The organism is Nocardioides pacificus (genome assembly GCF_054775955.1).
Genome location: NZ_BAAHCI010000015.1, coordinates 239,491 through 295,177, shown reverse-complemented (window position 1 = coordinate 295,177; position 55,687 = coordinate 239,491). Strand labels below are relative to the sequence as shown.

The 55,687-nt window shown below is 71.6% G+C and carries 55 protein-coding genes and 1 pseudogene (1 of these 56 cut by a window edge); 20 read left to right on the top strand and 36 right to left on the bottom strand.

From position 1 onward, the window contains the following. The 13 genes from rplX to rpsJ all read right to left on the bottom strand — a co-directional run. A protein-coding gene (gene rplX, locus ACYU7L_RS19985) for a 50S ribosomal protein L24 (RefSeq protein ID WP_460800322.1) crosses the window boundary here: on the bottom strand, positions 1 to 334 show its 5' portion. It extends 26 nt beyond the left edge of the window; only the first 334 of its 360 coding nucleotides appear in the window; its start codon is at positions 332 to 334; its stop codon lies off the left edge, out of view. A 3-nt stretch (positions 335 to 337) separates the two neighbouring features. Continuing rightward, a complete protein-coding gene (gene rplN, locus ACYU7L_RS19980; protein ID WP_017932847.1) occupies positions 338 to 706 on the bottom strand; it encodes a 50S ribosomal protein L14 in 369 nt (122 codons plus the stop codon). A 70-nt stretch (positions 707 to 776) separates the two neighbouring features. Next, positions 777 to 1,067, bottom strand: coding sequence for a 30S ribosomal protein S17 (rpsQ, locus tag ACYU7L_RS19975; RefSeq protein ID WP_460800321.1), 291 nt, complete (start codon positions 1,065 to 1,067; stop codon positions 777 to 779). Then, complete coding sequence (rpmC, locus tag ACYU7L_RS19970; RefSeq protein ID WP_460801720.1) at positions 1,064 to 1,315, bottom strand: 50S ribosomal protein L29; 252 nt, start codon at positions 1,313 to 1,315, stop codon at positions 1,064 to 1,066. Before rpmC ends, rpsQ begins: the two co-directional genes overlap by 4 nt. Continuing rightward, positions 1,312 to 1,731, bottom strand: coding sequence for a 50S ribosomal protein L16 (rplP, locus tag ACYU7L_RS19965; protein WP_460800320.1), 420 nt, complete (start codon positions 1,729 to 1,731; stop codon positions 1,312 to 1,314). The genes rpmC and rplP overlap by 4 nt, the downstream gene beginning before the upstream one ends. A 5-nt stretch (positions 1,732 to 1,736) precedes the next feature. Next, the gene (rpsC, locus tag ACYU7L_RS19960) at positions 1,737 to 2,579 is read right to left on the bottom strand and encodes a 30S ribosomal protein S3 (RefSeq protein WP_460800319.1); all 843 of its coding nucleotides are present in this window, start codon (positions 2,577 to 2,579) and stop codon (positions 1,737 to 1,739) included. Then, positions 2,579 to 3,019, bottom strand: coding sequence for a 50S ribosomal protein L22 (rplV, locus tag ACYU7L_RS19955; protein ID WP_460800318.1), 441 nt, complete (start codon positions 3,017 to 3,019; stop codon positions 2,579 to 2,581). The genes rpsC and rplV overlap by 1 nt, the downstream gene beginning before the upstream one ends. Positions 3,020 to 3,052: 33 nt before the next feature. Continuing rightward, entirely contained in the window at positions 3,053 to 3,334 is a 282-nt protein-coding gene (gene rpsS, locus ACYU7L_RS19950) for a 30S ribosomal protein S19 (protein WP_460800317.1), read from the bottom strand. Between the two features lie 15 nt (positions 3,335 to 3,349). Further along, positions 3,350 to 4,183, bottom strand: a complete 834-nt coding sequence (rplB, locus tag ACYU7L_RS19945) for a 50S ribosomal protein L2 (RefSeq protein ID WP_460800316.1) — start codon at positions 4,181 to 4,183, stop codon at positions 3,350 to 3,352. A gap of 40 nt (positions 4,184 to 4,223) precedes the next feature. Further along, positions 4,224 to 4,529, bottom strand: coding sequence for a 50S ribosomal protein L23 (gene rplW / locus ACYU7L_RS19940; protein WP_460800315.1), 306 nt, complete (start codon positions 4,527 to 4,529; stop codon positions 4,224 to 4,226). Continuing rightward, a complete protein-coding gene (gene rplD, locus ACYU7L_RS19935) occupies positions 4,526 to 5,200 on the bottom strand; it encodes a 50S ribosomal protein L4 (RefSeq protein ID WP_460800314.1) in 675 nt (224 codons plus the stop codon). The genes rplW and rplD overlap by 4 nt, the downstream gene beginning before the upstream one ends. Further along, positions 5,197 to 5,859: a 50S ribosomal protein L3 gene (rplC, locus tag ACYU7L_RS19930; RefSeq protein ID WP_460800313.1), complete on the bottom strand. Its 663-nt coding sequence runs from the start codon at positions 5,857 to 5,859 to the stop codon at positions 5,197 to 5,199. Before rplC ends, rplD begins: the two co-directional genes overlap by 4 nt. Positions 5,860 to 5,870: 11 nt before the next feature. Next, positions 5,871 to 6,179 (bottom strand): 30S ribosomal protein S10, encoded by a 309-nt coding sequence (rpsJ, locus tag ACYU7L_RS19925; RefSeq protein WP_008360994.1) that lies wholly within the window; start codon positions 6,177 to 6,179, stop codon positions 5,871 to 5,873. 467 nt (positions 6,180 to 6,646) lie between these two features. Between rpsJ and ACYU7L_RS19920 the strand changes: the two genes are divergently transcribed. From ACYU7L_RS19920 to ACYU7L_RS19900, 5 genes are read left to right on the top strand one after another with little or no spacing between them, the layout of a single operon-like run. Further along, positions 6,647 to 7,828, top strand: coding sequence for a hypothetical protein (locus ACYU7L_RS19920; protein ID WP_460800312.1), 1,182 nt, complete (start codon positions 6,647 to 6,649; stop codon positions 7,826 to 7,828). Further along, the gene (locus ACYU7L_RS19915) at positions 7,825 to 8,427 is read left to right on the top strand and encodes a DUF4129 domain-containing protein (protein WP_460800311.1); all 603 of its coding nucleotides are present in this window, start codon (positions 7,825 to 7,827) and stop codon (positions 8,425 to 8,427) included. The genes ACYU7L_RS19920 and ACYU7L_RS19915 overlap by 4 nt, the downstream gene beginning before the upstream one ends. Further along, on the top strand, positions 8,424 to 9,584 hold the full coding sequence (locus tag ACYU7L_RS19910; RefSeq protein ID WP_460800310.1) for a DUF4350 domain-containing protein: 1,161 nt from the start codon (positions 8,424 to 8,426) through the stop codon (positions 9,582 to 9,584). The genes ACYU7L_RS19915 and ACYU7L_RS19910 overlap by 4 nt, the downstream gene beginning before the upstream one ends. Further along, complete coding sequence (locus tag ACYU7L_RS19905) at positions 9,581 to 10,600, top strand: AAA family ATPase (protein WP_460800309.1); 1,020 nt, start codon at positions 9,581 to 9,583, stop codon at positions 10,598 to 10,600. Before ACYU7L_RS19910 ends, ACYU7L_RS19905 begins: the two co-directional genes overlap by 4 nt. Then, the gene (locus ACYU7L_RS19900) at positions 10,600 to 11,892 is read left to right on the top strand and encodes a DUF58 domain-containing protein (protein ID WP_460800308.1); all 1,293 of its coding nucleotides are present in this window, start codon (positions 10,600 to 10,602) and stop codon (positions 11,890 to 11,892) included. Before ACYU7L_RS19905 ends, ACYU7L_RS19900 begins: the two co-directional genes overlap by 1 nt. 129 nt (positions 11,893 to 12,021) lie before the next feature. On the opposite strand, the gene ACYU7L_RS19895 is transcribed toward ACYU7L_RS19900, so the two are convergent. Beyond that, positions 12,022 to 13,017, bottom strand: coding sequence for a stage II sporulation protein M (locus ACYU7L_RS19895; RefSeq protein ID WP_460800307.1), 996 nt, complete (start codon positions 13,015 to 13,017; stop codon positions 12,022 to 12,024). A 55-nt stretch (positions 13,018 to 13,072) separates the two neighbouring features. On the opposite strand from ACYU7L_RS19895, the gene ACYU7L_RS19890 reads away from it, so the two are divergent. Further along, the gene (locus ACYU7L_RS19890) at positions 13,073 to 13,903 is read left to right on the top strand and encodes an RDD family protein (RefSeq protein WP_460800306.1); all 831 of its coding nucleotides are present in this window, start codon (positions 13,073 to 13,075) and stop codon (positions 13,901 to 13,903) included. Positions 13,904 to 14,004: 101 nt separating this feature from the next. Here the strand turns inward: ACYU7L_RS19890 and ACYU7L_RS19885 are convergent, their stop codons facing one another. From ACYU7L_RS19885 to ACYU7L_RS19840, 10 genes and pseudogenes are all read right to left on the bottom strand, one after another. After that, positions 14,005 to 14,772: an inositol monophosphatase family protein gene (locus tag ACYU7L_RS19885; protein ID WP_460800305.1), complete on the bottom strand. Its 768-nt coding sequence runs from the start codon at positions 14,770 to 14,772 to the stop codon at positions 14,005 to 14,007. A 102-nt stretch (positions 14,773 to 14,874) separates the two neighbouring features. Then, positions 14,875 to 16,077 carry a S8 family peptidase gene (locus tag ACYU7L_RS19880; protein ID WP_460800304.1) on the bottom strand — a complete coding sequence of 401 codons (1,203 nt, stop codon included), beginning with the start codon at positions 16,075 to 16,077 and terminating at the stop codon, positions 14,875 to 14,877. 174 nt (positions 16,078 to 16,251) lie between these two features. Next, a complete protein-coding gene (gene trmB / locus ACYU7L_RS19875; RefSeq protein ID WP_460800303.1) occupies positions 16,252 to 17,001 on the bottom strand; it encodes a tRNA (guanosine(46)-N7)-methyltransferase TrmB in 750 nt (249 codons plus the stop codon). A gap of 88 nt (positions 17,002 to 17,089) precedes the next feature. After that, the gene (gene tuf, locus ACYU7L_RS19870; RefSeq protein WP_460800302.1) at positions 17,090 to 18,283 is read right to left on the bottom strand and encodes an elongation factor Tu; all 1,194 of its coding nucleotides are present in this window, start codon (positions 18,281 to 18,283) and stop codon (positions 17,090 to 17,092) included. Between the two features lie 65 nt (positions 18,284 to 18,348). After that, positions 18,349 to 20,460 (bottom strand): elongation factor G, encoded by a 2,112-nt coding sequence (fusA, locus tag ACYU7L_RS19865; RefSeq protein ID WP_460800301.1) that lies wholly within the window; start codon positions 20,458 to 20,460, stop codon positions 18,349 to 18,351. Between the two features lie 56 nt (positions 20,461 to 20,516). Then, positions 20,517 to 20,987: a 30S ribosomal protein S7 gene (rpsG, locus tag ACYU7L_RS19860; RefSeq protein WP_460800300.1), complete on the bottom strand. Its 471-nt coding sequence runs from the start codon at positions 20,985 to 20,987 to the stop codon at positions 20,517 to 20,519. Further along, positions 20,987 to 21,361: a 30S ribosomal protein S12 gene (gene rpsL / locus ACYU7L_RS19855; protein WP_428344753.1), complete on the bottom strand. Its 375-nt coding sequence runs from the start codon at positions 21,359 to 21,361 to the stop codon at positions 20,987 to 20,989. Before rpsL ends, rpsG begins: the two co-directional genes overlap by 1 nt. A gap of 199 nt (positions 21,362 to 21,560) precedes the next feature. Continuing rightward, positions 21,561 to 22,829: pseudogene (locus ACYU7L_RS19850) on the bottom strand (MFS transporter); the annotation flags it as partial. A gap of 30 nt (positions 22,830 to 22,859) precedes the next feature. Next, positions 22,860 to 23,315: a MarR family winged helix-turn-helix transcriptional regulator gene (locus ACYU7L_RS19845; RefSeq protein WP_460800299.1), complete on the bottom strand. Its 456-nt coding sequence runs from the start codon at positions 23,313 to 23,315 to the stop codon at positions 22,860 to 22,862. Positions 23,316 to 23,396: 81 nt separating this feature from the next. Continuing rightward, positions 23,397 to 24,860 carry an NCS2 family permease gene (locus tag ACYU7L_RS19840; protein WP_460800298.1) on the bottom strand — a complete coding sequence of 488 codons (1,464 nt, stop codon included), beginning with the start codon at positions 24,858 to 24,860 and terminating at the stop codon, positions 23,397 to 23,399. A 130-nt stretch (positions 24,861 to 24,990) separates the two neighbouring features. Between ACYU7L_RS19840 and ACYU7L_RS19835 the strand changes: the two genes are divergently transcribed. Continuing rightward, positions 24,991 to 25,302, top strand: a complete 312-nt coding sequence (locus ACYU7L_RS19835) for a DUF2530 domain-containing protein (RefSeq protein WP_460800297.1) — start codon at positions 24,991 to 24,993, stop codon at positions 25,300 to 25,302. A 15-nt stretch (positions 25,303 to 25,317) separates the two neighbouring features. Here ACYU7L_RS19835 and ACYU7L_RS19830 read toward each other — a convergent pair whose 3' ends face one another. After that, a complete protein-coding gene (locus ACYU7L_RS19830) occupies positions 25,318 to 26,091 on the bottom strand; it encodes a DUF3027 domain-containing protein (protein ID WP_460801718.1) in 774 nt (257 codons plus the stop codon). Between the two features lie 115 nt (positions 26,092 to 26,206). On the opposite strand from ACYU7L_RS19830, the gene ACYU7L_RS19825 reads away from it, so the two are divergent. Next, positions 26,207 to 27,688: an MFS transporter gene (locus tag ACYU7L_RS19825; RefSeq protein WP_460800296.1), complete on the top strand. Its 1,482-nt coding sequence runs from the start codon at positions 26,207 to 26,209 to the stop codon at positions 27,686 to 27,688. Positions 27,689 to 27,725: 37 nt separating this feature from the next. On the opposite strand, the gene ACYU7L_RS19820 is transcribed toward ACYU7L_RS19825, so the two are convergent. Beyond that, entirely contained in the window at positions 27,726 to 28,124 is a 399-nt protein-coding gene (locus tag ACYU7L_RS19820) for a cold-shock protein (protein ID WP_460800295.1), read from the bottom strand. Positions 28,125 to 28,357: 233 nt separating this feature from the next. On the opposite strand from ACYU7L_RS19820, the gene ACYU7L_RS19815 reads away from it, so the two are divergent. After that, positions 28,358 to 30,529, top strand: coding sequence for a S8 family serine peptidase (locus ACYU7L_RS19815; RefSeq protein ID WP_460800294.1), 2,172 nt, complete (start codon positions 28,358 to 28,360; stop codon positions 30,527 to 30,529). Between the two features lie 169 nt (positions 30,530 to 30,698). Here ACYU7L_RS19815 and ACYU7L_RS19810 read toward each other — a convergent pair whose 3' ends face one another. Continuing rightward, positions 30,699 to 32,309, bottom strand: coding sequence for an AMP-binding protein (locus tag ACYU7L_RS19810; RefSeq protein ID WP_460800293.1), 1,611 nt, complete (start codon positions 32,307 to 32,309; stop codon positions 30,699 to 30,701). Positions 32,310 to 32,443: 134 nt separating this feature from the next. Here ACYU7L_RS19810 and ACYU7L_RS19805 point away from each other — a divergent pair, with 134 nt between their 5' ends. Next, positions 32,444 to 33,718, top strand: a complete 1,275-nt coding sequence (locus tag ACYU7L_RS19805) for a metallophosphoesterase family protein (protein ID WP_460800292.1) — start codon at positions 32,444 to 32,446, stop codon at positions 33,716 to 33,718. 69 nt (positions 33,719 to 33,787) lie between these two features. Here the strand turns inward: ACYU7L_RS19805 and ACYU7L_RS19800 are convergent, their stop codons facing one another. From ACYU7L_RS19800 to ACYU7L_RS19790, 3 genes are read right to left on the bottom strand one after another with little or no spacing between them, the layout of a single operon-like run. Then, on the bottom strand, positions 33,788 to 34,963 hold the full coding sequence (locus ACYU7L_RS19800) for an RDD family protein (RefSeq protein WP_460800291.1): 1,176 nt from the start codon (positions 34,961 to 34,963) through the stop codon (positions 33,788 to 33,790). 22 nt (positions 34,964 to 34,985) lie between these two features. Further along, positions 34,986 to 36,323 carry an FHA domain-containing protein gene (locus tag ACYU7L_RS19795; RefSeq protein WP_460800290.1) on the bottom strand — a complete coding sequence of 446 codons (1,338 nt, stop codon included), beginning with the start codon at positions 36,321 to 36,323 and terminating at the stop codon, positions 34,986 to 34,988. Beyond that, positions 36,320 to 37,144, bottom strand: coding sequence for a PP2C family protein-serine/threonine phosphatase (locus ACYU7L_RS19790; RefSeq protein WP_460800289.1), 825 nt, complete (start codon positions 37,142 to 37,144; stop codon positions 36,320 to 36,322). The genes ACYU7L_RS19795 and ACYU7L_RS19790 overlap by 4 nt, the downstream gene beginning before the upstream one ends. A gap of 63 nt (positions 37,145 to 37,207) precedes the next feature. Here ACYU7L_RS19790 and ACYU7L_RS19785 point away from each other — a divergent pair, with 63 nt between their 5' ends. The 5 genes from ACYU7L_RS19785 to ACYU7L_RS19765 all read left to right on the top strand — a co-directional run bounded on the left by ACYU7L_RS19785 (position 37,208) and on the right by ACYU7L_RS19765 (position 44,341). After that, complete coding sequence (locus tag ACYU7L_RS19785; protein ID WP_460800288.1) at positions 37,208 to 39,535, top strand: helicase-associated domain-containing protein; 2,328 nt, start codon at positions 37,208 to 37,210, stop codon at positions 39,533 to 39,535. 21 nt (positions 39,536 to 39,556) lie between these two features. Continuing rightward, entirely contained in the window at positions 39,557 to 40,099 is a 543-nt protein-coding gene (locus ACYU7L_RS19780) for a CGNR zinc finger domain-containing protein (RefSeq protein ID WP_460800287.1), read from the top strand. Then, the gene (locus ACYU7L_RS19775; RefSeq protein WP_460800286.1) at positions 40,096 to 41,739 is read left to right on the top strand and encodes a DNA repair helicase XPB; all 1,644 of its coding nucleotides are present in this window, start codon (positions 40,096 to 40,098) and stop codon (positions 41,737 to 41,739) included. The genes ACYU7L_RS19780 and ACYU7L_RS19775 overlap by 4 nt, the downstream gene beginning before the upstream one ends. Beyond that, a complete protein-coding gene (gene serA, locus ACYU7L_RS19770; protein ID WP_460800285.1) occupies positions 41,736 to 42,935 on the top strand; it encodes a phosphoglycerate dehydrogenase in 1,200 nt (399 codons plus the stop codon). Before ACYU7L_RS19775 ends, serA begins: the two co-directional genes overlap by 4 nt. A gap of 236 nt (positions 42,936 to 43,171) precedes the next feature. Then, positions 43,172 to 44,341 carry an RtcB family protein gene (locus tag ACYU7L_RS19765; protein WP_460800284.1) on the top strand — a complete coding sequence of 390 codons (1,170 nt, stop codon included), beginning with the start codon at positions 43,172 to 43,174 and terminating at the stop codon, positions 44,339 to 44,341. Between the two features lie 3 nt (positions 44,342 to 44,344). Here ACYU7L_RS19765 and ACYU7L_RS19760 read toward each other — a convergent pair whose 3' ends face one another. Further along, positions 44,345 to 45,043 carry a hypothetical protein gene (locus ACYU7L_RS19760; RefSeq protein WP_460800283.1) on the bottom strand — a complete coding sequence of 233 codons (699 nt, stop codon included), beginning with the start codon at positions 45,041 to 45,043 and terminating at the stop codon, positions 44,345 to 44,347. A 126-nt stretch (positions 45,044 to 45,169) separates the two neighbouring features. On the opposite strand from ACYU7L_RS19760, the gene ACYU7L_RS19755 reads away from it, so the two are divergent. The 4 genes from ACYU7L_RS19755 (at position 45,170) to ACYU7L_RS19740 (ending at position 48,972) form a co-directional block, all read left to right on the top strand. After that, a complete protein-coding gene (locus tag ACYU7L_RS19755; RefSeq protein ID WP_460800282.1) occupies positions 45,170 to 45,853 on the top strand; it encodes a TetR/AcrR family transcriptional regulator in 684 nt (227 codons plus the stop codon). Between the two features lie 30 nt (positions 45,854 to 45,883). Further along, complete coding sequence (locus tag ACYU7L_RS19750) at positions 45,884 to 46,813, top strand: oxygenase MpaB family protein (protein WP_460800281.1); 930 nt, start codon at positions 45,884 to 45,886, stop codon at positions 46,811 to 46,813. A 135-nt stretch (positions 46,814 to 46,948) separates the two neighbouring features. After that, positions 46,949 to 48,325 carry an MSCRAMM family protein gene (locus tag ACYU7L_RS19745; RefSeq protein ID WP_460800280.1) on the top strand — a complete coding sequence of 459 codons (1,377 nt, stop codon included), beginning with the start codon at positions 46,949 to 46,951 and terminating at the stop codon, positions 48,323 to 48,325. 23 nt (positions 48,326 to 48,348) lie between these two features. Beyond that, positions 48,349 to 48,972, top strand: a complete 624-nt coding sequence (locus ACYU7L_RS19740) for an HD domain-containing protein (RefSeq protein ID WP_460800279.1) — start codon at positions 48,349 to 48,351, stop codon at positions 48,970 to 48,972. A 94-nt stretch (positions 48,973 to 49,066) separates the two neighbouring features. On the opposite strand, the gene ACYU7L_RS19735 is transcribed toward ACYU7L_RS19740, so the two are convergent. Together ACYU7L_RS19735 and ACYU7L_RS19730 are read right to left on the bottom strand one after the other, a co-directional pair. Next, a complete protein-coding gene (locus ACYU7L_RS19735) occupies positions 49,067 to 50,263 on the bottom strand; it encodes a DUF4031 domain-containing protein (RefSeq protein WP_460800278.1) in 1,197 nt (398 codons plus the stop codon). Then, the gene (locus ACYU7L_RS19730) at positions 50,260 to 50,973 is read right to left on the bottom strand and encodes a copper homeostasis protein CutC (protein ID WP_460800277.1); all 714 of its coding nucleotides are present in this window, start codon (positions 50,971 to 50,973) and stop codon (positions 50,260 to 50,262) included. The genes ACYU7L_RS19735 and ACYU7L_RS19730 overlap by 4 nt, the downstream gene beginning before the upstream one ends. Before the next feature lie 88 nt (positions 50,974 to 51,061). Here ACYU7L_RS19730 and ACYU7L_RS19725 point away from each other — a divergent pair, with 88 nt between their 5' ends. Next, a complete protein-coding gene (locus ACYU7L_RS19725; protein WP_460800276.1) occupies positions 51,062 to 51,415 on the top strand; it encodes a hypothetical protein in 354 nt (117 codons plus the stop codon). Here ACYU7L_RS19725 and ACYU7L_RS19720 read toward each other — a convergent pair. The 3 genes from ACYU7L_RS19720 to ACYU7L_RS19710 form a co-directional block, all read right to left on the bottom strand. Further along, positions 51,399 to 52,133 (bottom strand): GntR family transcriptional regulator, encoded by a 735-nt coding sequence (locus ACYU7L_RS19720; protein WP_460800275.1) that lies wholly within the window; start codon positions 52,131 to 52,133, stop codon positions 51,399 to 51,401. The genes ACYU7L_RS19725 and ACYU7L_RS19720 overlap by 17 nt on opposite strands. A gap of 105 nt (positions 52,134 to 52,238) precedes the next feature. Then, entirely contained in the window at positions 52,239 to 54,782 is a 2,544-nt protein-coding gene (locus ACYU7L_RS19715) for an ABC transporter permease (protein ID WP_460800274.1), read from the bottom strand. 2 nt (positions 54,783 to 54,784) lie between these two features. Then, positions 54,785 to 55,621 carry an ABC transporter ATP-binding protein gene (locus ACYU7L_RS19710; RefSeq protein ID WP_460800273.1) on the bottom strand — a complete coding sequence of 279 codons (837 nt, stop codon included), beginning with the start codon at positions 55,619 to 55,621 and terminating at the stop codon, positions 54,785 to 54,787. Between the last annotated feature and the right edge of the window lie 66 nt (positions 55,622 to 55,687).

Below are 55,687 nucleotides of genomic sequence, written 5' to 3'. Positions count from 1 at the left end.
AGATGCGGACACTGCGCTGGGCGGTGTAGGTGGATCCGTCGGAGCGACGCTTGGTGACCTCGTCGCGGCGGAAGCCGATCCGGGTGACCCCGTCGCCCTCGACCAGCATCACGTTGGACACGTGGATGGGGGCCTCAGCGGTGATGATGCCACCGGTGTTGCCCGCGCCCTGGTTGACGACCTTGGTGTGCTTCTTGATGCGGTTCACGCCCTCGACGATCACCCGGTCCTCCTCACGGAAGACGGCGATCACCTTGCCCTCGGCGCCCTTGTCCTTGCCAGCGATCACCTTGACGGTGTCGCCCTTCTTGATGTTCATGCTCTTCTTAGCCATAAGTCAGAGCACCTCCGGCGCGAGCGAGATGATCTTCATGAACTTCTTCTCGCGCAGCTCGCGGCCCACGGGGCCGAAGATACGGGTGCCTCGCGGCTCGCCGTCGTTCTTGAGGATGACGGCGGCGTTCTCGTCGAAGCGGATGTACGAACCGTCGGGGCGGCGACGCTCCTTGACGGTGCGCACGATAACGGCCTTGACGACGTCACCCTTCTTCACGTTGCCGCCGGGGATCGCGTCCTTCACGGTGGCAACGATGACGTCGCCGATACCGGCGTAGCGCCGACCCGAGCCACCGAGAACACGGATGCAAAGGATTTCCTTCGCACCGGTGTTGTCGGCGACCTTGAGTCGCGACTCCTGCTGGATCATCAGTTTCTCCTGGTTGTCGCACCGGTTCTCGCGCTCTCAGCGGAGCGCGAGCCTGGCCGAACTAGTGGGTTTACTTAGCCTTTTCGAGGATCTCGATGACACGCCAGCGCTTGGTGGCCGACAGCGGACGGGTCTCCATGATCAGGACCCGGTCGCCGATGCCGCACTGGTTCTGCTCGTCGTGCGCCTTGAGCTTGCTGCTGCGACGCAGCACCTTGCCGTAGAGAGCGTGCTTGACGCGGTCCTCGACGGTGACGACGACGGTCTTGTCCATCTTGTCGCTGACGACGAGGCCCTCGCGGACCTTGCGGGTCGACCGCTCGCCCTGGGCGTTCTGGGTGGTCTCGGTCTGCTCGCTCATGCGGCGCCGCCTTCCTGGGCATCCGTGCTGGTGCCCGGGGTGGACCGGATGCCGAGCTCGCGCTCACGCACCACGGTGTAGATCCGGGCGATGTCCTTCTTGACCGTGCGGAGACGGCCGTTGCTCTCCAGCTGGCCGGTGGCGGCCTGGAAGCGCAGGTTGAACAGCTCTTCCTTGGCCTCACGCAGCTTGGATTCGAGGTCGACGTTCGTGAGCTCGTCGAGTTCGTGTGCGGTTGTAGCCATCAGAATTCACCTGCCTCGCGGGAAACGAAGCGGCACTTCATCGGGAGCTTGTGCATCGCGCGGCGCATGGCCTCGCGGGCGACTTCCTCCGAAACACCGGAAAGTTCGAACATGACGCGGCCGGGCTTGACGTTGGCGACCCACCACTCCGGGGAGCCCTTACCGGAACCCATGCGGGTCTCGGCAGGCTTCTTGGTCAGCGGACGGTCCGGGTAGATGTTGATCCACACCTTTCCGCCTCGCTTGATGTGGCGGGTCATCGCGATACGCGCCGACTCGATCTGGCGGTTGGTCACGTAGTGGCCCTCGACCGCCTGGATGCCGAAGTCGCCGAAGGCGAGCTTCGTGCCACCCTTGGCAGCACCGGTCCGCTTGGGGTGGTGCTGCTTGCGGTGCTTGACACGACGGGGCATCAGCATGACGGTCAGCCCTCCTGGCCGGCCGGAGCCGGGGTCTCAGCGGCAGCCGGGGCCGCAGCCTCGGTCGCCGGGGTGCTCTCGGCGGGGGCGCCGTCACGACCCGAACGGGTCGGGCGGTCAGCGCGCGAGCCGCGGCTCGGACGCTCGCCACCGCGGGCCGGCGGACGGCCACGACCGGGCGCACCGGCCCGGGCAGCAGCCTGGGCCTCGCGCTCGGCGCGGGTGCCCGCAACCTCGCCCTTGTAGATCCAGACCTTCACGCCGATGCGGCCGAAGGTCGTCTTGGCCTCGTAGAAGCCGTAGTCGATGTCCGCACGCAGGGTGTGCAGCGGGACGCGGCCCTCGCGGTAGAACTCGGTGCGCGACATCTCGGCACCGTTCAGACGACCCGAGCACTGGATCCGGATGCCCTTGGCACCCGAGCGCATCGAGGTCTGGATGGCCTTCTTCATGGCGCGACGGAACTGCACGCGACCGGAGAGCTGCTCGGCAACTCCCTGGGCGACCAGCTGAGCGTCGACCTCGGGGTTCTTGACCTCGAGGATGTTCAGCTGCACCTGCTTGCCGGTGAGCTTCTCGAGCTCACCACGGATGCGGTCGGCCTCGGCGCCACGGCGACCGATGACGATGCCGGGACGCGCGGTGTGGATGTCCACACGGACGCGGTCACGGGTGCGCTCGATCTCGACCTTCGAGATGCCGGCCCGCTCCATGCCCTTGGACAGGAGCTTGCGGATCGCGACGTCCTCGCCGACGTACGCCTTGTACAGCTTGTCGGCGTACCAGCGGCTCTTGTGGTCGGTAGAGATACCGAGGCGGAAGCCGTTCGGGTTGATCTTCTGCCCCATCAGGCAGTCCGTCCCTTCTTCTTCGCCTGCTTGTTCACCGCGAGCACATCGGCCGGCTGAACCGCCAGCGTGATGTGGCTCGTGCGCTTGTTGATCCGCGTGGCCCGGCCCTGGGCCCGGGGGCGCCAGCGCTTCATCGTCGGGCCCTCGTCGACCCGGGCGACGGAGACGACCAGGCTGCCGGCGTCGAGACCCTCAGTGGTCTCGGCGTTGGCAACGGCGCTCTCCAGCACCTTGTAGACGGTCTCGGACGCGGCCTGCGGTGCGAACTGCAGCAGCGCGAGGGCGTCCTCGACGGGCAGACCGCGGACCATGTCGACGACACGGCGGGCCTTCATCGGCGTGATCCGCACGTAGCGGGCGCTCGCGAAGGAGCCCGGCTGGTCGCCGAGCAGCGACTCGCGGCGGGCGCTGGTGCGCCTGCGCTCAGTAACGCTCATTGCTCGTAATCTCCAGTTTCTGGTCCCACCGCGTCAGCGGCGGCGACCCTTCCGGTCTTCCTTCACGTGCCCGCGGTAGGTGCGGGTGGGGGCGAACTCGCCCAGCTTGTGGCCGACCATTGCGTCGGTCACGAAGACGGGAACGTGCTTGCGCCCGTCGTGCACCGCGATCGTGTGACCGATCATGTCCGGCACGATCATGGAGCGTCGCGACCACGTCTTGATGACGTTGTGCGAGCCCTTGTCGTTCTCGGCATCCACCTTCTTCATGAGGTGGCCGTCCACGAAGGGACCCTTCTTCAGGCTGCGAGGCATCTCTCAGGTCCCTTCTCAGCGCTTCTTGCCGGACTTGCGGCGACGGATGATCTGCGAGTCGCTGGCCTTGCGCTTGCGCGTGCGGCCCTCGGCCTTGCCCCAGGGCGAGACCGGGTGGCGACCACCGGAGGTCTTGCCCTCACCGCCACCGTGCGGGTGGTCGACCGGGTTCATGACGACACCGCGGACGGTCGGGCGCTTGCCCTTCCAGCGCATGCGGCCGGCCTTGCCCCAGTTGATGTTGGACTGCTCGGCGTTGCCGACCTCGCCGATGGTGGCGCGGCAGCGCACATCGACGAAGCGCATCTCGCCCGAGGGCAGACGCAGCGTGGCGCGGGAGCCCTCACGGGCGACCAGCTGGGCGCTGTTGCCGGCGGAGCGGGCCATCTTGGCACCGCCGCCGGGACGCAGCTCCACGCAGTGGATGGTCGAGCCGACCGGGATGTTGCGCAGCGGCAGGTTGTTGCCGGGCTTGATGTCGGCGTTGGGGCCGGACTCCACGGCGGTGCCCTGGGTCAGGTCCTTCGGCGCGATGATGTAGCGCTTCTCGCCGTCCAGGTAGTGCAGCAGCGCGATGCGAGCGGTGCGGTTGGGGTCGTACTCGATGTGAGCGACCTTGGCCGGCACGCCGTCCTTGTCGTAGCGACGGAAGTCGATGATGCGGTAGGCGCGCTTGTGACCGCCACCCTGGTGCCGCGTGGTGATGCGACCCTGGTTGTTGCGGCCGCCCTTCTTGGGCAGCGGACGCGTCAGCGACTTCTCCGGCGTGGTCCGGGTGATCTCGACGAAGTCGGCGACCGACGAGCCACGACGGCCCGGGGTAGTCGGCTTGTACTTACGGATAGCCATTAGTCAGATGTCCTCGTTGCTCTGTCTCTTGGGAGCCCGGTCAGGAGACCGGACCTCCGAAGATGTCGATGCGGTGGCCCTCGGCGAGGCTGACGATCGCCCGCTTCGTGTTGGCGCGCTTGCCCATGCCGAAGCGGGTGCGACGCGTCTTGCCCTGGCGGTTGATCGTGTTGACCGACGTGACCTTGACGTTGAACACCTTCTCGACCGCGATCTTGATCTCGGTCTTGTTGGCGTCCGGACGCACGATGAACGTGTACTTGTTCGCGTCGAGGAGGCTGTAGCTCTTCTCGGACACGACCGGTGCGATCAGGATGTCGCGCGGGTCCTTCTGCAGGGTGCTCACTTGGAGGCCTCCTCGGTCTCGACGTCGGCCTCGGCAGAGGTGGCGACAGCCTTGACGGACTTGCCCTTCGGCGCACCCGCCACGAGCGCGTCGTACGCACCGCGGCTGAAGATCACGTCGTCGCTGGCCAGCACGTCGTAGGTGTTGAGCTGGTCGACGGCCACGATGTGCACGTCGGGCGCGTTGCGCAGCGACAGCCAGGTGAGGGTGTCGGTGCGCTCCAGCACGACGAGCGCGCGACGACGGTCACTGACCTGGGCGATCGCGGCGAGGGCGGCCTTGGTCGACGGCTTGTCGCCGGAGACCAGGGCGTCCACGACGTGGATGCGGTCGTTGCGGGCCCGGTCGGACAGGGCGCCACGCAGGGCGGCGGCCTTCATCTTCTTGGGGGTCCGCTGGTCGTAGTCACGCGGCTTCGGGCCGTGGACGATGCCACCGCCGGCGAACTGCGGCGCGCGGGTCGAGCCCTGACGGGCGCGGCCGGTGCCCTTCTGCTTGTAGGGCTTGCGTCCACCACCGCGGACCTCGCCGCGACGCTTGGTGGAGTGCGTGCCCTGACGGGCAGCGGCCTGCTGGGCCACGACCACCTGGTGGATCAGGGGGATGTTGACCTGGACGTCGAAGATCTCGGCCGGGAAGTCGACCTTGGCCTTCTTGACTTCGGTGCTCACTGAGCAACTCCCTCACTCTTGGCTGCCGAGCGGAGGACCACGAGGCCACCCTTCGGACCGGGAACCGCACCCTTGATCAGGATCAGGCCGCGCTCGAGGTCCACGCCGTGAACGGTGACGTTCTGGGTCGTGACGGTGTCGTGACCCATTAGGCCGGACATGCGCGTGCCCTTGAAGACGCGACCCGGGGTGGCGCAGGCGCCGATCGAGCCGGGCTTGCGGTGGTTCTTGTGCGCACCGTGGGAGGCGCCGACGCCGTGGAAGCCGTGACGCTTCATCGTTCCGGCGAAGCCCTTGCCCTTGCTGGTGCCGGTGACGTCGATCTGCTCGCCGGCGGCGAAGAGCTCAGGGGAGAGCTCCTGCCCGACGTTGTACGACGCGGCGTCAGCGGTGCGGATCTCGACCAGGTGGCGACGCGGGGTCACCCCGGCCTTGTCGAAGTGACCGGCCTGCGGCTTGTTGACCTTGCGGCCCTCGATCTCGCCGAAGCCGACCTGGATGGCGTTATAGCCGTCCGTGGCGGGCTGGCGGACCTGGGTGACCACGTTGGTGCTCGCGGCGATCACAGTCAGGGGGACGATGCGGTTGTTCTCGTCCCAGGTCTGGGTCATGCCGAGCTTCGTGCCCAGCAGGCCCTTCACGTTTCGTTCGAAAGTCATCTCGGCAGACCTCAGAGCTTGATCTCGATGTCGACACCAGCGGGCAGATCGAGGCGCATCAGCGAGTCGACCGTCTTCGGCGTGGGGTCGATGATGTCGATGAGGCGCTTGTGGGTGCGCATCTCGAAGTGCTCGCGGGAGTCCTTGTACTTGTGGGGCGAGCGGATGACGCAGTACACGTTCTTCTCGGTCGGCAGCGGCACCGGGCCGGCGACCTTGGCACCCGTACGGGTGACGGTGTCCACGATCTTGCGCGCCGAGGTGTCGATCACCTCGTGGTCATAGGCCTTGAGCCTGATGCGGATCTTCTGTCCCGCCATAGGTCTCTCTCGTCCTTATCTTCGGTACCGCGTGCTGGTCACGACACAACCTCGGGTGAGGCCGTCCCGCCCGTGCTCACCGCCTGATCCGCCGACCCCCGCGGTCGGGCGTGTCGCACAACTTTCGCGACACGGACCGCAGGATCTTGCTGACTTATCAGGGGCGCCCGACGGGTTCGTCGGGCTGATCGGGTCTCCAGATCGGTGCGGCCGCACGCCAGAGCACCGATCGATCCACAGGGAGACGCGATTCAGTAATCAAGTGTGTGACACGCACCCCGGCGACCCGCCGGAGCAACCGGACTATCTTGGCAGAGTTCCCCCGGGGATACAAAATCCCGGAGAAGGTCTCCCAGCCGGCCCCCTGGGTGGTCCGGTGACCCGCGCGATCGGAGCCTGACAAGATGGCTCCGGGTCGGCGTGCACCGCCCATCCAGGGACGTCACCATCACCGTACAGGGGGAACGATGCCGGCTGATGACGGCGGGCACCGCTCGAGCGCCTGGCCGGCGCCTCCCCCGGGCGCCGTGGTCGTCCAACCTGCCCCCGTGCGCTACGCGGCCCCGCCCATGGCGCCCGCGCCGTACCTCTGGCCGCCGGGCGGGGGGCCCGGGAGCTTCGGTGGCCCGACTGGTCCCGGCGGTCCGGGTGTGCCCCAGCTGGCCGCCGCCCACAAGCCGGGCGCGATCCCGCTGCGGCCGCTGCGCCTGGGCGACATGTACGACGCAGCGTTCAAGATCATCCGCCGCAACCCGGGGGCCACCGTGGGGTCGGCCACGCTGGTCACGGCGCTCACCCTGGCGATCCCGATCCTCGTGGTCGCGGTGATGACGCAGCTGCTCGACCTGGGGCTGCCCTCCGGGACCTTCGACGTCGAGGGCTCGACGGGATCCCTGTCGAGCGACGACCCGGCGACGACGGGAGAGGTGGCGGGGCTGCTCGTGGCGCTGGGCTCCTTCGCGCTGAGCATGGTGCTGCAGGCGGTGGGCATCGTGCTGGTGACCGGCATGATCGCCCACGTCACGATGGCCGCCGCCGTGGGGCGACGTCTCTCGCTGGGCGAGGCCTGGGCTGCCACGGGCGGCAAGCGCTGGCGCCTGCTCGGCCTCGCCTCGCTGCTCGTCGCAGCCGTGCTGGCGATCCTGGCGCTCTACGCGTTGTCGTGGGTCCCGGTGGCGCTGACCGAGGAGACCTGGGTGATCGTCGGCTACCTGCTGGTCAGCCTGCCCGTGCTCTTCGTGGCATTGGTCTGGTTCTGGGTGCGGTTGCAGTACTACGCCGTGCCGGCGCTGATGCTCGAGCCGGTGGGGGTCCTCGGCGCGGTGCGCCGGTCGCTGGCGCTGAGCCGGCGGCAGTTCTGGCGGACGCTGGGGATCGCCGTGCTCACCGCGATGGTCACCGGCGTCGCCGGAAGCATGCTCTCGACCCCGGTGAGCCTCGTCGGCCAGCTGCTGACGTTCCTGGCCGACTCCCCCGAGGCGGCGCTGCTGATCACCCTGGTCGTCTTCGCGGCGAGCTCCACGATCCAGTACGCCTTCACCACTCCCTTCACCAGCACGGTCTCGGCGCTGCAGTACCTCGACCAGCGGATGCGCAAGGAGGCGTACGACGTGGAGCTGGTCGCGCGCACCGGGGGCCTGCTGCCATGAGATTCGACCCTCCGCTCACCCCCGACGGCGACGACGCCCGCTCGGAGCTGCGTCGTGAGCTGCTGCGTGCGGACTATCAGGAGACCGACATCCTCGACCGGGTGCTCCGGTGGTTCAGCCGCCGCTTCGACGAGGGCCTCTCGCTGGCGGACGGCGCGCCACCGTTGACGACGTTCGCCTCGATGCTGATCCTGATCGCGCTGGTGCTCGCGCTGAGCTGGCTCCTCTCCCGCGCCCGGCGCAGTCCACGGCGCGCGCGTGCGGAGGGCCCGGTGCTCACCGGCGAGACGGTCACCGCCGCTCAGCTGCGCCGGCGCGCAGAGGAGGCGCTGGCTCGTGGGGACGACGCTCTCGCCCTGGTCGAGGGGTTCCGGGCGCTCACGGTGCGCCAGATCGAGCGTGGCGTCGCGCCGGACTCGCCGGGAGCCACGGCCCACGAGGTGGCGCTGATCCTCGCGTCGGTGCACCCACGCCGCGACGCCGCGCTGCACGAGGCCGCGGACCTCTTCGACCGGGTGCTCTACGGCCACCACAGCGCCACACGTGAGCAGGCGACCGGCATGCTCGCCCTCGACGACGACCTCGTGGGGGTCCGGTGACCTGGCTGCGCCGGCACCGCTCCGCGCTGGTCGTCGGGGTGGCGGTGCTCGCCGCGCTGGCGGTCGCCGTCGTGGCCGGTGGCGCGCCCCAGGACCGGTCGGGGGCCCTCGACCCGGAGAACCCGCGGCGCAGCGGCGCCCAGGCCCTCGCTCGCGTCCTCGCCGACAACGGCGTGGACGTCCAGATCGCCCGGGGCGCCGACGCGCTCGAGGACGCCGACATCGACGCCACGACCACGGTGGTCGTGACCTCGACCGAGCAGCTCGGCGAGAGCACCGCGCGGGGGCTGCTCGAGGTGGCCCTTCCCGGTGTGACCGGGTCTGATGGGAACCGGTCCGGGGAGGGTGGGCGCCTGGTGATCGTCGAGCCCGACATGCTCGCGGTCGACGCTCTCGGGCTCGACCTGTCGCCCTCCTCGGTCACGGTCGGCTCGGGCCGGTCCGCCGCGTGCTCCGGGGTCGAGGGCCCCGACCTGGACGGGCTCACGCTGCAGGTCGACCGTGCGCTGGCCTACGACGCGGACGGGTGCTTCGCCGACGACGACGGGGACGCGCTGCTCGTCGAGCCCCGGCCCGGACTGCTCGTCCTCGGCGCCGGGCAGGCGCTGGAGAACGACCAGGTGCTGCGCGCCGACAACGCGGCCGTGGCGCTGCGTCTCCTCGGCCAGGACGACGACCTGGTCTGGTACGTCCCCGACGCGCGCGACCTCTCCGCGGACGACAGCGTCGGCCTTGCCGACCTGCTCCCCCGCTGGCTGGGGCCGGGCCTGGCCGTGGCGACGCTGACCGTGATCGCGCTGCTGCTGTGGCGCGGCCGACGCCTGGGCCGGCTGGTCACCGAGCCGCTCCCCGTCGTGGTCAAGGCCGTGGAGACGACGCAGAGTCGCGGCCGCCTCTACCGCAAGGCCGGCGACCGGGCCCATGCCGCGCACGTGCTGCGCCGGGCCACCCGGCTGCGCGCCGCCGAACGGCTCCGGCTCCCCGCCACGACCCCGCCCGCCGTACTCGTCCGCGAGGTGGCGAGCCATCTGGCCCGACGCCCCGAGGACGTGCACGGGCTGCTGGCCCCCGACGCCCCTCCCCCGACCGATGACCGCGCTCTGCTCACCCTGGCCAGCGATCTGGCCGCACTCGAGGAAGAGGTACGCCGCCGATGAGCGACGATGCACAGCACCAGCCGGACCCGCTGAACGACCCGTTCGTGAAGCAGGACGCCGATCCGGGTGCAGCCGCCCGCGACCGTCTCGCCGCCGTGCGCGAGGAGGTCGCCAAGGGGGTGGTGGGCCAGGACGCGGCGGTGTCCGGGCTCCTGGTGGCGCTGCTGTGCGGCGGGCACGTGCTGATGGAGGGGGTGCCGGGCGTCGCGAAGACCCTGCTGGTGCGCACGCTCGCGGCCGCGCTCTCCGTCGACACGCGGCGGGTGCAGTTCACCCCCGACCTGATGCCCGGGGACATCACCGGCTCGATGGTGATCGACAGCCACCGCGGCGAGCTCAGCTTCCGCGAGGGGCCGGTCTTCACCAACCTGCTGCTCGCCGACGAGATCAACCGGACCCCGCCCAAGACCCAGTCGGCGCTGCTGGAGGCGATGGAGGAGGGGCAGGTGTCGGTCGACGGTGTCTCCCACCGGCTGCCGCGTCCGTTCCTCGTCGCGGCCACCCAGAACCCCGTGGAGTACGAAGGCACCTACCCGCTGCCCGAGGCGCAGCTCGACCGGTTCCTGCTCAAGGTCGTGCTGCCGGTCCCCGAGCGGCACCACGAGCTGGAGATCCTGCGCCGTCACGCGAGCGGCTTCGACCCGCGTGACGTGGCGGGCGCCGGTGTGCGCGCGGTGGCCGGGCCGGAGGACATCGCGGCCGGGCAGGCGGCCGTACGGCGGGTGCAGGTCGCCCCCGAGGTGGCCGGCTACATCGTCGACGTCGCGCGCGCCACCCGCGAGTCGCCCTCGCTGAGCCTGGGCGTCAGCCCTCGCGGTGCCACCGCGCTCATGCACGCTGCCCGTGCGTGGGCCTGGCTCAACGGACGCGACTTCGTGACGCCCGACGACGTCAAGGCCCTCGCCCACGCGACGCTGGTGCACCGGCTCGGGCTGCGGCCCGAGGCCGAGCTCGAGGGCGTCGACGTGGCGCAGGTGCTCGGCTCGGCCCTCGGCTCGGTGCCGGTCCCCCGCTGATGGCTCTCACCGGACGGGTGCCGCTGCTGGTCCTGCTGGGGCTGGTGCCGGTGGTGCTGCGCCCCTCCGGCGGCACGGTGTGGCTGTGGCTGCTCGCGGTGCTGCTGCTCGTCGCCGCCGACTGGCTGCTCGCGCCCCGCCCGGCAGGTCTCGAGGTCTCCCGGCGACCGCCCGGGACCGTCCGCCTGGGCGATCGCGCCCAGAGCGTCCTGGTGGTGCACAACGCCGGCTCGCGCACCTTGCGGGCGGTGGTCCGTGACGCCTGGCAGCCGAGCGCGGGCGCCTCGGGCAACCGGCACCGGATCCGCCTCTCCCCCGGCGACCGCACGGTGCTGACGACTCCCCTCCTCCCCCGCCGGCGCGGTGACCTGCACGCGGCCGGCGTGACCGTGCGCGCGTTCGGCCCGCTCGGACTGGCGGCGCGTCAGCGGACGCTGGGTGTTGCGGGCACCGTCCGCGCCCTCCCACCCTTCGAGTCGCGCAAGCACCTGCCCAGCCGGCTGGCCCGCCTGCGCGAGCTCGACGGCCGGTCCGCCGTGCGCGTGCGGGGGCAGGGCACCGAGTTCGACTCGCTGCGGGAGTACGTGCGCGGCGACGACGTCCGCGCCATCGACTGGCGGGCCAGCGCCCGCAACCGCAACGTCGTTGTGCGCACCTGGCAGCCCGAGCGGGACCGCCGCGTCGTGCTGGTACTGGACACCTCACGCACCTCCGCCGGCCGGGTCGAGGACGTCCCCCGCCTCGACTCCGCGATGGACGCCGCCCTGCTCCTCGCGGCCCTCGCCTCCCGTGCCGGCGACCGGGTCGACTTCGTCGCGGGCGACCGACGGGTGCGCACCCGGCTGCGCTTCTCGGGCCAGCGCGACGTCGCCGCTCGGATGCAGGACGCCATGGCCGACCTCGAGCCGGTCATCGCCGAGGCCGACTGGGCGGGCATCGCCGGCGCCGTCGCCGGACTCGGCCGCCAGCGGGCGCTCGTCGTACTGCTGACGCCGCTGGAGCCCGCCGCCGTCGAGGAGGGCCTGCTGCCCGTGCTGCCCTCCCTCGTGCGTCACCACCGCGTCGTCCTGGCGTCCGTCAAGGACCCTGCCCTGGACCGGATGGCCCGCGACCGCGACGGCATCGGCGAGGTCTATGCCGCCGCCGCCGCCGAGCAGGCGCTGCTGCGCCGCCGGCACACCGCCGACCTGCTCGGAGCCCTCGGCGTCGACGTCCTCGACGCGGACGCCGAGCGCCTCCCGCCCGTGCTGGCCGACCACTACCTGATGCTGAAGGCGCGGGGCTTGCTGTAGGGGCGCGCGCTGGGGGCTGCCGTTTGGTCCCCAACGGCGTGCATTTCACGCCGGAGCATGTCGTCTGTGACCAATCGGCAACCCCGCCGACGGACGCCGTACGACGTACGGCATGCGCCGACTCGGCGGTCAGGCGGCGGTGGCTGCGCGGTCCTCGAGCATCGAGGCGTCGACGTCGCCCGTGTGGCCGCGCAGGTACGCCGCGCGGCCGACCACGAAGACGTAGCCGAAGAAGACGGCCTCGGCCACCACTCCGATGCCGACGCGCGCCCAAGTGGGCAGCGGCGACGGTGTCACGAAGGCCTCGATGATGCCGCTGACGAACAGCACCCCGACCAGGCCCAGGGCCACGGTGCCGGCAGTGCGTCCTTCGCGGGCGATCGACTGCGCGCGGGTCAGCGCCCCCGGCTCGACCCACGACCAGAAGAGCCGGAAGCCGACCCCCGCCGCCACGAACACGGCCGTCAGCTCCAAGAGACCGTGCGGGAGCAGCAGACCGAAGAAGTGGGCGCCGTGGTCGTGGCGGATCATGATCGAGCCGATGATCGCGAGGTTCGCGATGTTGGTGAAGAGCAGGTAGACCACCGGCGCGCCGAGGATCCCGAGCGCCAGGCACAGGGCCGAGACCCAGGCGTTGTTGATCCACACCTGGGCGGCGAAGTGGGAGGCGGCGTACTCGCTGTAGTAGCTCTCGAAGTCCTCCTCGACGAGCTGGTCCACCTCGGACGGCGAGAGCAGTGTCTGCTCCACCTCACCGTGACCCAGCAGCCACCAGATCATCACGGCGGCGACCAGCACGTTGGCGACCAGCGTGGCCAGCCACCACCAGCGCAGGCGGTAGAGGGCAGCCGGGAACCGTTCGGTCACGAACGACACGACCGATCCCCAGGTCGTGACACGGGTCCCGGCTGAGCGGGTGCGTGCCCGGGCCAGGATCGAGGAGAGGTAGGAGACGACCGACGCGTCCGGAGCCGAGGTGCGTACGACCGACAGGTGGGTCGCGACCCGCTGGTAGAGCTCGACCAGCTCGTCGGCCTCCACCCCGTTGAGCCTCCGGCGTCGGGTCAGCTCCTCCAGGCGTCCCCACTCCTGGTGATGCGCGAGCACGTAGGCGTCCAGGTCCACCCCCTGACCCTATGCCGTCTCCGACGGGTCGACGCCAGACCTATGCTGGTCCGCGATGTCCCAGTCCGAAGCACGCACCCCGGAGTTCGCCACCCTCACCGAGGACGACCTGGTGACCGGGGAGGCTGTCGCCCTCGACCTGCCGCCGGCGGGCCTGGGCACCCGGATCGCGTCGGGTCTGATCGATGTCGTCGTTACTCTGACGCTGCTGGTCGTCCTGCTGCTCGTGACGCTGGTGGCGGCCATCGACACCGATGCAGCCCTGGTCTGGGTGGCCTACATCGCCACCCTCATCACGGTGTTCCTGATCTGGCCGTCGGCGTTCGAGACCCTGACCCGCGGCCGGTCGATCGGCAAGCTCGCCCTCGGTCTGCGCACGGTGCGCGACGATGCCGGGCCGATCACGTTCCAGCACGCGTTCGTGCGGGCGCTGATCGGCTTCGTCGAGGTCTACGCCTTCACCGGAGCGCCCGCGTTCTTCTCCGCCCTGCTCAGCGCCAAGGGCAAGCGGCTGGGTGACTACGCCGCCGGCACCTACGTCGTACGGGACCGGATGCCCCTGCGCCTGGCTCCCCCACCGTTGATGCCCCCGCCGCTCGTCGCCTGGGCGATCAGCGCCGACATGCGCAGCCTCCCCGTCCCCTTGGCGCTGGGGGTGCGCCAGTTCCTCTCCCGTGCCCCGCAGCTCGACCCGCGATCACGGCACGACCTCGGGGTGCGGCTCGCCGAGCAGGTCAGTCAGTACGTCGCACCCGCACCGCCGCCGGGCACGCCGCCCGAGCCCTACCTCGCCGCCGTCGTGGCGGAGCGCCGCGAGCGTGACGCGCGCCGGCTGGGCCGCGAGGCCCAGCTGCGCCACCGGCTGGGCGCCGGTCGGCACGGCTGATCCTCCGGTCGTGGCGACCCCCTCGATTGGTCAGAGACGACACGCCCCGGCGCGAAATTGCTGCCGTTGGGGACCAAACGGCAGGGGGTCCGGGGCCTTTCCTACAGCAGCGGGAGCACCGTGTCGCGTACTTCAGAGGTCGCGCTGACCAGGACTGGTCGGTCGATGTCCGTCGGCAGGTAGTCGGAGCCGTCGGGATGCACCACGCTGCCGCCGACCTCGCGGGTGAGCAGGGTGCCGGGGACGTGGTCCCAAGGCTTGGTCATGCCGTAGAGGACGTAGTCGGTGCCCCCGGTGACGACCTGGGGGAAGTCGACGCCGCAGCAGACCCAGGACAGCTCCATCGGCGCCAGGTCGCCCGGCGCGGTGCCGACGCGGCCGCGCATGGACGTCACCCCGCGCGGGTGCCGCGGGTCCTTCGGCTCCGGGCCCTCGAGGCGGACGCCGTCGGCCCAGGCTCCGGCGCCGCGCTCGGCGACGTAGGAGCGGCCGTGGGCGGGCTGCCAGATCCAGCCCCGGACGATCTCGCCGGCCAGGATCTCGCCGATCATCACGGCGTGGTCCGGCGAGCCGTGCACGAAGTTGCGGGTGCCGTCCACGGGGTCGACGGTGAACCAGTGGTCCACCCGGTCCAACCCCTCCAGCAGGGAGGCGTCCGCCGCCACCGCCTCCTCGCCGACGATGAGCGCGTCGGGGAAGGCCTCCTGCAGGCGGCGGGTGATCGCCACCTCGGCCTCGTGGTCGGCGACCGTGACCAGGTCGCCGGGGTTCTTCTCCATCACCTCGTGGTCGGCCAGGGAGCGGAACCGCGGTTCGATGATGTCGGCGGCCACCTCCTGCATCAGCACGAGGACGGCGTCGGTGTCCATGGCCGCCACTATGCCAAGGCCCCCCGAGCCGGACGACCGCGGGTCTCGCGGTGATCCGGCCCGAGGGGCCGATGCTGCGGCTGGGCTACGGCTGGGGACGGCTCAGGGAGCCGTGAACAGCAACCGGTCGGGAGAGCCGGCCTCGTCGATGACCCGGCCCTTGGTCGACTGGCCGATCAGGGCGTTGGCGACCGTCGAGGGACGGGCTGACGGGTTGCCCTGCAGGTAGAGCGCCGCGGCACCCGCGACGTGCGGCGAGGCCATCGACGTCCCGGAGATCGTCGACGTCGCCGAGCTCGAGCCGATCCACGCCGAGGTGATGCTCACGCCGGGGGCGAAGATGTCGGTGCAGCTGCCGTAGTTGGAGAAGTAGGCCCGGGTGTCGGTGCGGTCGGTCGCGGCGACCGTGATGGCTGCCGAGGCCCGCGCCGGCGAGCTGTTGCACGCGTTGACGTCCTCGTTGCCGGCCGCGACGACGACGCTCACGCCGGCGTTGACCATCCGGTTGACGGCCGCGTCGACCGCGGAGGAGGCGCCGCCGCCCAGGCTCATGTTGGCCACGCTGGCACCGCTCCTGTTGGCGGCCACCCAGTCCATGCCGGCGATGACGCCCGAGTTGGTGCCGCTCCCCTGACAGTCGAGGACCCGGACGGGGACCAGTCGCACGTTCTTGGCCACGCCGTACGTCGTGCCCCCGACGGTGCCCGCCACGTGGGTCCCGTGCCCGTTGCAGTCGGTCGTGCCGCGGCCGTCGTTGATGGCGCTGTAGCCGGAGCCCATCCGGCCGCTGAACTGGCTGTGCGAGCCGTTGATGCCGGTGTCGATGACGTACGCCGTGACGCCGCTGCCGGTGCGCGTGTAGCTGTAGGAGCCGCTCAGCGGGAGCGCCGACTGGTCGATCCGGTCGAGCCCCCAGGTGGCGTTGGTCTGGGTCGCACTCGCCTGGATCACCCGATCGGCCTCGACGAACGCCACCCGGGGGTCGTCGCGAACAGCGGCCACCTCGTCGGCGTCCAGCGTGGCGGAGTAGCCGTTGACGGCCTTGTAGACCTCCGTGATCTCACCGCCCTCAGCGCGGGTGTGGCGCCGCGACCTCGTCAGCTGCTGGTCGGTGGCGTCGGCGCGCAGCATCACGATGTACTGGCCCGGCACCTTCTCCGCCGAGCGCGACGCCGAGGTGCCCTGCACGGGCGCATCGTCGCGACTGGCCCTCACGTCGGCGGCGTTGGCCCCGCCGACGACCGCACCCGTCGAGCCCAGCACGACAGCGGCGAGGGTTGCCGCCCCGATAGCCGTTCTCTTCATGTCCTCGAACCTCCTCGGGCCTTCTGGGCCCTCTGGTCGGCACCGTCCCGAGATCGGACAGCGAGCGACACCAGCGTCGCTGAGGCAACCCTGCCTGCGGCGACGGAGATCGGGGAACGGGGGAAACCCTTGCGCTGACCCCACCCGAGGGGCGTTCAGACCGCCGCCGGCAGGTCAGGCCCGGCGTCGGTAGCTGAGGTCGGTGATCGAGCGGCCGGCGGCCAGCCCCTTGCGCTCGAACCGGGTGACCGGGCGATCGGCCCACCGCTCGACGACGCCCCCCTCGAGCGCGGGCTCCGCGTCGAGCACCTCCACCATCTGCTCGGCATACTCCGACCAGTCGGTGGCCAGGCGCCAGGCGGCGCCCGGCGCGAGCCGCGAGCCCACCAGGGCGGCGAACTCGGGAGTGACCAGCCGCCGCTTGTGGTGGCGCTTCTTGTGCCACGGGTCCGGGAAGAACGTCCAGAGCTCGGCCAGCGAACCGGCGGCCAGGAGGTGCTCGAGGGACCACACGGCGTCCACCGAGCAGAACCGGACGTTCTGCGCGCCGGCGTCGGCCACGCGGCTCAGCCCGTCCGCCACTCCGGGACGCCAGACCTCGAAAGCCAGCACGTTGACGTCGGGCCGGGCGGCTGCCAGGGCGGCCGTCGCCTCGCCGACACCCGATCCGATCTCGACGACCAGCGGTGCCTCGCGCCCGAACCACGACGCGAGCGCGAAGCCGGGCTCGTCGACCGCCTCGTCCGGGAACACCCAGGCCTGCGCGTGCGCGTCCCATGCCTCCTGCTGGTGCGGCGTGAACCGGCTGCCGCGCCGGGAGTAGGTGAGCACCTCGCGGATGCGCCGACCGTCCTCGGTGAGCCGGTGGTGCGGGCGCGCCGGTCGTACGCCGGGCGGCTGGGGCGGGTCGGACGGGAGGGACACGGGGCTTCTCTCCTGGGCAGGGGGGACATGACGAACGGCCCCGGACCGCGAGGTCCAGGGCCGTTCGGGTGCTGCAGGTGAGGCTAGATCACTTGGTGATCTTGGTGACCCGACCGGCGCCGACGGTGCGGCCGCCCTCGCGGATCGCGAAACGCAGGCCCTCGTCCATCGCGATGGGCTGGATGAGCTCGACCGACATCTCGGTGTTGTCACCCGGCATGACCATCTCGGTGCCCTCGGGCAGGGTCACGACGCCCGTCACGTCCGTGGTACGGAAGTAGAACTGCGGGCGGTAGTTGTTGAAGAACGGCGTGTGGCGGCCGCCCTCCTCCTTCGAGAGGATGTAGACCGAGGCCTCGAAGTTGGTGTGCGGGGTCGTGGTGCCCGGCTTGATGACGACCATGCCGCGCTCGATGTCCTCGCGCTTGGTGCCACGAAGCAGCAGACCGACGTTCTCACCGGCCTGGCCCTCGTCGAGCAGCTTGCGGAACATCTCGACACCGGTGACGGTCGACTTCTGGGCCTTCTCGCGGATGCCGATGATCTCGACCTCCTCGTTGACCTTGACGATGCCACGCTCGATGCGGCCGGTGATGACCGTGCCGCGACCGGTGATCGTGAAGACGTCCTCGACAGGCATGAGGAACGGCTTGTCGGTCTCACGCGCCGGGGTCGGGATGGACTCGTCCACCGCAGCCATCAGCTCGAGGATCGACTTGCCCCACTTCTCGTCGCCCTGGAGCGCCGGGAAGGCAGCAACGCGCACGACGGGGATGTTGTCGCCGTCGAACTCGTACTCGGAGAGGAGCTCGCGCACCTCCATCTCGACGAGCTCGATGAGCTCCTCGTCGTCCACCATGTCGCACTTGTTCAGCGCGACGACCAGGGCGGGCACGCCGACCTGGCGGGCGAGCAGCACGTGCTCACGCGTCTGGGGCATCGGGCCGTCGGTGGCCGCGACGACCAGGATGGCGCCGTCCATCTGCGCCGCGCCGGTGATCATGTTCTTGATGTAGTCGGCGTGACCGGGGCAGTCGACGTGAGCGTAGTGACGCTGCTCCGTCTGGTACTCGACGTGCGCGATCGAGATCGTGATCCCGCGCTGACGCTCCTCGGGAGCCTTGTCGATCTCGTCGAACGCCGAAGCGGCGTTCAGGGTCGGGTACGCGTCGTGAAGCACCTTGGTAATCGCCGCGGTCAGCGTCGTCTTACCGTGGTCGATGTGACCGATGGTGCCGATGTTGACGTGCGGCTTGGTCCGCTCGAACTTCGCCTTAGCCACTGGGGCTCCTCCTGGTGTGGGTTGTTACTTGACTCGTACTGGGTGTTGCCGAGGTCCGGACGAGATTACTCGCCGCGAACCTTCTTGATGATCTCGTCGGCGACGTTCTGAGGAACCTCGGCGTACGAGTCGAACTCCATCGAGTACGAAGCCTGGCCGGAGGTCTTGGACCTCAGGTCGCCAACGTACCCGAACATCTCTGACAGCGGCACAAGGGCGTTGACGACGCGGTCGCCGTGACGGTCCTCCATGCTGCTGACCTGGCCGCGCCGCGAGTTGATGTCACCGATCACGTCTCCGAGGAAGGAGTCGGGGGTGGTGACCTCGACCGCGAACACGGGCTCGAGCAGGACCGGCTTGGCCATCCGTGCGGCCTCCTTGAAGGCCGCGATGCCGGCGATCTTGAAGGCCAGCTCGGAGGAGTCGACGTCGTGGTAGGCGCCGTCCTCGAGCGAGACCTTCACGTCGACCATCGGGTAGCCGGCGAGGACGCCGAACTCCATGGCCTCATGGGCACCGTGGTCGACCGACGGGATGTACTCGCGCGGGATGCGACCACCGGAGACGTTGTTCACGAACTCGTAGCCCGCGCCGTGTCCGGTCTCGGGGTCGGTGTTCGGCTCGATCGAGATGACGATCTTGGCGAACTGGCCCGAGCCGCCGGTCTGCTTCTTGTGCGTGTAGCTGTGGTTCGCGACCTTGCGACGGATGGTCTCGCGGTAGGCCACCTGCGGCTTGCCGACGGTCGCCTCGACGCGGAACTCGCGACGCATGCGGTCGACGAGCACGTCGAGGTGGAGCTCGCCCATGCCGGCGATGATCGTCTGCCCGGTCTCCTCGTCGGTCTTGACGGTGAAGGTGGGGTCCTCCTCCGACAGCCGCTGGATGGCCGTGCCCAGCTTCTCCTGGTCGCTCTTGGTCTTGGGCTCGATCGCGACCTCGATCACCGGGGCCGGGAACGTCATCGACTCGAGGACGACCGGGTTCTGCACGTCACACAGCGTCTCGCCGGTGGTGGTGTCCTTGAGGCCCATCACCGCGACGATCTGACCGGCGCCGACCGACGCGATCTCCTCGCGCTTGTTGGCGTGCATCTGGTAGACCTTGCCGATCCGCTCCTTGCGGCCCTTGACCGAGTTGAGCACGGTCGCGCCCGCCTCGAGCTTGCCCGAGTAGACGCGGACGAAGGTCAGCTTGCCCAGGTGCGGGTCGGAGGCGATCTTGAACGCCAGGCCGGCGAACGGCTCGTCGTCGTTGGGACGACGCTGGATGATCGTCTCCTCGTCGTTGACCTTGTGGCCCTCGACGGCCTCGATGTCGAGCGGCGAGGGAAGGTACTTGACGACCGCGTCGAGCAGGGGCTGGACGCCCTTGTTCTTGAAGGCGGTGCCGCACAGGATCGGGTTGATCTTGTCGGCCAGCGTGGCGCGACGGATGGCCGCGTCGAGCTCCTCGACGGTGAAGTCCTCGCCCTCGAGGTACTTCTCCATGATGGCGTCGTCGGCGTCGGCGATCGTCTCGAGCAGCTTGACGCGGTACTCGGCGGCCTTCTCGGCGAGCTCGGCCGGGATCTCCTCGACCTCGTAGTCCTCACCGATCGTGGTCTCGCCACGCCAGGTCAGGGCACGCATGCCGACGAGGTCGACGACACCGATGAAGTCGCCCTCGGCGCCGATCGGGAGCTGCAGGACCAGCGGGGTCGAGTTGAGACGCTCGATGATCATGTCGACGCAGCGGAAGAAGTCCGCGCCGGTGCGGTCGAGCTTGTTGACGAAGCACATCCGCGGGACGGAGTACTTGTTGGCCTGACGCCACACCGTCATCGTCTGCGGCTCGACACCCGCGACACCGTCGAACACCGCGACGGCGCCGTCGAGGACGCGCAGCGAGCGCTCGACCTCGACGGTGAAGTCCACGTGGCCGGGGGTGTCGATGATGTTGATCTGGTGCTTGTTCCACCAGCAGGTCGTCGCGGCGGACGTGATGGTGATGCCGCGCTCCTGCTCCTGCTCCATCCAGTCCATCGTGGCCGCGCCCTCGTGGACCTCACCGATCTTGTACGTGATGCCCGTGTAGAACAGGATCCGCTCGGTGGTGGTGGTCTTGCCGGCGTCGATGTGCGCCATGATGCCGATGTTGCGGACCTGGTTGAGGTCCGTGGTGATGTCGACAGCCACTTAAGTGTCGTCCCCTCGGGAGAGTCGGGAGGTGTGTCGGTCCGGTCGGACCGACGTCACCAGCGGTAGTGCGCGAAGGCCTTGTTGGACTCGGCCATCTTGTGGGTGTCCTCACGCTTCTTCACCGCGGCACCGAGGCCGTTGCTCGCGTCGAGGATCTCGTTCATCAGCCGCTCGGCCATCGTCTTCTCGCGACGGGCCTGGGCGTAGCCGACGAGCCAGCGCAGGGCCAGCGTCGTGCTGCGGTTGGGCTTGACCTCGATCGGCACCTGGTAGGTCGCACCGCCGACGCGGCGGGACTTGACCTCGATGGCCGGCTTCACGTTGTCGAGCGCACGCTTGAGCGTGACGACCGGGTCGGTGCCGGTCTTCTCACGGCAGCCCTCGAGCGCGGTGTAGACGATGCGCTGAGCAACCTGCTTCTTGCCGTCCTGCAGGACCTTGCTGACGAGCTGGGTGACGACCTGCGAGCCGTAGACCGGGTCGACGTCGAGCGGACGCTTCGGGGCGGGACCCTTGCGAGGCATTAGCTCTTCTCCTTCTTCGCGCCGTAACGGCTGCGGGCCTGCTTGCGGTTCTTGACACCCTGGGTGTCGAGCGAGCCGCGAATGATCTTGTAGCGGACACCGGGAAGGTCCTTCACCCGGCCGCCGCGCACGAGCACGATCGAGTGCTCCTGGAGGTTGTGGCCCACACCCGGGATGTACGCCGTGACCTCGACGCCGCTGGACAGGCGCACACGGGCGACCTTGCGCAGAGCGGAGTTCGGCTTCTTCGGGGTGGTCGTGTAGACGCGGGTGCAGACACCGCGGCGCTGGGGCGAGCCCTTGAGGGCAGGCGTCTTGCTCTTGGACACCTTGTCCTGGCGGCCCTTGCGGACCAGCTGGTTAATCGTGGGCACCTGGTGGTTCCCCTTCGTTTTGTCTCTCAGTACCCGGCGCTCTGCTGGGCACGATGATGCTGCTCGGTGTGCTGGTGGTGCACGGCGAACTCGACCGATGCAACCCCCGCGGTCGGGCGTGTCGCCCTTCCTGGATCGTCACCACACGGGTAACTTGCGCCGGGATCCGCGCTCGGTGCCGGTGGTTCTGACCCGCCGACTACTTCCGAGCACGCGCAACGGTCTGGTTGTTCCAGACACGAGGGAAAAGACTACTCGGCCGCCATACACCGGTCAAAACGCGGCGACCGGGCCCGAAGACGGCCACGGCGAGCAACACGCCCAGCACGGTCATCGCCCCTCCGCCGAGCAGCGTCCAGCGCGCGCCGAAGACCTCGCCGATCCACCCCACGGCCGGCGCTCCCAGCGGGGTGCCGCCCATGAAGATCATCATGTAGAGCGCCATCACCCGCCCTCGCAGCGCGGGCTCGACCGACATCTGGATCACGGTGTTGGCGGCGGTGATCATGGTCAGGGCGCTGATCCCCAGGACCGGCATCCACAGCGCGAACCACCAGTAGCCCGGCAGCAGTCCGGCCACCACCTCGGCGGCGCCGAACGCCAGCGCCGAGAGCACCACGAGACGCTGCCCGACGTGGGCGCGGCGTGCGGCCAGCAGCGCACCCGTGAGCGAGCCGACGGCCATCGCCGTCCCGAGGAAGCCGTACTCCGTGGGGCCCTTGCCGAAGACCTCCGTGGCCATCAGCGCCGAGGTCATCTGGAAGTTCAGCCCGAACGTGCCGGCGAAGAACACGATGGCGAGGATCAGCATCAGGTCGGGCCGGCCCCGCACGTAGCGGACCCCCTCGCGGACACCGCCGCCCCCCTTGGGCAGCGGCTCGGGGGTGGCCAGGAGTGCCGGGTTCATCCCGCGCAGGGCGATGACCGGGCCGGCGTAGGTCAGCGCGTTGATCACGATCACCCAGCCGGTCGCCACCGCTCCCCCGCCGAGAGCGGCGATCAGCAGGCCGGCGATCGCGGGCCCGACGATGCGCGCGGCGTTGAAGGACGCCGAGTTCAGGCCGACCGCGTTGCTCAGGTCCTCGCGGGTCACGATCTCGCTGACGAACGACTGCCGGGCCGGGCCGTCGAAGGCCGTGCCGATGCCGAACACGAAGGCCAGCACGAACACGTGCCACACCTCTGCCACACCGGTGACGGCGAGCACGCCGAGCACCAGTGCCGGGACCGCCATCATCACCTGGGTGATCTGCAGCAGCGTGCGCTTCGGCACGCGGTCGGCAACCAGGCCGGCGTACGGCGAGAGGAGCAGGATGGGCAGGAACTGCAGGCCGGTCGTGATGCCGATCGCCGTACCGCCGTTGGTGGCGAGCTGCAGGACCAGCCAGTCCTGCGCGACCCGCTGCATCCAGGTGCCGACGTTGGAGACGGCGCCGCCGGCGGCGTAGAGACGGTAGTTCGCGTTGGCGAGCGCCTTGAACGTGGGAGACGTGGTGGTTCAGTCCTTCCGGGCCAGTTCTTGGAGAAGAGGGGCGGCCCGTCGCAGGACCTCGCGCTCGTCGGGCTCGAGCTCGGCGAGGCGGCGGGCCAACCAGGCGTCGCGTCGGCGACGGTCGGCCAGCACCACCTGGCGACCGCGGTCCGAGAGGGCGATCAGCACCTGCCGACCGTCGGTCTCGTGCGGGCGCCGGGCGACGAGGCCGTCGGCCTCGAGGGCGTTGACGGTGCGCGTCATCGACGGCGGCTGGACCCGCTCGCGGGCCGCGAGCTCGCCGACCGGGCACTCCCCCTCGCGGAAGAGCGTCCCGAGGACCGCCATAGCGCCGGCACTCAGCTCGTTGTCCGGGTGCCGCTCGGCGGCCAGCCGGCGGCGCAGACGCATCACGGACAGGCGCAGCTCGGCGGCGAGGCCGGCGTCGGTGCGGGAGGCGAGCTGAGGGGTGGGCACATCCACCCCAACTCGTTACCGTTGCTAACTATTCCGCGCGCTCGTGGTGACGCGCGCCACGGCGTCGCGGACGGCCTCGGCCGGGCGTCAGCCCACCCAGGAGGAGATCGGGCTGATCGCGAAGTAGATGAGGAAGAGGACGGCGATGATCCACATCAGCGCGTGCACCTGGCCGATCTTGCCGCGCACGACCTTGATCAGCACGTAGGCCAGGAAGCCGGCCCCGATCCCGGCGGAGATCGAGTAGGTGAACGGCATCACGACGATCGTCAGGAACGCCGGGATCGCGATCTCCAGGTCGTCCCAGTCGATGCCGCGGACCTGCTGCATCATCAGGAAGCCGACCAGCACCAGCGCTGGCACCGCCGCCTCGTTGGGTACGACGCGCACCACCGGCGCGAAGAACATCGCCAGCAGGAACAGCAGCCCGGTGACCACCGAGGAGAGTCCGGTGCGCGCGCCCTCGGCCACGCCGGAGGTCGACTCGATGTAGGAGGTGTTGGAGGAGACGCTGGCGGCACCACCCGCGGCGGCAGCGAGCGAGTCGACGATCAGGATCCGCTTGGTGTTCGGCGGGTTGCCCTCCTCGTCGAGCAGGCCTCCCTCGGCGCCGATGGCGGTCATCGTGCCCATCGTGTCGAAGAAGTCGGCCAGCAGCAGCGTGAAGATCAGCAGCGCGACGGTGACGATGCCGGCGTTCTCCCAGGACCCGAGCAGGCTGAACTCGCCGACCAGGCCGAGGTCGGGGAGCTGCACGACCTCGTCCGGCAGGGCGGGGACGTTGAGGTTCCAGCCCTTGGGGTTGACGGTGCCGTCGGCGCCGAAGGTGGGACCGACGTCGGCGAGCTTCTCGACGATGATCGCGAGGACCGTGGTCGTCAGGATCGAGATCAGGATGGCGCCGCGCACGTGGGCGACGTAGAGCCCGATGACCAGCGCCAGGCCGATCACGAACACCAGGACGGGCCAGCCCTGCAGCTGCCCGCCGATCCCCATCTCGACGGGCACCGAGCCTGCGGTCTTGCGCACGAAGCCGGAGTCGACGAGGCCGATCAGCGTGATGAACAGCCCGATGCCCACCGAGATGGCCACCTTGAGCTGCCCCGGGACGGCCTTGAAGACCGCCTCCCGGAAGCCGGTCAGCACCAGGAGCAGGATGATCAGGCCCTCCATGACCACCAGGCCCATCGCGTCGGCCCAGGTCATCTGGCTCGCGATGGAGTAGGTCACGAAGGCGTTGAGCCCCAGCCCCGCGGCCAGCGCCATCGGGTAGTTGGCCACCGCGCCCATCAGCATCGTGAGCACCCCGGCCACCAGCGCCGTCGCCGCCGCCACGGCCGCCACGTCACCGCCGGCGAGCTTGTCGCCGTTCAGGTCGGCGCCGCCGGTGAGGATGATCGGGTTCAGCACGAGGATGTAGGCCATCGTCAGGAACGTGACGATCCCGCCGCGCACCTCCCGGCCGACGGTCGAGCCGCGCTCGGAGATCTTGAACCACGAGTCGAGGGGGCCTGCGGTGCCGGTTGCCGGGCGCGTCGTCTGCTTGTCCACGGGCGACAACTGTGGCAGATCTCCGCGCCCTCGCCGACCACCTCAGCCGTGGGTGAGACGAAGATTGCACCGAGCAGCGCGCCCGTGCCCCGCTCCCGACGTACGGCGGGGATCGGCTAGCGTGGGTCGCGTGGAGATCCGCGACGAGCAGCCGATGCGGCACGAGATCGGCAGCCGCACCTTCCTCGTCGCCGACGTCGCCCCGCTCGACGTCGACGGCGTGCGCACGGTCACGGTCGGCTCCGTGCTGTGGCTGATCGCGTTCGTGGCGCTGCTGCCGTTCTACGGCGAGCTGCAGGACAGCGGCCGCGTGTGGTGGCTCTGGACCTGCCTGGCCGGCTTCGGGCTGGGCCTGTTCGGCGTGGAGTTCTGCCGCCGGCACCGCCAGGCGCGCACCGACACCCCACCCGCCGACGACCAGCCCGCCGACACCCAGCCCTGAGCCTCGCGCAGCGTCCTAGAACGACTCGATGTCGTCGGGGTTGATCGTGTCCACGACCGGCTCGAGCGGCGGCAGCGGCTGGTGCTTGCGCGCCAGCTGCACCTCGGAGTGGGCGCCGCAGCCGTGGTCGAACGACACGATCCGGCCGTCGTCGTTGGCGTTGCCGTTGGCGCAGACCCCGAACATCTCCGAGAGCGGCCCGGCGATGCGCAGCAGGAAGCCGCACGAGGTGCAGGGCTCGGGAGCCGCCTGAGCGACGGGCGAGGTGGGGCCGCCGTCGCCGTCGTACCAGCGCTGCGCGGCGAGGTCGCGGCCCTCCACCGAGAGCGTCCGCACCCGGCCCAGACCCAGGTCGGCGGCGACCTGACGCACCTGCGCCTTGTCGTCGGCGTCGAGCGGGTCGTCGCCGAAGGAGTACGTCGGGACCAGCCGCGGGTCGTCGTCCTCGACGGGGAGCAGGTCGCCGGGCGAGAGGTCGCCCGGGCGCACGCGCTCCTTCCACGGGAGCCAGGCGGGGGCCACGATGGCCTCGTCGCCGGGCACGAGGACGATCTCGTCGACGGTGATCCGCTTCTGGCGCGAGGCGCGCGCCACGGTGACCGACCAGTGCCAGCCGCGGTAGCCCGGGCGCAGGCACGCGAAGAGGTGGGTGACGACGCGCTCGCCCTCGGGCTGCAGGCCGAGGGGTTCACCCACATCGGCGGCGTCGACGAGGTCGAGCAGTGCCGCGCGGGCGACGTCGACCGCGGCGGCGGCAGCGGCGTCGGGCTTGGGACGAAGGGTGGCCATCACGTCGAAATCATGACGCATGGCCGGGCGACCTGTCGCCCCACCCCACGAACCCACCCCCGCACGCTGCCGGGAAGTGCACCGATCTGCGTCCCAGAACGGACATGATGTCCCCATGACCGCCCCTCACCCGGACCCGTCACCGCAGGAGCGGCCCGCCCGCCCCTCGGGGGCACGCCGGGCCGGCTCGGCGGTGCAGACCGGTGCCCGCGCGACCGCGGGCGCCCTGCGCGGTGCCGCACGGGTGAGTGGGCGCGCCGGGCGGTTCACGGTGCGTCAGGCGCGGCGCGCCTCGCACGCCGAGGGGGCGGGCGACTCCGGCCTGTCCCGGCTGATCGAGATGCACGCCTTCAACACCGCCGGCGACGCGGCCGTCGCGATCTCCTTGGCCGGCAGCCTGTTCTTCCAGGTGCCGACCGGCGAGGCGCGCGACCAGGTGGCGCTCTTCCTCGGGCTCACGATGCTCCCGTTCGCGATCGTCGCGCCGCTCATCGGGCCGTTCCTGGACCGATTCAGCCATGGCCGTCGCTGGGCGATCGGCGCGACCATGGCCGTGCGGGCCTTCCTGTGCTGGGTGCTCGCCTCGGCCGTGGTCACGGAGTCGGTGTGGCTCTTCCCCGCGGCATTGGGGGTCCTCGTCGCATCCAAGGCGTACGGCGTGACGCGGGCCTCCGCCGTCCCGAGGCTGGTGCCGCGCGACTTCACCCTGGTCAAGGCCAACGCCCGGATCTCGCTGTCCGGGGTCGTCGGGGCCTCGGTCTCGGCTCCCATCGCCGGCCTGGCCGCCACGGTGGGCGCCGAGTGGTCCCTGCGCTATGCGTTCGTGCTCTTCGTCGTGGCGACCGTCCTGGCGATCCTGCTGCCGGCCAAGGTCGACTCGAGCCAGGGCGAGATCCGGCTGGCGCTGCTGCCCGGCGCCGCGGCGGAGGGCGCGTCGTACGGCGTCGCCGACGGGAAGGGCGGCTGGCGTCCGGCGAGCAAGGGACAGGCAGGCAGGCAGCAGGCAGGCAGGCGGGCGCCCAGCGTGCGGATGCCCCCCGCGGTGGCGTTCGCCCTGCGCGCGAACGCCGGCCCGCGCTGGATGATGGGCTTCTTGACGATGTTCATGGCGTTCCTGCTGCGCGAGAACCCGATCGCGGGCTGGAGCACCGAGTGGCTGCTGGCCGTGGTGATCGGCGCGGCCGGGGCCGGCAACGTGCTGGGCATCGCCATCGGCTCGCTGCTGCGGCGGGTCAACCCGTCGACGACCGTGGTGCTGGCGCTGCTGGCGGACGCGGCCATGGCGCTGGTCGCCGCGCTGTTCTACGGCGTGCTGCCGCTGGCCCTGCTCGGGCTGACCGCCGGCCTGGCGCAGTCGCTGGCCAAGCTGTCGCTGGATGCGACGATCCAGCGCGACGTCCACGAGCGGGTGCAGTCGAGCGCCTTCGCCCGCTCCGACACCACGCTGCAGCTCGCGTGGGTCATCGGCGGCTTCGTCGGCATCGCGATGCCACTGCTGCCGCAGCTCGGCCTGGGCGTCGCCTGCGCGGTGCTGGCCGCCTGGTCGGTCTATGTGCTCTCGGCGCGCCGCTCGGCGGTGTCGCCTCAGGCGAGTTGAGCCAAGGTCGGTTGAGCCAGGGTCAGTTCAGCCAGGGTCAGTTGAGCTCGAGCTCGTCGGCCAGTGCCCGCAGCAGCTTGGCGGTGGGGCCCGAGGTGCGCGCGTCGGGGTGACGGCCGTGGCGGTAGCCCTCTCCCATCCCGTCGAGGAGCTTGATCAGGTCCTCGACGATCGGGCCCATCTGCTCGGGCGACTTGCGCTGGGCGCGCGACTTGTTGCGCGCCACCGACGTCGGCGCCTCGACCACCCGCACCTGCAGGGCCTGCTCACCGCGCCGTCCCTGGGCGATGCCGAACTCGACCCGGGTCCCGGCCTTGAGCGTGCTCACGCCGTCGGGCAGCGCCTCGGCGCGCACGTAGACGTCGGCTCCGTCGTCCTGCGACAGGAAGCCGAACCCCTTGTCGGCGTCGTACCACTTCACCTTGCCACTGGGCACGGGACTGACCTCTTCTGTGTCCTGCGCCGCGGCCTCGCGCCCCGGCGAGGGACAGCCTAGGGGCGAGCCCGAGAGCCGTGCCACCCGGTGGGACCTACCCCACCGGGTGACCGGTTTGGAGCAGGCGCTCTGGTGAACCGGGCATTCGCCTGTCATGATCGGTGGTTTGCATGACAATGGGACCTTCGAGGTCCCTGGGACGGAAGAGAAACGTGGGAACGCAGGCTCGACGGGTGCTCCCGCGACGGCACTGGCCGCTCGCGCTGCTGCGCCCTGCCCTGCCGGCGGCGATGGCCCTCCTGCTCGGCCTCGGCGCCGCTGGCGTCCCGCTCTCCGCCGAGGCCCGACCCACCTTCGATCGACCCACCGTCGATGACGCCTCCGCGTCGGGCTCGCTGAGCCACGCGCTCTATCTCGTGACCCTCGACGGACCCGGCACCGCGGGCTACCGAGGCTCGCTGACCTCTGCCGACTATCGCACGCGGCAGCTCGCCGAGCAGGACGACACGCTGGCCGCGGTCGGCGCCGACGAGCCGATCTATCGCTGGACCACCGCCCTCAGCGGGGTGGCCGTCCACCTCACCCCCGGCCAGGCGAGCGCGCTGGCCACCACTCCCGGCGTCGCGTCGGTCGAGCCCAACGCCGTACGCCGCCTGGCCGGCACCCGTGACGGCGCCCGGGCACCCGGGTCCCCCCGCTCGAGCGGGGGCGGGGAGGGCGTCGTCGTCGGGATCGTCGACTCGGGCATCTGGCCCGAGAGCCCGCTGTTCACCGGGCACACCGGCGGCCCCACCAACGGTCGCTTTCGCGGCACCTGCGTGCCCGCCGAGGACTGGCCCACCGACGGCTGCGACGCCAAGCTCGTCGGGGCGAGCTGGTTCGTGGCCGGCTTCGGCGCCGATGCCGTGCGCGCGAGCTCCTCGCTGTCCGCCCTCGACGACAGCGGCCACGGCACGCAGGTGGCCTCGATCGCCGTCGGCAACGCCGGTGTGTCAGTCGATGCGGCGGGCGAGTCGATGGGGACCTACTCCGGCGTGGCGCCCGCGGCGGCGCTGGCCGTCTACAAGGCCTGCTGGACCGCGCCCGACCCTGCCGACGACGGGTGCGCGACCGCCGACCTGGTGACCGCGATCGACCGCGCCACCGAGGATCGCGTCGACGTGCTCAACCTGTCCGTCGCGGGCGGGAGCGCCCGCGACACCGTCGCGCGGGCCCTGCTCGGGGCGACCGAGGCCGGCATCGTGGTCAGCACGGCAGCCGGGCGCGCGCAGAGCGCCCAGCCGCCGTGGGTCGTGTCGGTCGGCGCCACGACCTCCGCCGTACGCCAAGGGGCCGTGCGAGTGGTGGGCGGTCCTCGCCTCACCGGCGCCATGCTCTCGCGCCGCACCACCGAGCCGGCGCCGCTGGTCCTCGCTGCCGACGCCGTCGCGCCCGGGTCGCGTCGAGCCGACGCTCGCCTGTGCCGGCCCGGCTCCCTGGATGCCGGGAAGGTGTCCGGAGCCGTGGTGCTCTGCGCCCGAGGGGGCATCGGCCGTGTCGACAAGTCGCTCGCGGTGCAGCGGGCCGACGGTGTCGCGATGGTGCTGGTCAACCCGAGCGGCGGCGACGTCGCCGCCGACTTCCACAGCGTTCCCACCGTGCACCTGTCCGCGTCGGACGGCCGCCGCCTGCAGCGCCGGCTGGCGCGCCACGACGACACCCAGGTCGTCCTGACCCCGCTCGGCGACGCCGGCGGCCGGTTGCGGATGGCGCCCTTCTCCCCCACCGGTGAGGGGTCGGGTGCGGCCGACCTCGTCGCACCCGGCGTCGGTGTGCTGGGCGCGGTGCCCCCCGATGACTCCGGCCCACGCTGGGACTTCCTCACCGGCACCTCGGCCGCAGCGGCCCACGTCAGCGGCACCGCCGCGGACCTCCTGGCCCGCGGCCTCACGCCCGCGCAGGTCCGCTCCGCACTGGTGACCTCGGCCCGCCCGCTGGGTGACGCCCCCGTCACGCAGCAGGGATCCGGCGCGCTGCAGAGCCTCGAGGCGCGGCGGCCGGGGCTGACCCTGACGACCCGGACCGCCGGCTACCGCGCCTGGCTGGAGGCCGGTCTGCCCCGCGGCAAGGAGGGCAGGGCGCTCAACCTCCCCGAGATCACCATCGACCCGGGGCAGCGCCAGACGACGCGTCGGGTGACCAACACCGGCAGCCGCGCCCTCTACTTCTCCTCGGCGGCACGCGGCTTCGAGCGCTATGGCGTGCTGGTCACGCCGGCCGCGCTGCGGCTGGGCCCCGGGGAGTCCGCCACCTTCCGGGTGCGGCTCGACCGCCCGGCCGTCGCGGGTCGCCGCGACGACGGCTACGTGGTGTGGCGCGGCGCCAACGGAACGCGAGTCGGCGTCCCGGTGCTCGTCGCCCCCTGACGCCCCGGCCCCCGACGAATCCCGCCGACCCGTCAGAAGATCTCGCTGACCCGTCAGAAGATCCTGGTGACCCGGCGCAAGATCCGCGCCATCCGGCGCAAGATGCCGCGCGAGCCGTCGATGGTGCCGCGACACGCCGCCAAAGAAGTCGAGCGAGTGACGGGTCGGCTCAGAGGCCCAGTGTGCGCGTCGACTCCTCCCGCATCGCCACCTTGCGGATCTTGCCGGTGACGGTCATCGGGAACTCCTCCACGAACAGCACATAGCGCGGGATCTTGTAGTGCGCCAGCCGGTCGCGGGCGAAGTCGCGGACCTGCTCGGCGTCGAGGCTGGCACCGGCTCGCAGCCGGACCCAGGCGCAGAGCTCCTCGCCGTACCGCTGGTCGGGGACGCCGACGACCTGTACGTCCTCGATGTCGGGATGGGCGTAGAAGAACTCCTCGATCTCGCGGGGATAGATGTTCTCGCCGCCGCGGATCACCATGTCCTTGATGCGCCCCACGATGTTGCAGTAGCCGTCCTCACGCATCACCGCGAGGTCGCCGGTGTGCATCCAGCCGTCGGCGTCGATCGCCTCGGCGGTCCTGTCCGGGTCGTTCCAGTAGCCGAGCATCACCGAGTAGCCGCGCGTGCACAGCTCGCCGGTCGCTCCACGCGGCAGGGTGTCCCCCGTCGTCGGGTCGACGATCTTGACCTCCACGTGGGGGTGCACCCGCCCGATCGTCGTCGTACGGCGGTCGAGGTCGTCGTCGGCGCGGGTCTGGCAGCTCACCGGCGAGGTCTCGGTCATGCCGTAGGCGATCGCCACCTCGGCCATGTTCATCTCCTCGATGCAGCGCCGCATCACCTCCACCGGGCAGATCGAACCGGCCATCACGCCGGTGCGCAGGGTGGAGAGGTCGTGCTCGGCGAAGGAAGGGTGACTCTGCATCGCGATGAACATCGTCGGCACGCCGTAGACCGCGGTGCAGCGCTCCGCCGCGACCGTGCGCAGGGTGGCCTCGGGGTCGAAGCCGGGGCCCGGGATCACCATCGTCGCGCCGTGGGTGATGCAGCCGAGGTTGGCCATCACCATCCCGAAGCAGTGATAGAAGGGCACCGGGATGCACAGCCGGTCTTCGGCGGTGAAGCCGATCAGCTCGGTGGTGAAGAACCCGTTGTTGAGGATGTTGCGGTGCGAGAGGGTGGCGCCCTTGGGGTTGCCGGTCGTGCCGGAGGTGTACTGGATGTTGATCGCGTCGCCGGGGCTCAGCGTCGCCATCCGGTCCGCGACGGCCCCGGCCGGCAGGTCCGCGCCCTGCGCCACCAGCTCGGCCCAGTCATCGGTGTCCACGAGCACGACTCGCTCGAGATCGGGGCAGTCCTCGCGGACCTGGGCCACCATCGCGGCGTAGTCACTGGTCTTGAAGCTGCTCGCGCTGAGCAGGAGCCGCAGCCCGCTCTGCCGCAGCGCGTAGGCCAGCTCGTGGGAGCGGTAGGCGGGATTGATGTTGACCAGGATCGCGCCGATCTTGGCCGTCGCCACCTGCACGATCGTCCACTCCGCGCAGTTGGGGGCCCAGATGCCGACCCGGTCCCCCGCCTCGATCCCCGCCGCCATCAGGCCACGGGCCAGCGCGTCGACGTCTCGGTCGAGCTCGGTCCAGGTCCAGCGCCGGCCGGTCACCATCTCGACCAGGGCCTCCCGTTCGCCGTGCGACGCGACGGTGCGCGCGAAGCTGTCACCGATCGTCTCCTCCAGCAGCGGCGGGCTGGTCTCACCGAGGGCGTAGGACTCCATGCCTGCACCCTAGTGACGCGAGTCACCCGGAGCAGCACGGGTGTCCGAGCAACTACTGGAAGCATGACTGCGCGCTAGGCTGCGGAGGTTGCGACGAGGGGGATGAGATGCACACGTTGGAGCACCGCAGACGGATGACCAGGCTCGCTGTGAGCCTCGTGGTCACCGCGCTGACGACCGTGCTGGCAACCGTGCCGTCGACCGTGCTGGGCACGGCCTCGACGATGGCCCACGCACCGGTCGCCTCCTCCCTGCCGACCCCTGACCCGGGGTCCCCCTCTCCCCGGGGCTACTCCTTCGTCGCCGCACCGGACTTCCTCAACCAGGACGTCGGCGACGTGCGGGGTCTCCCGGGCTGGGACCCCGGCGAGCCCACCTCGTGGACCCCCGAGCTCGAGGCGAGCATGGACGTCTTCCTCGACGAGATCGCCGCCACCGACCCGCGCTCGGTGCTGGTCACCGGGGACCTGGTCGGCGGCCACTGGGGCAAGGACACGGCGGGCACCGGGATCTTCGGCGACGTCAGCACCCCCCGCGGCCAGGTTCAGGCTCTGCGTCGGGCCGGCGACTTCTACCACTCCCAGTGGGCTGGGCGATTCCGCAGCCGTGGCCTCACCGTGCACGCGGCGGTCGGCGACCACGAGCTCGGCGACAACCCGTGGGCCGGCCGGAGCCGAGCGGCGCGGTTCAAGCGCGAGCAGATGGCGACGTTCAAGCAGCTGTTCGCGCGCCACCACACGATGACCCCGACCGGACGCAGCCGCTACGCCGACCGCCCGGTCAAGACGCCCTGGGCGGACACTGCCTACGCCGTGCGGCTGAGCCCGGAGGTGCTGTTGGTCACCGTCGACGTCTTCAACCGCACGGCGGACGACGTGCGCGCCGAGGTCGTCGGAGGCCAGCTGAGCTGGCTGCGGAACACCCTGCGCGCCGCCCGTGCCCGAGGGGTCGAGTGGATCCTGGTCCAGGGGCACACCCCCGTCGCCACTCCGGTGCGCACGCGATCCTCGTCGAGCCTGATCCTCGAGCGAGGCACCCGCTCCCCGATGTGGCGCGTCATGCGCAAGTACGGCGTCGACCTCTACCTCGCCGGCGAGGTCCACGACACCACCCTCGTCCAGCGCGACGGCATCACCCAGATCTCCACCGGTGGGCTCCTCTACGCCGGCACCGCGTCGTACCTCGGGGTGAACGTGCACCGCAATCGGCTGACCCTCGACCTTCGGGAGTTCAGCGCGCACCACCTCGGCGGGCCCAAGCTGTGGGAGACCAGCGGCTTCCGCACCCGCGGGGACGTGGTCTACGAGCCCGGCAGTCATTCGGCGGGCCGCGTGACGCTGACGCGCGACGGGCGGGCGCTCCACAGCACCGGCAAGCTCATCCCCTACCGGACCTCACGCGCGCGCTGACGCCGGGCTGATCTGGGCTGACCTGGGGCCGATCTGGGGCCGATGCCGGGCTTGATCTGGGGCTGGAAGCTAGCGCTCGAGCGCGACCTGCATCTCCCGATCGCCGAACCGCACCACGTCGCCGTCCAGCAGCGTTGCCGGCTTCCCGGCCGTGAGGTCGCGGGTCACCCCCTGGCGGCGCAGCAGCGAGCCGTTGGTCGAGCCCCGGTCCATCACCACGAGCACACCCTCGCTCGACAGGTGGAACTGGGCGTGTGTCTTCGACAGGGACATGTCCTGCGAGGGCAGCGGCACGAGGTGACGGACCTGCTCACCGGTGCGGCCCTCGGGTCGCCGGCCGACCAGCCCGAGCCCCTCGACCACGAACGTGGTGCCGGTGTCGAAGCTGACGCGCCAGCGGGCACCCGCCACCGGTGAGCCGGGCCGCAGGACCGTGCGATCGACGGCCGGCTGGGAGGGGGTCTGGGAGGGGGCCTGGGCCTGGGGCTGGGGTTGGGCTGCCGCCGGAGGCTGGAACGGCGGGGCAGGGGCAGGCGGGGCCTGGGCAGGTGGGGGCGGTTGGAACGGCGGCGCCTGGGCCGGAGGGGGCTGGAACGCCGGGGGCTGGAAGGGCGGCGCGGCCTCGTGCGGACGGACCTCCTCGGCGACTGGAGCCGGTGCGGCGGGGGCCGGCACCGCGGCGGGCGCGGGCGCCGGTGCGGCCGGCACCAGGCGCATCGCGGTGAGGTTGACGACGTGCCGCGGTCCGCGGTCCTGCTCCTGGGCCACCTCGGGCGGGGGCGGGCGCACGTCCACCACGACGGAGTGGGCGAGCCGATCGTGCAGCCCGCGCCGCTGGCGACCCGGGTCCATCAGCGCGGTCCAGGCCAACGTGGCCACACCGAGCCCGAACGTCGGCAGCATCGCGCCGCCCAGGACCAGGCCACGCAGCAGGGCGCGGCCCACGCCGATCGGCGTTCCGGTGCCGTGGTGGACGACGCGCAGGCCGAGCAGGGCCTTGCCGGGCGAGGCTCCGGTGAGGCCGAGCACGACCGCGAAGAGGAGACTCACCAGCAGCACGGCCCCGACCATGGCGCCGACCCCGAGCCAGAGACGGTCGCGGTCGATGAGGAAGGACCAGGCAGCCCAGCCCGCTCCGGCGTACGCCGACCAGGCCAGCAGCCGGTCGACCCCGAAGGCGTAGAAGCGGCGGTCGAGGCCCGCGGGCGGAAACGTCGGTGCGGGGTCGGGTGTCGGCGTTCTCATCGGTTGCTGGGACGGGCAGCGGTCATGGGCCGGTGACCTGGATCGTCACGCTGTCGCCGAGGTCGAGCACGGCGCCCGGGATGAGCTGCACCGCGACGCCCGGGTGCAGGTCCTCCGGGGGGAGGCCGGGCTGGACGAGCACGGTGCCGTTGGTCGACCCCATGTCGGTGACGATGGCGGTGCCGTGGTCCGCGCCCGAGCCCGGCCGGATCTCCAAGTGGGTGGAGGAGATCTCCTTCTGCGGGCTGCGGACGGTGACGAGTCGCGGCTGCTCGGTCGAGGTGAAGCGACGCGCCTCGGGGGCGCGGCCGATCAGGATCACCCGGTCCACGTCGATGGTGTCCCCGCTCGAGATCACCAGTCGGGCGACCGGTCGCGCCACGACGCTCGGCGCCGGCGGCTGGCCGGGGATGCCGGGGTGGTGGCGGACGAACTGGTCGGGCTCCCAGCTCCCCGCCCGGGTCATGCCGTCATGGTCGGCGTCGCCTGACGGGGCTCCACTCCCCTCCGCGGGTGCCACGGCACCAGGAGGACCGGGGAACGGGGTGGGCGCCCACTGCGGCTCGGGCCACGCAGGCGGCGTCGACGCCTCGGAAGCCGCCGGCGGCGAGCCGAAAGGTGGGGCGAACGGCGCAGCGGGCGCGGCCGGCGGCCCGGGAGGGGGCTCGTAGGCTGCCGGCGCCTCGGGATTCACCGAACGCTGCTCGTCGGGGAGGGTCTGGATCGGCTCCGTCATCAGGGGGTCGTCCGCCGCGGCCTGCACCTCGGGCTCGGCCGCCATCTCGACCTCAGGCTCGACCTCAGGTTCGACCTCAGGCTCGACCTCGACCTCTACCTCGACCTCTACCTCGTCCTTGGGCTCGGCCCCGGACTCGACCGCAAGCTCGGCACCAGACTCCGCCCCGGCGGGCTCACGCAGTCCCCCCAGACGCACCAGGCCGGCGTCGACGCGGAGGTCCATCGTCGTGTCACCCTCCTCGAGCACGACGGTGAGGGCGGTGCCCTCGGGGAGCGTCTGCTCGACCCACGCCACGCTCCCGGATCCCTCGATCTGGACGGGATCGCCGTCGGAGAGCGCACTCACCCGGGCGTCCCCGCGCAGCAGCACCCGCAGCCCGTCCGGGGTGCGACCCCAGAGCACGAACGCCGGCAGCTCACGCAGACCGGCGACCAGCAGGGCGTCGAGGACCTCGTCGAACGACGCCCCGTCGTCGGCGAGCTGCCACAGCCCCGCCACCCGGTGGCGCTGGGACGGCGGCAGCAGCACGCTGGTCCGCTCGCCGAGGACGCCGAACCAGCTTCCCGGCCGATAGGCACGCACGATGCGCGCCTCGCGGTCGTCACGCAGGTCGTGGCTCACGGCAGTGCCCCCAGCTTCTGCTCCAGACTCTCGCGCAGCTGCTCGGAGTCATAGGTGTCGTCGGTCCGGGCCAATCCCACCACATCCACGACGACGGCGGTGGCGTTGTCCTTGCCCCCCGCCTCCACCGCCGCCGCCACGGTCTGGTCGGCGGCGTCGCGCGGGTCCGAGACGCCCGCGAGGATCTCCTCCATCCGGGCGTGATCGAGCATGCCGCTGACGCCGTCGGAGACCAGCACCAGGCGCTCCGCTGCCGAGAGCGGGAGCAGGAAGTAGTCGGCCTCGTCGAGGTCCGGTCCCCCCAGCGCCCGGGTCACGACATGGCGCTCGGGATGCACGGCGGCGTCGGCCTCGGTGATCACCCCGGCGTCGACCAGCTCCTGGACCAGCGAGTGGTCGACGCTCACCTGCTCCAGCCGCTGGTCGACGACGCGATAGACCCGGGAGTCGCCCAGGTTGGCGAGCAGCCACTTGGGCCCCTCCTCGTCCTCGACGAGCAGCGCGATCACCGCCGTCGTGCCGGCATACCACTGGGAGTCGCCGCCCGCGCGCTGGCTCGCGCCGTACGCATGGATCTCCTCCTGGCAGGCCCGCAGCGTCTCGGCGACGGCCTCCGTCCCACGTCGGGAGTCGTAGCCCTCGTCGGCGAGCCGCGCGAACTGCTCGACCACGATCCGGCTGGCGACGTCGCCACCGGCGTGCCCGCCCATCCCGTCGGCCACGACGAAGACCGGCGGGGCCGCTATAAAGGAGTCCTCGTTGACCTCGCGCACGCGCCCCACGTCCGTGGCGGAGCCGTGGTGCAGGTCGACGCGGCTCACGCCGGCCCCCGAACGGGAGTACGGCGTGCGCCGGCCACCCGGGGGAGCAGTAGCGTGGGCGAGATGGCCAGATCCGAGCGCAGGCAGGGCTCCGCCGACGACGCGAGCGCGGACGCCCCTGCCCGGACCCTCGCCGACCAGCTCCGAGGCTGGCCGGACGACCGTCTTGCCCGGCTCCTGCGCGAACGTGCCGATCTCGCCACTCCTGCTCCCCACGACTCCGCACAACTGGCGTCCAGGGCCGCCACCCGTTCTTCTCTGACACGAGCACTCGACCAGCTGACCCGGCTCGAACTCTCCGTTCTTGATGCCCAGGTGATCCACGGTCAAACCACCCGGGCGGCACTGGTCGCGAGCGTCCACGCCGACCCGCGCTCCGTCGAGACCGCCCTCGACCACCTGCTCGACCTGGCGCTGGTCTGGTCGTCGACCAGCGGCCTGCGCCCGCTCTCGGGGGTCGCCGAGGCGCTCGGCGGCCCGGGCGCCCCCGGCGTGAGCGGCCTGCGCCAGGTCTCTGCGGAGCCAGCGGACGCCGAGACCGTGCGGCAGCGGATCGATGCCCTCTCCCCCGCGGCCCGCGCGCTGCTCGAGCACGTCACCGACAGCGGGGGCGAGGGCACGACCGGCGCCGCCCGCACCACGGTCCTGCCCGAGGACGCCGCCACCCCGGTCGAGGAGCTGCTGTCGCGGCGGCTGCTCGTGCCCCGCGACGCCGGGGTGATGCAGGTGCCGGGCGAGGTGGGCCTGGCCCTGCGCGGCGGGCACACCACCCGCCATCGCGTCGACGAGGTGCCGCCGCTGCTGACCTCCGCCCGCGGCGAGCGGCTCGTCGACCGCACCGCGGCCGGCGCCGCGTTCGAGGCGGTGCGCCGCGTCGAGCTGCTGCTCGACCACTGGGGGACGCACCCGCCGGGCGTGCTGCGCGGCGGCGGACTCGGCGTACGCGACCTCAAGGCGACCGCCGCCGACCTGCACGTCGACGAGCCCACCGCCGCCCTGCTCATCGAGGTGGCCGCGGCCGCGGGACTGCTCGGCTCCGGGATGGATGCCCAGGGCACGCCGTCGTGGCTGCCGACCGACGCCTTTGACGCGTGGGCCCAGAAGCCGACCGCCGCCCGCTGGCTCGCGCTGGCCACGACCTGGTTGGCGAGCACCCGCACCTCGGCGCTGGTCGGCACGCGGGACCAGGCCGGCAAGACGTGGAACGCGCTGGCGCCCGAGCTGTCGAGCCCGCTCCTGCCCGAGACCCGGCGGATGGCCCTCGAGGTGCTGGCCGAGCTGCCCGCGGGCGAGACGCTGGCAGCCGGCACCGGCACGCCCTCGCTGGTGCACCGCTTGTCCTGGCTGCGCCCGCGCCGCCCACGCCTGCGCGCCGACATGGTCGCGTGGAGCGTCGACGAGGCCGCGCTGCTCGGCCTCACCGGCCTCGGCGGGGTCCCGGCCCACACCCGGCTCCTGCTCACGGGCGACCAGGAGGGGGCGGCCGCGGCCCTCGACGGACTGCTCCCCCAGCCCGTCGACCACGTGCTCCTGCAGGCGGACCTCACCGCCGTGGCCCCCGGCCCGCTCGAGTCCGGGCTGGCCCGCCGGCTCCAGCTCGTCGCCGACATCGAGTCGCGCGGCGGCGCGACCGTCTATCGCTTTACCCCCGGCTCGGTACGACGCGCGATGGACGCCGGCTGGTCCGCCGCGGAGGTGCACGACTTCATCGGCTCGGTGTCGCGGACCCCGGTCCCGCAGCCGCTGAGCTATCTCGTCGACGACACCGCCCGCACGTTCGGCACCATCCGGGTCGGCCAGGCCGAGGCGTTCCTGCGCGCCGACGACGAGTCCGCGCTCACCGAGCTGCTGCACCACCCGAAGGCCGACAGCCTGGGGCTGCGCCGGATCGCGCCGACCGTGCTGGTCAGCGACACCCCGCTCGACGTGCTCCTCCCCCGGCTGCGCGAGCTCGGCGCCGCCCCGGTCGTGGAGGCCCCCGACGGGACCGTCCGGGTGGCCCGACGGGACCTGCTGCGCGCCCGCACCCCGCGCGACGCCCGCAGCGACGCGCGCACCCAGGCGATGGCCGCGGCCCGCGAGGGCGCCCACCTGACGGCCGTGATCACCGCGGTGCGCGCCGGCGACCGCGCGGGCGCCAACCGGCCCGGCAGCACGATGTCGGCGTCCACGCCGAGCGGTGCTCTGTCGGCGCTGCGCGAGGCCGTCGAGGCGCGGGCGACGGTCTGGATCGGCTACCTCGACAACCACGGCACCTCCACCGAGCGGGTCGTGGACCCCCTCCGGGTCGAGGGCGGCCAGCTCACGGCGTACGACCACCGCTCCGACGACACCCGGACCTTCGCGGTGCACCGCATCTCGGGAGTGCGCAGTGTGACCGAGCCGGCGTGAGTCGCCCCGTAGAATCAGGGGGTGGACTTCATCGCCTACGCCGAGGGTTCGGCGAGCCTGCTCAACGCAGAGCTCGCCGACGTCGGCGCGCTCACGGCGCACCTCGCCGACCGTGAGTGGCTGCTGGAGCGGGTGACCGACAAGGACCCGGTGACGCTGCGCCGCTTCCAGCGTGAGCTGCGGCCGGTCTTCGAGGCCTCCGGGGCGGGCGACACCCACACCGTCGTGGAGGGGATCAACACGCTGCTGGAGCGCTACCCGCTCACCCCGCGGATCTCCGACCACGACTCGCGCCTGCACCTGCACGTGGCCCACCGCAACGCCGGCGTCGCCGAGCTGCTGATCTCCGAGTCGCTGCTCGGGCTGGCCACGCTGGTCTGCGACCTCGGACCGAGCCGGCTCGGGGTGTGCAGCGCCTCGCCGTGCACCCAGGTCTACGTCGACACCTCCCCCAACCGCTCGCGTCGCTACTGCTCGGACCGGTGCTCCTCGCGGGCCAACGTCGCCGCCTACCGCGCCCGGCAGAAGGCGCTGTCCCCGGACGTCGCCGGGGCCCGCGGATGAACGACGGCCCCCTGATCGTCCAGTCCGACAAGACCCTGCTCCTCGAGATCGACCACGAGCAGGCGCAGGACTGCCGCAAGGCGATCGCGCCCTTCGCCGAGCTCGAGCGCTCGCCGGAGCACATCCACACCTACCGGCTCACCCCGCTGGGGCTGTGGAACGCCCGCGCCGCCGGCCACGACGCCGAGCAGGTCGTCGACACGCTGCTGACCTACTCGCGCTACGCGGTGCCGCACGCGCTGCTCGTGGACGTCGCCGAGACGATGGCGCGCTACGGGCGACTGCGCCTCGAGAAGCACCCGGTGCACGGACTCGTGCTCTCCTCCTCCGACCGCCCGGTGCTGGAGGAGGTGCTGCGTGCCAAGAAGGTCAAGGGCATGCTCGGCGAGCGTCTCGGCGACGACTCTGTGGTCGTGCACGCCTCCGAGCGCGGCAACCTCAAGCAGGCCCTGCTCAAGCTGGGCTGGCCGGCGGAGGACTATGCCGGCTACGTCGACGGCGAGGCGCACGCGATCTCTCTGGTCGAGGACGGCTGGGCGCTGCGCGACTACCAGCGCGACGCGGCCGACTCCTTCTGGCACGGCGGCTCGGGGGTCGTCGTACTCCCCTGCGGCGCGGGCAAGACCATCGTCGGCGCGTCCGCGATGGCGCACGCCCAGGCCACCACGCTGATCCTGGTCACCAACACCGTCTCCGCGCGCCAGTGGAAGGACGAGCTGGTCAAGCGGACCTCGCTCACCGAGGACGAGATCGGCGAGTACAGCGGCGCGGTCAAGGAGATCCGGCCCGTCACCATCGCGACGTACCAGGTGCTCACGACGCGCCGCAAGGGCGTCTACCCGCACCTCGAGCTGCTCGACGCCCGCGACTGGGGCCTGATCGTGTACGACGAGGTGCACCTGCTGCCCGCCCCGATCTTCCGGATGAGCGCCGACCTGCAGGCGCGGCGCCGGATCGGGCTGACCGCGACGCTGGTGCGCGAGGACGGGCGCGAGGGCGACGTGTTCTCGCTGATCGGGCCCAAGCGCTATGACGCGCCGTGGAAGGACATCGAGGCCCAGGGCTGGATCGCGCCCGCGGACTGCGTCGAGGTCCGGGTGACGCTGCCCGAGTCCGAGAGGCTGGTCTATGCGACCGCCGAGCCCGAGGAGCGCTACCGGCTCGCCTCGTGCACCTCGCGCAAGACCCGGGTGGTGCGCGACCTCGTGGAGCAGCACGCCGGACAGCCGACGTTGGTGATCGGGCAGTACATCGACCAGCTCGACGAGCTCGCCGCCGAGCTCAACGCTCCGCTGATCAAGGGCGAGACGACCGTCAAGGAGCGCCAGCGGCTCTTCCAGGCCTTCCGCACCGGCGAGATCGGGCTGCTCGTGGTCTCCAAGGTCGCCAACTTCTCGATCGACCTGCCCTCCGCGGAGGTGGCCATCCAGGTGTCGGGGTCCTTCGGCTCCCGCCAGGAGGAGGCCCAGCGCCTCGGCCGCCTGCTGCGCCCCAAGTCCGACGGCCGGGGGGCGCGGTTCTACACCGTCGTCTCGCGTGACACCGTGGACGCAGAGTTTGCCCAGAATCGCCAGCGTTTCCTGGCCGAACAGGGATACGCCTACCGGATCGTCGACGCGGAGGACCTGCCCACCCCATGAAAGCCCTGCTGCTGGAGAACATCCACCCGTCCGCCGTCGCCCGGCTGGAGGACGCCGGCTTCGAGGTCGACCTCCGCAAGGCGGCGATGTCGGAGGAGGAGCTCATCCACTCCCTCCCCGGCGTGGCGCTGCTCGGCGTGCGCTCCAACACCAACGTGACCGCCCACGTGCTCGAGAGCAGCCCCGACCTGGTGGCGGTCGGCGCGTTCTGCATCGGCACCAACCAGATCGACCTGGTCGCGGCGGCCGACCGATCGGTGGCCTGCTTCAACGCTCCGCACTCCAACACCCGCAGCGTCGTGGAGCTCGTGATCGGCGAGATCATCTCGCTGGCCCGCCGCCTGGTCGAGAAGACCATGCGGATGCACGACGGGATCTGGGACAAGTCCGCGGCCGGCAGCCACGAGATCCGCGGGCGCACGCTCGGCATCGTCGGCTACGGCAACATCGGCTCGCAGCTGTCGGTGGTCGCCGAGGCGCTGGGCCTGCGGGTCGTCTTCTATGACATCGCCGACCGCCTCGCCCACGGCAACGCCCGCCGGATGGGCTCGCTCGACGAGCTGCTCGCCGAGGCCGACGTCGTGTCACTGCACGTCGACGGGCGCCCCGGCAACGCCGGCATGTTCGGCGCCGAGCACTTCGACAAGATGAAGCCGCGCGCGCTGTTCATCAACGCCTCGCGCGGGATGGTCGTCGACACCGAGGCGCTGCGCGAGCGGATCCTGTCGGGTCACATCGCCGGCGCCGCCCTCGACGTCTTCCCGGTCGAGCCGAAGGCCCAGGGCGACACGTTCCAGTCGCCCCTGCGCGGCCTCGACAACGTGATCCTGACCCCGCACGTCGGGGGCTCCACCCAGGAGGCCCAGGAGGGCATCGGGCACTTCGTGGCCGGCAAGCTCGCGTCGTACGTCCATGACGGGAGCACGGAGCTCTCGGTGAACTTCCCCGAGGTCACCGCGCCCCGGGCGCCGGGCACCTACCGGATCGCGCACCTGCACGACAACGTCCCCGGCGTGATCGCGGAGATCAACCACATCCTCGCCGAGGAGGAGGAGAACGTCTGCGCCCAGTCCCTGGCCACCCGCGGCCAGCAGGGCTACGTCATCACCGACGTCTCCGCCCCCCTGGGTGCCGCCGCCCTCGAGCGCCTGCACGCCATCCCCCACACCAGGCGCATCAGAGACCTCCCGGCGTAACCCCACACCCGAGTCGGCGCATCTTCACCGCCGAGTCGGCGCATCTTCACCGCCGAGTCGGCGCATCTTCACCGCCGAGTCGGCGTGCATTCACGCCGACTCAGCGGGCGTACGGCGCGCGTTCGCGCCGACTCGGCGGAGGCAGGTGGTATTCCGGGTGCGCAAGCGGTATTGCTCCTTCTAGCGTCACTGCTCGCGTCGCCCGCCGGCGACGCGGAGAAGCAGAGGAGGGGACGATGGAGAAGATCACCGACAGGCTCATCAGCTGGGCGTCGATCCTCGAGCCGGGCACGCGCGCCCAGGCGATGACGACGTCGACGATGCCGTTCATCCACCCGCACCTGGCGCTGATGCCGGACGCCCACCTGGGACTCGGCGCCACGGTGGGGTCGGTGATCCCGACCCGCGGCGCGATCATGCCGGCGGCGGTGGGCGTCGACATCGGCTGCGGGATGATCGCGGTGCGCACCCAGTTCGACGTCGACGAGCTGCCGTCCGACCGGCGTGCGCTGCGTGAGTCGATCGAGCGCGCGATCCCGCTGTCGGCGGGGGCGGCCAACCGGACGGTCAGCCGCGACCACACCCGCGAGCGGCTCGCCGTACTCACCCGGGAGGCGGAGGAGGCCGGCTTCGACCCGGCGAGCTACGCCGCCCGCTGGGAGCTGCAGCTGGGCACGCTCGGGTCGGGCAACCACTTCATCGAGGTCACCGTCGACGAGCAGCACCGGGTCTGGCTGTTCCTGCACTCCGGCTCGCGCGGCGTCGGCAACAAAATCGCTCAGCGCCACATCGCCGTCGCGCGCAAGCTGGCCGAGCGCGACGGGCTCGACCTGCCCGACCGCGACCTCGCGCCGCTCACCGAGGGCACCGTGGAGTTCGACCGCTACATCCGCGAGATGCAGTGGGCACAGCACTACGCGCTGCTCAACCGCGAGGAGATGATGGACCGCGTGGTGCGCCAGGTCGCCGAGTGGACCGGTCGCGAGGTCGAGCGGCGCGAGGAGATCAACTGCCACCACAACTACACCGAGCGCGAGCGCCACTTCGGGGAGGACGTGTGGCTCTCCCGCAAGGGCGCGATCGACGCCTCCGTCGGCCGACCCGGGCTGATCCCCGGCTCGATGGGCACCGCGTCGTACGTCGTGGTGGGCCGGGGCGACGAGCTGGCGCTGCGCTCGGCGCCGCACGGGGCGGGGCGCAACTTCTCCCGGACCAGGGCCCGCAAGACCTTCACCCGCGAGCAGCTGCGCGAGGCGATGACCGGCATCGAGTACCGCGACACCGATGCGTTCATCGACGAGATCCCCCAGGCCTACAGGGACATCGACCAGGTCATGGCGGACGCGCACGACCTGGTCGAGATCCGCCACACCCTGCGCCAGATCGTCAACGTCAAGGGCGACTGAGGCTCACGCGCGGCGCACCGCGGCGGGCTCGGCGTGGACGGCATCCCCCGAGCGAGGGCTGCCGGCCTCGTCGAGCCGACGCTCTCCCCGCATCGCCGCCGCCCCGATCAGCACCAGACCGGCGCCCAGCACCGCCCCGTGGAGGATCCGCCCCGCGGGCGCGACGAAGAACTGCGGCAGGTACGTCGCGAGGCCGAGGCCGGCGAGCAGTCCGCCCCAACGTGCCGTCGTCCCGGCCGCCCAGAGCCCCGTGGCCAGCTTGCCGCCGACGAGAGCGAGCGCCCCGAGACCGAGCAGCAGCGTCGCCATCTCGAAGGGCGCATAGCGGAAGGAGTCCGCGACCTCGAGCACCGCGGGGTCGCCGGTGTCGAGGGCGTGGCGACCGAGCGCCCCCAGGCCGTAGGCCTCCGCCCCGTAGTAGGGCAGCAGCAGGACCGCGGCGAGCCACGCCCGGGACTCCGCCTCCCGCAGCGGCCTCCCGCCCCACGCCCAGGGGTGCGACTGCACGGCACCGCGCAGGGCGAAGGCGATCAGCATGAAGCCGATCATCCCGAGGGCGTGCGACGTCAGCCACGCCGTCGAGGCCAGGTCGGCGGCTCCCTCGGCGCCCGTCTCGGGCCCGTAGGGGCGCAGCGCGGGGTAGGCCGCCAGTGCCAGCCCGGCCAGGACGAAGCCGCTGCCGATCAACAAGTTCTTCCTCATGTTCCCTCCTCCTTCCAATGAGAGCACCGCTCTCTGAATACGATAAGCATGCAGACATGTGGAGCGAAATGCAAGAGCACCGCTCTCTTTAGTGAGAGCCGCTCACTATGTGGCAGAGTGGACGACATGCCCAAGGGACCGACTCCGCGCGAGGTCGCGCGTGCCGAGAACATCGCTCGGATCAAGGAGCTGGCGCTCACCCAGCTGGCCGAGTCCGGCGCGACGTCGCTCTCCCTGCGTGCGATCGCCCGCGAGCTCAACCTCGTGTCGAGCGCGATCTACCGCTACTACGCCAGCCGCGACGAGCTGATCACCGCGCTGATCGTCGACGCCTACGACGACCTCGGGGAGCACCTGGAGGCGGCCTCCTCCCCGTCCGGCCGGGCCACGCAGCGCAGGACTCGCCGCCGCTGGCACGACGTGTGCCACGCCCTGCGCGACTGGGCGGTGGCCCAGCCCCACCGGTTCTCGCTGATCTACGGCTCCGCGATCCCGGGCTACGCCGCCCCGGCCGACACGATCGCGCCCGCCGGTCGGGTCCTCCTCGCCCTTGCCGGCCCCGCGGTGCTGGGCGCTCCGCCCGCGGCCGGGACGATCCCCCGGACCCTGCGCACCCAGCTGCACCGGATGGACGACGCCCTCGACCTGCAGGCCTCGCCGGAGACCCTGCTGCTGCTGACCGCGGCCTTCGCCCGGCTGATCGGGGTCCTCACGCTCGAGCTCAACGGCCACCTGGTCGGGGGGTTCGAGCCGGCCGACGCTCTGTTTGCCACGCTCGTCGAGCGCGAGGCGGACGCCCTCGGCCTCTGAGGCGCTTGCGTCGCCGGTCACCATGGAGGCATGGCCCTTCCCGTCCCCTCCGTCGTGCCCTCCGTCGTGCGCGACGCCCGTGTCCGTCTCGGCGAGGCGCTCTTCCTGCGCGTCGCGGGACCGGACGGACCGGCCAACCGCCAGCGCATCCACGGGACCCCCGGCCCCCGCTGGTTCGCGCCGGACAGCCCCATCGGTCGCGTCCACGGTGACGCCTCGATGTTCGTCGGCGGCCTGCGCGCGCTGATGCTCCAGTCCCTGCACCCGGTCGCGATGACGGCGGTCTCGGAGCACTCCGGCTTCCGCGGTGACATGTGGGGCCGGCTCGCCCGGACGAGCACGTTCCTGGCCACGACGACGTTCGCGGCCGCCGACGACGCCCAGGCGGCGGTCGACCTGGTCAAGCGGATCCACGACAAGATCACCGGCACGATGCCCGACGGCACGCCCTACATCGCCTCCGACCCGCACCTGCTCATGTGGGTGCACGTCGCCGAGATCGACAGCTTCCTGCGCGCCCACCAGAGGTACGGCGCCCGGCCGCTCGACCAGGCCGGCCGCGACGACTACGTCGCCCAGACGGCGCTGGTGGCCGAGAAGCTGGGCGTGGTCGACGCCCCCCGCAGCGAGGCGGAGCTCGCCGACGTCCTCGCGTCGTACCGTCCCGAGCTCGCCGGCACCGACCACGCGCGCGAGGCCCTCGACCTGCTGCTGCGCCACCCCCCGCTGCCGCTGCCGGCGCGCGGGCCCTACCGGATGCTGGTCGCCGCCGCGGTGGAGATGATGCCGCCCGGGACTCACGAGCCGCTGGGGCTGCCGCGAATCCCCCTCGCCGAGCAGCAGGTCTCGCGCGCGCTCGGAGCTGCGGCCACCGTCACGATCCGGTGGGCGCTGACCCCGCCCAGCCCGCCCGGCGGCCAGCCGGCGCACCCGGTCGTGCGCTCCTCCACCCGACCTTGAGCCAATCCTTGGCTGATCTTGAGCCAAGCTGGTCCAAAACCCGGGGATCGACTGCCTAGGCTGATCGACGTCGCCCACCTGTGGCTCTCGCCGCAGCGTCAGACCGGTGCGGCAGACAGCTACGGAGCCCTCGTCATGTCCTCACGACTGCGTCACAGCCTCACCGCCCTGGTGGCGATGCTCGGCCTGCTCGCCTCCGTCCTGATCTTCGTCTCCACCACGTCGTCGGCCCAGGCCGAGGCGGCCAGCGGGCGCGTGCGCGGTGAGATCATCGCTGCCGGCACGCAGCGGATGGAGGTCCGCTGGTTCACCCCCGACTGGCGCTTCCTCGGCAAGCGTCGCGTCGTCAACGGCGCCTACTCGGTGACCCTGCCTGCGGGGACCTACCGGCTGCAGTTCGTCGACCTCCGGCCGCAGTACGACGTCACGAAGTTCGCACCCGCCGACGCCATGGTCACCGTGCATCCCGGGCGCACCGTGCAGCGCAGTGTCCGGATGCGGCGCGGCGCGGCCATCACCGGCACCGTCTGGACCGGCGGCCAGCGTGGGCGCAACGCCCGGGTCGTGGCCGCCAACACCTTCCAGCAGTCCTACGAGGTGCGCGCCAACAGCCGGGGCGAGTTCGCCATCGGCGGTCTGCCCGCGAGCAGCTACTCGGTCTTCACCTACGACGCCAAGAAGCAGTGGGCGGGCAAGAGCGCCTGGGTCCCTCGCCTCAAGGCCGGCAAGGCCAAGCACATCGCGATCCGGCTCTCCAGCCGCGCGGGCCGGTTGCTCATCGACCTCTACGGTGCCGACCAGCGCCCGCTGCCCACCACCTGGGTCACCGCGGTGAACAAGAAGACCGGTCAGTTCTACGTCGCCAAGGCGGCACGCGGCACGGTCACCTTCGCGGGGCTCTCCGCCGGGCCCTACCGCATCAGCGTGCCGAATGTCGGCAGCTTCTTCGGACGCACCGGCGACGTCGGCACCGTGCGTGCCGGCCGGGTCCGCTTCGCCGACTTCGTGCTCACCCGACAGGGGGGCCGGATGACCGGGGTCGTCGTCGACGGCAGCAACGGCACCTCGCCGATGGATCGCGCCGTCCTCAAGCTGTACGACGTGACGGGGGCGCTGGTCGCCCAGACCGAGACCGACAGCTCGGGTCGCTTCACGCTCGGCGGGCTGTTGACCACCGCCTCGGGGATGACGCTGGTGGTGCAGTCGAGCCAGTACACCTCCGACTACGGGCAGTTGAAGATGGCGGGGCTGTCGATCACCACCGGCGAGGTCCGCGGCCTGGGCACGCTCAAGCTGCCCCGGATCGTCCGGCCCACGCCGACCTCGACGCCGACGCCCACCCCGACGCCCACGCCCACGCCCACGCCCACGCCCACGGTCACCGTGACCGTCACCCCCACCCCCAAGCCGACCGCCCCCACGGTGACGGTCACCGTCCCGCCCACTCCCACCCCCACGCCGACCTCCCCCACCGTGACGGTCACTGTCACCGCCGCGCCCGGAGCCCGCTGAGCCGACTCTGGTTGGATGCTGAGGTGTCCATCGACGGCGAGCGACTGCACGAGACCTGGCCGCTGCCAGCTGCCGGTCCGCTGCGCGACGCCCTGCTCGCGTCGTACTCCGATCCCGCGCGCGGCTATCACGACCTCCGCCACCTGACCGAGGTCCTGGACCGCGTGGAGGAGCTGGCCGAGGCGGGCGAGCTCTTCGACCTGCCGGTGGTGCTGCTGGCCGCGTGGTTCCACGACGCAGTGTACGACGCGCGGCCCGGCCCCGAGGAGCGCTCGGCGCGGTGGGCGACGGAGTCCCTGAGCGCGCTGGGACTGCCCGCCGACCTGGTCGACGAGGTCGCACGCCTGGTCCGGGTGACCGAGAGGCACCGACCCGAGCCGAACGATGCCGCGGCCTGCGCGCTCACCGACGCCGACCTGGCCATCCTGGCTGCCCCCGCCGAGCGCTATGCGGAGTATGCCGCCGATGTCCGCCGGGAGTACGCCGCCGTCCCCGACGACGACTTCCGGGCCGGTCGCGCGGCGGTGCTCGCCGACCTACTCGCCAAGCCGACGCTGTTCCACACGGCGTACGCCCGCGAGCGCTGGGAGCAGCCGGCGCGGGACAACGTCAGCCGCGAGATCTCGCGGCTGACCCGCCACGCCTGACCCCGCGAGCTCCTGCTCCCCGTCGCCGACCCGTCACAGGCTCCGCGACACGCCGCGGAAATGGTCGAGGGAGTGACGGGTCGGCGACGGGGAGTCAGCGCAGGGGTGGGGTGGGTGGCCGCCAGGTGAGGGTGCCTGACTCGGCATCGAGGGTGGCTGCGGCGCCCAGCGGGACTGCCAGGTTGGGGGCGCCGTGGCCGACGGGCACGTCGTAGACCAGGGGGACGCCCAGGGGGCCGAGGCGGGCGGCGAGCAGCTCGCGCACCTCGTGCGGTGGTCCGCAGTCGGTGAACGTGCCGCAGACGACGCCGCGCACCCCGTCGAACCAGCCCGAGCGCAGCAGCTGGGTGAGGGCCCGGTCGAGGCGGTAGGGGCGCTCCCCCACGTCCTCGAGCAGGGCGATCGCCCCGGCTGCGGGCTGCACGTGCGGGGTGCCGACGGAGCCGGCGAGGACCGCGACGTTGCCGCCGACCAGCACCCCCTCGGCTTGACCTCCGCCTCCCGGGACACCGCGCAGCTCGACGGCCGCACCGTCCAGCACGAGCGACGCGACCGCGTCCCGGGTGGCGTCCTCCCCCGGGCCACCACGGTCACCGAGCCCCGCGACACCGGGCCCGTGCACGCTCACCAGACCCAGCCGAGCAGCGACCGCCTGGTGCAGCGCGGTGGCGTCGGAGAAGCCCACGAGCAGCCGCGGCCCGGCCTGCGCCAGCCGGTCCCAGTCCAGGAGGTCGAGCACCCGGTGCGTCCCGAAGCCGCCGCGGGCGCACCACACCGCGCGCACCTCCGCGTCCACCCACGCCTCGACCAACGCCTCCGCGCGTTCCTCGTCGCTGCCGGCGAGCCAGCCGAGACTGCCCGGCCGCCGGGTGAGGTCGCGGACCTCCAGCCCCCACCCGCGCAGCACGTCGATGCCCGCTGCCAGACGGCTCGGGTCGACGCCCCCGGCCGGCGTCACCACCGCCACCTGGTCCCCCGGCGCGAGCCGCGGTGGCCGGACGAGGGGTGAGCCGAGACCGCGCGGGCCCAGCACGTCGCCCTTGCGCCGGCGCAGCCCGGCCCGCACCAGCCGGTCGATCAGCTCTCGCGAGGTCACCGGCCGCGCACCCGCCTCCACCACCCGGTCGTACCACTCCGCGGGCACGTCGTAGTGGTCGCGGTCGAAGCCGCGCGCAGGGATCCCCAGTCCCCGGGCGAACGCGTGCAGCTCGTCGTACGACGCGTCGCTGGCCAGGTGCGACCAGAGCCGTCCGTGACCGGCGGCGTTCGGCGGGTCGATCAGCACGCTCATCCGCGAGCGCGCTCCACGGCGTCGTCGACCAGCAGCCGCCAGGACCGCACCAGCGCGGCGTCGACGTGGACCTTCTCGCTGCCGCTCGGCCGGGCCTGCGTGTCGAGGTGGAACTGGCGCACGCCGGCGCGCGCCAGCCACGGGACGTGCTCGGCCTGCAGGCCCGCCCCGGGCATCAGCAGCGCCGCGACGGCCGGGTCTGAGCCCGCGGTGTCGAGCAGGTCGTCATAGCCGGTGGCGACCCCGCTCGGCGATCCAGCCGAGCACACCGCCGTCAGCGCCGGCAGCTCGAGCAGCCGGCGCCACGAGCGGCGCGGGTCGAGCACCGCGTCGATCGCCTGGTGGAAGGTCCAGGGCACGCCGGGCAGCGCGTCGACCACCCGCCGGCACACCTGGACGTCGATCTCGAGGTCGGCGTCGAGGAAGCCCAGCACGACCCCCTCGGCGCCCCGGCCGAGGTAGTCCTCGGCCAGCCCCACCAGCCGGTTGATCTCGCCCCCGGTCGTGGTCCACGAGTCGTTGAGCCGCAGCTGCACCCGCACCGGCAGGTCGCTCTCCCGGCACACCGCGAGGGCTGTGTCGAGCTCGGGCGAGAAGCCACCCAGCTCGGTGCGCGCGGTCAGGTGCAGCCGGTCGGCGCCGCCCTCCTGGGCACCTGCCACGTCGCGCGGGTGCAGGACGGTCACCTCGAGCAGCCCCACGTCGGTCATGGCTCGAACTTTAGGCCGAACAGCGGCGTCGCCGATGCAACCGGCGGCCCGGACGGGCCCGACTTTTCCTGGTCATGACAATGGACCCATGGACGACGTCGTGCTGCTCGAGTCGCGCGCCCGGGTCCTCGCCGACCTCGAGGCCCGCCAGATGGCGACCCCTGGGGCCGTCTCCGCGTTGGAGGAGTCGGTCTCGGCGCGGCGGTGGTGGGTGGAGCAGTGGCCCGAGGGTGCGCAGTACGTCGCCGGGCTGGTCGCCCAGGACGTCCAGGACGCGCTCTTCGAGACCGCCGGCCGCTGGCCGGTGTGCGACGCGTGCGGGGACCGGCCGGTGCACCCGCTCTACATCCACCCCGAGCTCGGGGGCCCCGACCCGGTGTGGGTGTGCGAGGAGAGCGGGACGGCCGTGGCCGAGCTGGGGCTGCTCAGCCCTCGTCGCTGAACTGGACGTACATCGTGTAGCGGTCGGCGCGGTAGACCGAGCGGGAGACCTCCACGACCTTGTCGCCGGAGACCGCGCGCCGGGCGACGCGCAGCACGGCTGCGCCGGGCGCGATCTCGAGCGACGCCGCCTCCTCGGGACCGGCGACGTCGGCGGAGATGGAGTCCTCCGACCAGGTGGGCCGCAGCCCGCGCGCGGTCAGCGCGTCGTACAGGCTGGTCGGCATGCCGCTCTGCAGGAAGCCGGGCAGCAGGATCTCGTTGAGGTAGGCGTCCTCGATGCACATCGGGATGCCGTCGGCGCGGCGCAGCCGCTTCCAGTGGATGACGGCGTCGCCGGCCGTGATGTCCAGGGCTCTGGCCACACCGGGGCCGGCCTGCTCGCGACGGGCGAGCAGCGTCTGTGACTCCGCCAGCAGCCCGCGCCGGGTCATCTCCTCGGTATAGCTGGTGAGCCGACCCACGTCGTTGCGCGGCTTGGCCACGAACGTGCCGCGGCCGGGCATCCGCTCGAGCAGCCCCTCGCTCACCAGCGCGTCCATCGCCTGGCGCACCGTCATCCGGGCCACGCCGAAGCGCTGGACCAGCTCACGCTCGGAGGGAGCCGGCGTGCCGGGTGCCGCGCCCTCGACCAGCGAGCGGACGTACTCGCGCACCTGCACGTGCTTCAGCGCAGGGCGGTCTGTCGTGGACTGCTGCGGCGTGGTCGTCTCCGTCACAAGGAGAACTGTAGGCGCGGTCTAGACCCCCTGTCCCCGTATTTGCCGAACTTCGGCGCACATGTAACAAAAGGGACGGCCCCGCCGGTGCAGACATCCGATCGGTCAGTCGGTGGCGATGGCGTCCAGGACGTTGAGCTTGGCCGCCCGGCGGGCCGGCAGCACCGCGGCCAGCACCCCGACCACGACTGCGACCCCCAAGAAGATCAGCAGCTGGCCGGACGGCACCGCGATGACCTCGAGGCCCTCGCTGCGCAGCGAGCTGGTCAGCGCGACCCCGAAGCCGATGCCGAGGAGGACTCCGAGCGTGGCGCCCAGGGTGGCGATGACCACCGACTCGAGCGTGACCATCCGCCGCAGCTGGCGCCGGCTCAGCCCGATCGCCCGCAGCAGCCCGATCTCGTGGGTGCGCTCGATGATGGACAGCGCGAGCGTGTTGACGATGCCGAGCACCGCGATGAGCAGGGCCAACCCCAGGAGCGCGAAGATCATCGTGACCAGCTGGTCGATGGGGTCGCGCTGCTCGGCGGCGAACTCAGCCTGGTCCTTGACGGTCACCATCCGCAGGTCGGAGACGACCTCGTCGATCCCGCCCTGGACCAGGCTCAGGTCCGCACCCGGCTCGGCCTCGATCACCAGCATCCGGTCGTTGTCGGGCACACCGGCGTCGATCAGCGTCTGCTCGGTGGTGACGTAGGGGAAGCCGACCAGCGGGTTCTCCTCGAAGACGCCCACGACCTCGAGCTCGTTCTCGCTGCCGAAGACCTCGTAGGTCACGACGTCGCCCACCTCGACACCGTCGTCGGCGACGCCCTCCGACACGACGACCGTCCCGTCGCGGACGTCTGCGACCTCGCCCTCGATCATCTTCAGGCCCATCACCTGCTCGAGCTGCGCGAGGTCGCCGGCGCTGATGCCCTGCCCGCTGCCATCGATGGAGCCGAAGGCATAGCGCAGCGCGGCGACCGACCCCACCCCGTCGACGTCGGCGATCTGGTCGCCGAGCGCCGAGGAGAACTCCTCGCCGATGGCGTTGCTCACCACGAAGTCGCCGCGGAAGTTCTCGTCGACGATCTGGTCGATGCTCGCCTTCGCCGACGCCCCGACGATCGACATCGTGCCCGCGAGCGCGAGCCCGATCATCAGGGCCGAGGCCGTGGCGGTGGTACGCCGCGGGTTGCGCAGGCTGTTCTGGCCGGCCAGACGGCCGACCGTCCCGAAGACCCGGGTGGAGAGCCAGCTCGCCCCGGCCAGGAACGGATAGCTGATCACCGGGCTGGCACCGGCGACACCGAGCAGGACGGCGAGCATGCCCGCGCCCAGGACCCAGCCGGCGCGCGGGACGTCGCCCAGCAGCGCGGCTGTCATCATCGCCAGCCCCGCAACCACCAGCGCGATGCCTGCGATCAGCCGGCGCCGGATCGAGGTCTCGGGCAGTGCGATGTCGTCGCGCATCGCCTGGACGGGCGCGATCCGGCTGGTGTGCCGGGCCGGCAGCCAGGCGGCGGCCATCGTGACGGCCACGCCCACGACGTACGCCACCACGACCGTGCTGGTCTGGAAGACCAGCGACTGGCCGGCGAACTCGAGTCCGACGAACGTCGAGAAGACCCACTTGAGGAGCATCGCCAGCAGCACGCCGAGCCCGAGGCCGAGCGTGGAGCCGAGCAGACCGAGGATCAGTGCCTCGAGGAGCACCGAGCGCGTGACCTGTCCCTGGGAGGCGCCCAGCGCCCGGAGCAGGGCGAGCTCGCGGCTGCGCTGCGCGACCAGGATCGAGAAGGTGTTGACGATCAGGAAGGCGCCGACGATCAAGGAGATGCCCGCGAAGATCAGCAGGAAGGTGCTGAGGAACGAGATCGCCTCGAGCAGCTGGGAGGCGGACTCGTCGGCCGCCGTGTCGCCGGTGACGGCCTCGACGCCGTCGGGCAGCTCGGCGGCCACGGCGTCGCGCAGCTCCTCCTGGGAGACGCCGTCCTCGGCGGTGACCCAGATGTCGTTGAAGACGTCCTCGCCCTCGTGGAAGAGCTGCTGGGAGGTCGCGGTGTCGAAGATCGTGAGGGTGGCGCCGTTGAGCGAGCCGCCGTCGGCGAAGTCCGCGGTGCCGACGAGCTCCTTGCGCAGCACCGGCTCCGCTCCGACCGTGTTGAGCAGCACCTCGTCACCGATCTCATAACCGGCCTTGTCGGCGGTCAGCACGTCGAGCGCGATCTCGTCGGGCCCGGTCGGCTCCGCCCCGTCGACGATCGTGAGCCCCTCCAGCCCGTGACCGGCCGGGGCGTCGTTCCAGTTGAGCCCCAGACCGGGGGCGCCCTGACCGCCGATGACCTTGTCGTCGGTGCCGATCACGAAGACGCCGTTGGCGGAGACGTTGCCGTCCACACGGGCAGCACCTGGCGTGTCACGCAGGTCCTCGACGAGCTCGGCGGGCAGGGTGCGCGTCGAGGGGCCGGCGCTGATGTCGCCGCCCTCGGGCCGCACCACCACGTCGCCCACGGTGGAGGCGAAGAGCGCCGTGAAGCTGCGCTCGAGGGTGTCGGTGAAGACCAGGGTTCCGGCGACGAAGGCGATGCCGAGGACGATGGCGAAGGTGCTCAGCAGCAGGCGGATCTTGCGGCCGAGGAGGCTCTTGAGGGCGGCTCTCCACATGGTCAGGAGATCCCGTCCGGAGAGCCCTGTGCCACGGCCCCCTGGGCCACGGTCCCCTCGGCGCGCCCGTGGGAGGCGGCGCCAGCCGGGTCGCTCATCTCGGTCATCACCGCGAGCACCTGCTCACGGGTGGGGTTGCGCAGCTCGTCGACGACGTGACCGTCGGCGAGGAAGACGACCCGGTCGGTGTACGCCGCGGCGACGGGGTCGTGGGTCACCATCACGATCGTCTGGCCATAGTCGGTGACGCTGCGCCGCAGCAGCTCGAGGACCTCCGCGCCGGAGCGGGAGTCGAGGTTGCCCGTCGGCTCGTCGGCGAACACGATCCGCGGCCGGGTCACCAGCGCCCGCGCCACGGCAACGCGCTGCTGCTGGCCGCCGGAGAGCTCGTTGGGCTTGTGGTGCAGTCGGTCCGCGAGCCCGACCGTGTTGATCACCTGCTGGTGCCACTCGGCGTCGGGCTTGCGCCCCGCGATCGCCAGCGGCAGCAGGATGTTCTCCCCCGCTGTCAGGGTCGGCACCAGGTTGAACGACTGGAAGACGAACCCGACCTCGTCGCGTCGCAGCCGGGTCAGCGCCTTGTCCTTGAGCCGGCTCAGCTCCTGGTCACCCACGAAGACCGACCCCGAGGTCCCCGTGTCGAGCGCCGCGCAGCAGTGCATCAGCGTCGACTTGCCCGACCCGCTCGGCCCCATCACGGCCGTGAACTCCCCCTCGTAGAGGTCCAGCGTCACGTCGTCGAGGGCCCGCACGAGCGCCTGCCCGGAGCCGTAGGTCTTGGTGAGGTTCTGGACGCGTGCGGCAGTGGTGCGCTCGGAGAGCGCCGGGCTCGAGGTCATGACACCACCATCCCAACCCCGGGGGCCCTACGCCAACAGGGATTCACCCCGGTCCAGCCCTGAGGC

Coding starts and splice junctions, on each gene's coding strand:
- serA (WP_460800285.1), top strand. CDS start 41,736: ATGAAAGCCCTGCTGCTGGAGAACATCCACCCGTCCGCCGTCGCCCGG.
- ACYU7L_RS19775 (WP_460800286.1), top strand. CDS start 40,096: ATGAACGACGGCCCCCTGATCGTCCAGTCCGACAAGACCCTGCTCCTC.
- ACYU7L_RS19905 (WP_460800309.1), top strand. CDS start 9,581: ATGAGCGACGATGCACAGCACCAGCCGGACCCGCTGAACGACCCGTTC.
- ACYU7L_RS19710 (WP_460800273.1), bottom strand. CDS start 55,621: ATGACCTCGAGCCCGGCGCTCTCCGAGCGCACCACTGCCGCACGCGTC.
- ACYU7L_RS19800 (WP_460800291.1), bottom strand. CDS start 34,963: ATGAGAACGCCGACACCCGACCCCGCACCGACGTTTCCGCCCGCGGGC.
- ACYU7L_RS19805 (WP_460800292.1), top strand. CDS start 32,444: ATGACCAGGCTCGCTGTGAGCCTCGTGGTCACCGCGCTGACGACCGTG.
- ACYU7L_RS19745 (WP_460800280.1), top strand. CDS start 46,949: ATGTCCTCACGACTGCGTCACAGCCTCACCGCCCTGGTGGCGATGCTC.
- rplP (WP_460800320.1), bottom strand. CDS start 1,731: ATGCTGATGCCCCGTCGTGTCAAGCACCGCAAGCAGCACCACCCCAAG.
- rpsJ (WP_008360994.1), bottom strand. CDS start 6,179: ATGGCGGGACAGAAGATCCGCATCAGGCTCAAGGCCTATGACCACGAG.
- rpsC (WP_460800319.1), bottom strand. CDS start 2,579: ATGGGGCAGAAGATCAACCCGAACGGCTTCCGCCTCGGTATCTCTACC.
- rplN (WP_017932847.1), bottom strand. CDS start 706: ATGATCCAGCAGGAGTCGCGACTCAAGGTCGCCGACAACACCGGTGCG.
- ACYU7L_RS19760 (WP_460800283.1), bottom strand. CDS start 45,043: ATGAGGAAGAACTTGTTGATCGGCAGCGGCTTCGTCCTGGCCGGGCTG.
- ACYU7L_RS19830 (WP_460801718.1), bottom strand. CDS start 26,091: ATGGCCACCCTTCGTCCCAAGCCCGACGCCGCTGCCGCCGCCGCGGTC.
- rpsS (WP_460800317.1), bottom strand. CDS start 3,334: ATGCCTCGCAGCCTGAAGAAGGGTCCCTTCGTGGACGGCCACCTCATG.
- rplB (WP_460800316.1), bottom strand. CDS start 4,183: ATGGCTATCCGTAAGTACAAGCCGACTACCCCGGGCCGTCGTGGCTCG.
- ACYU7L_RS19810 (WP_460800293.1), bottom strand. CDS start 32,309: ATGGAGTCCTACGCCCTCGGTGAGACCAGCCCGCCGCTGCTGGAGGAG.
- rpsG (WP_460800300.1), bottom strand. CDS start 20,987: ATGCCTCGCAAGGGTCCCGCCCCGAAGCGTCCGCTCGACGTCGACCCG.
- ACYU7L_RS19880 (WP_460800304.1), bottom strand. CDS start 16,077: ATGAAGAGAACGGCTATCGGGGCGGCAACCCTCGCCGCTGTCGTGCTG.
- ACYU7L_RS19715 (WP_460800274.1), bottom strand. CDS start 54,782: ATGTGGAGAGCCGCCCTCAAGAGCCTCCTCGGCCGCAAGATCCGCCTG.
- ACYU7L_RS19730 (WP_460800277.1), bottom strand. CDS start 50,973: ATGACCGACGTGGGGCTGCTCGAGGTGACCGTCCTGCACCCGCGCGAC.
- ACYU7L_RS19750 (WP_460800281.1), top strand. CDS start 45,884: ATGGCCCTTCCCGTCCCCTCCGTCGTGCCCTCCGTCGTGCGCGACGCC.
- ACYU7L_RS19755 (WP_460800282.1), top strand. CDS start 45,170: ATGCCCAAGGGACCGACTCCGCGCGAGGTCGCGCGTGCCGAGAACATC.
- rpsQ (WP_460800321.1), bottom strand. CDS start 1,067: ATGAGCGAGCAGACCGAGACCACCCAGAACGCCCAGGGCGAGCGGTCG.
- ACYU7L_RS19915 (WP_460800311.1), top strand. CDS start 7,825: ATGAGATTCGACCCTCCGCTCACCCCCGACGGCGACGACGCCCGCTCG.
- rplV (WP_460800318.1), bottom strand. CDS start 3,019: ATGAGCGTTACTGAGCGCAGGCGCACCAGCGCCCGCCGCGAGTCGCTG.
- ACYU7L_RS19900 (WP_460800308.1), top strand. CDS start 10,600: ATGGCTCTCACCGGACGGGTGCCGCTGCTGGTCCTGCTGGGGCTGGTG.
- rplC (WP_460800313.1), bottom strand. CDS start 5,859: ATGACTTTCGAACGAAACGTGAAGGGCCTGCTGGGCACGAAGCTCGGC.
- ACYU7L_RS19890 (WP_460800306.1), top strand. CDS start 13,073: ATGTCCCAGTCCGAAGCACGCACCCCGGAGTTCGCCACCCTCACCGAG.
- ACYU7L_RS19885 (WP_460800305.1), bottom strand. CDS start 14,772: ATGGACACCGACGCCGTCCTCGTGCTGATGCAGGAGGTGGCCGCCGAC.
- ACYU7L_RS19735 (WP_460800278.1), bottom strand. CDS start 50,263: ATGAGCGTGCTGATCGACCCGCCGAACGCCGCCGGTCACGGACGGCTC.
- ACYU7L_RS19825 (WP_460800296.1), top strand. CDS start 26,207: ATGACCGCCCCTCACCCGGACCCGTCACCGCAGGAGCGGCCCGCCCGC.
- ACYU7L_RS19765 (WP_460800284.1), top strand. CDS start 43,172: ATGGAGAAGATCACCGACAGGCTCATCAGCTGGGCGTCGATCCTCGAG.
- ACYU7L_RS19785 (WP_460800288.1), top strand. CDS start 37,208: ATGGCCAGATCCGAGCGCAGGCAGGGCTCCGCCGACGACGCGAGCGCG.
- ACYU7L_RS19725 (WP_460800276.1), top strand. CDS start 51,062: ATGGACGACGTCGTGCTGCTCGAGTCGCGCGCCCGGGTCCTCGCCGAC.
- ACYU7L_RS19920 (WP_460800312.1), top strand. CDS start 6,647: ATGCCGGCTGATGACGGCGGGCACCGCTCGAGCGCCTGGCCGGCGCCT.